The sequence below is a fragment of the uncultured Aggregatibacter sp. genome (assembly GCF_901873365.1).
Lineage (GTDB): Bacteria > Pseudomonadota > Gammaproteobacteria > Enterobacterales > Pasteurellaceae > Aggregatibacter.
Genome location: NZ_CABFLM010000093.1, coordinates 1 through 57,671 on the forward strand (window position 1 = coordinate 1; position 57,671 = coordinate 57,671).

Below are 57,671 nucleotides of genomic sequence, written 5' to 3' on the forward strand. Positions count from 1 at the left end.
TTGTTCTACAATCTCAATGGCTCGTTCTAGCATCGGCACCATTTCACCAAAAAAGACAATATAAGGGCGCATCGGATGTCCGTTTGGATCTTTATCGTCTAATTTCTGATCACCAAAACAATCCACGATATAACTTTCATCAAAGCTACTGCGCGCTTTATTTAATTCGCCATGCAAGTGCAACACATAGGTGCTACCGGCACGCTCATGTAAATCATCCACATTTTGGGTAATTATATGAACTTCATAAAACTCTTCCAATTCAACCAAAGCTAAGTGTGCGGCATTAGGCTCTGCAGATTGAGCATTACGACGTCGTTCATTATAAAACTCCAATACTTTTGCACGGTTTTTCTTTAAGGCTTCTGGCGTACACACTTCTTCTACTTTATGCCCAGCCCACAAACCATCTTCCGCTCTAAAAGTAGGAATTCCACTTTCAGCACTAATGCCTGCGCCAGTTAATACAACGCAAATTGGTTTATTTTTCGCTGTCATGCTTTTCCTCTCCTCTCACTTTCAAAATCTCATCAATCACTCTATCTCTTCCCATCATGCCAAAAATATTCCCTGCTTTATAAAGGGCTTGATAAGCATAGCTTTCAATATGTAAGAATGGCTTATCTGACAGATGTTGGAAATATTGTTTTAGCTGTTCTTTTGAACGTAAGAACACCTCATATTCAGCTTGAATATGGGCACACATTGCTTCAATGCACATTTTAAATTCGTTACTTTGATGAAGACTGATAATTAAATAGACGGCTTTATGGTCTGTTGTTACCTCATCCGCATAGACACAGGCTAAATTAAATACCTGCCATTTATAGCGATCCGCAAATCCACCTATGATTCGGCTTTGCTCCTCATTTTCAACTTGCACAAGTGCGGCTGATTTTTTTAAACAATCTTGCAAAATGTCACTTGGCGTAAAAGGCCCACAACCTAAGTAAGATAAGACACAATTCCAATTAGCAAATTGTTCTGTACCAAAATGAACATGCTCGCCTTGAAATTTGCCCGCACCATTTTTAGTGCGATCATCAATTAAATAATCGCCTTGGTTGAGGTTTTTATGGTGGGATAAAATTAATCGCTTATATAATGCGGAGCCTTTCTCTTCGCCAAAATAATGCTGAATCCATTTCACTTTATCACTCCAAGCAGATGGATTATGCCAAGGTGCGGTAGAAAGGACATACACATGGTATTTTTTCATCAATTTATGGACGGCAGAAATGGCGTTTGGCATAGGCTCCATTAAGCTAAAAATGCCCTCGACTTCATCATATCGACCTTCATATTCGTGCTTGGTTTTCTCATCTAATTTTGCAATACCAGATGGAAAATCCACCATCACATTGTCCATATCTATATACACAATTTGCTTCATCTTAATGTCCTCTCTGTTGATGGCTTCATCATAAAACACAAAGCGACAATGTGTGTCGTTAGGAAATGTCCTCGAGATATACACGCTCAATTTCTTGATAATTTTCGCCAAAATGCGCAATCCACCAATTCAACATTTCACTCTCAATGACCGTGGCGGAAATTTCATATTCACTGCCATAATCTTTCACCGTTTGATCAACTGATAACGGCGTTTCTGTCAAAAATCCACCAATCGCTTTATCCACTCTGAAAGTTAAGCGAATTTTTCTGCCATAACTAAAACCGAATTTTTGGCTTTCAACATAAGCTTTCAAATTAAAATCCGGGCGATCAAATTGCATGGTACTCACAGTAACCTCAAGCAAACGATGTAAAGCAAGATGCAAAATATCACCATGTTCATATTGCGCGACTAAATAACTACTCGGGCCTTGTTGCACCAAAGCAAGTGGCTTAACTTGTGCTTTGTGTTCTTTGCCGTGAATACTTCGATAATGCACCTGTAAAAATCGATTTTGATAAAGTGCGGTGCTAATTTGAGAAAAAATGTCGGGCTCAATTTTAGCCGGCAATAACGGTTGGCTGGTTGGCGCAATCGCCACTTTGTTTAGCCATTCGGAACCGGATTTTTTATTGGCATCATAGACCAAGTTATATTCGGCTTGCTTAAAAAAAGATTCCATAGAATTGAGGATATTCGCAGGCAAAATGCCTTTTAAATATTGCTTCGCTAACATTAATACCAAAGATTGTTGCTCGTTTAAAATTGGCAAATCGAGTCCTTTAGCATTTTCTTTCCAGCGATAACTGTAAGGCTTGCTGAGGGTATTACATTCAATATCAAACTGTTCAGACAGGCTTTTTAATTGACGTTGAATGCTACGGATATCGCGAGAAAATCCCATATCTTCCAGCTTCTGTTGGATTTCATACGAGCTGATGTAACTACGTTTTGGAATTAAACGTAAAATTTCTAATTGAAAGTGCGTTGTCTTGGATTCTTTTGCCATATTGTTTCTCAGCATTGTTATGTAAAAATCCCCAACATATTGTCAGGGATAAGAATTAAATTGCGTTATCCCAATACAACGATACGTTGCTCAGAACGGTTATTGTAGTGAGGGAGAAAACAACATTCGATGGCACAAAAACGAAAACGTTCGAAAAATGGATTGTTTTCCCACCGCACTTTTACATCACCACCACATCAAACTGCTCTTGGGTGTAAAACGGTTCGGTTTTTACTTGGATTTGTTTGCCAATAAAGACTTCCAACTCGGCTAACAAACCGTGGGATTCTTCGTTGATTAAATAGTCCGCAACCGCGTGGGAGGCATAAACCACAAATTGTTCGCTAGAAAATAAATGATGCACACGGATAATTTCGCGCATGATTTCATAGCACACGGTTTCCACAGTTTTTACCCGTCCGCGGCCTTGGCAGGTTGGGCATTCGCAACACAATACATGTTCCAAACTTTCCCGCGTACGTTTACGGGTCATTTCTACCAAACCTAATTGCGTGAAGCCATTCACATTTGTTTTCACCGGATCACGCGATAAGGCATCTTGCAAGGATTCCAACACGCGATTGCGATGTTCTTCACTTTGCATATCGATGAAATCAATGATAATCATGCCGCCGAGATTGCGCAGTTGAAGTTGTTGCGCGATGGTTTTGGTGGCTTCAATATTAGTGTTGAAAATGGTTTCTTCTAAATTACGATGCCCTACGAATGCACCGGTATTGATGTCGATCGTGGTCATGGCTTCTGTTTGCTCAATGATCAAATAGCCACCGGATTTGAGATTCACTCGTCTATCTAACGCGTGATGGATCCCCTTTTCCACACTGTAAACATCAAAGAGCGGTTGATTTCCCGTGTATAAAATCAGTTTGTCGGTGAGGTTGGGGATGAATTCTTCGGTGAATTGTTTCACGTCATTGAAACAAAGTCGGGAATCAATGTGAATGCGATCCAATTTGCCCCCGATAAAGTCGCGCAGAATGCGCTGTGTCAGCGCCAATTCGCCGTAAAGCATAGAACGAGTTGGGTATTTCGCACGGCGTTCTAGCACTTTTCGCCACAAGCGTTTTAAGAAATCGGCATCTTGTTGTAAATCCAGTTCAGTCGCCCCTTCGGCCGCAGTACGGATAATAAAACCGCCCAATTCATCACATAAAGGTAAGGTGAGTTCTTTCAAGCGATTACGCTCTTCCTCGCTTTCAATGCGTTGTGACACGCCCACATGGCTATTTTCCGGCATAAACACTAAGTAACGGGAAGGCAAGGTAATATCGGTAGTGAGTCGCGCGCCTTTCGTGCCAAGCGGATCTTTTACCACTTGCACCACAATGTCCTGCCCTTCATGTACCAGTTGGGAAATGTCTTTCACCACAAATTGCTTTTGTTCACTTTCTTCTACACATTCAGTGTGCGATACAATATCTGACGCGTGTAAGAAAGCGGCTTTTTCCAGCCCGATGTCCACAAATGCCGATTGCATTCCCGGTAATACACGGGTGACGCGGCCTTTATAAATATTTCCCACAATACCGCGTTTGCCTTGGCGTTCAATATGCACTTCTTTGAGCAAACCGGTTTCCACTAAGGCAATGCGCGTTTCGCTTGGTGTCACATTGACCAATAATTCAACAGAATCCATAAAATATCTTATCCAAAATGTTGTTGTTATTGATTTTGCCGATTAGTCTAACGAAAAGGAAAATAGAATAACAGGGGCAAATCAGGTAAAATGCCCCCCTTTTTTTGAATATAAGAACTATTTTTAGGATTGATAGGATGTTTGGTTTAGATCCGACAATTGTTACATTTACTATTTATATTTTCGGCATGATTGGCATTGGGGTTGCCGCCTATTATTACACCAAAGATTTATCCGATTACATTTTGGGTGGTCGTCGCTTAGGCAGTTTCGTCACGGCGATGTCTGCCGGTGCTTCGGATATGTCCGGTTGGTTGTTAATGGGGTTGCCGGGCGCCGTGTATTTATCCGGTTTGGTCGAGGGCTGGATTGCCATTGGTTTGACCTTGGGAGCCTATTTAAACTGGCTCTTCGTTGCCGGACGTTTACGGGTTTACACCGAATTCAATCAGAACGCATTAACCCTGCCTGAATATTTTCATCATCGCTTTGGCTCGCGTCACAATGCGTTAAAAATCGTTTCCGCCTCCATTATTTTGGTGTTCTTCACCATTTATTGCGCCTCGGGTGTGGTAGCCGGTGCGAAATTATTCCAAAATCTTTTTTCAATCGATTATTCCACCGCACTTTGGTACGGCGCGCTCGCCACCATCGCCTACACCTTTATTGGTGGCTTCCTTGCAGTGAGTTGGACGGACACCATTCAAGCTACGCTAATGATTTTCGCCTTATTGCTTACCCCTGTTTTTGTGGTGATTTCTATCGGCGGCATTGACGATTTACAAAGCGTCGTGCAACAAGCCGAAATGAGCGCACAAAAAGAATTTACCGACTTATTCCGTGGTACCACCATTATGGGTTTGTTAAGCCTTGCGGCGTGGGGCTTAGGTTATTTCGGGCAACCGCATATTCTCGCTCGCTTCATGGCGGCAGACTCTGTGCGCTCCCTCAATAAAGCCCGCAAAATCAGCATGACCTGGATGGTACTTTGCTTAGTGGGTGCCGTTGCCATCGGTTTCTTTGGTATGGCGTATTTCTATGCAAATGCAAACACCGCTTCCGCTGCCTTGGTAAACCATGAACCCGAGCAAGTTTTTATTGAGCTATCCCGACTATTATTTAATCCGTGGATTGCCGGTATTTTACTTTCTGCCATTCTTGCTGCGGTGATGAGTACCTTAAGTTGCCAGTTGTTAATTTCTTCCAGTGCGATCACGGAAGACTTTTACAAAGGCTTTATCCGCCCGAAAGCGTCTGAAAAAGAATTAGTTTGGTTAGGTCGCATCATGGTGTTGGTGATTGCCGCCGTTGCCATTTGGATCGCCCAAGATCAAAACAGTAAGGTGTTGAAACTTGTGGAATTTGCTTGGGCGGGCTTTGGCAGTGCCTTTGGTCCGGTAGTTTTACTTTCATTATTTTGGAAACGCATGACCTCTTCCGGTGCCATGACAGGCATGCTCACCGGTGCAATCACGGTATTTGCTTGGAAAGAATGTTTACCGCAAGAAAGCGAATGGGCGCAAGTGTATGAAATGATTCCCGGCTTTATGTTCGCCGCCATCGCCATTATTATTGTGTCACTACTGTCCGCAAAACCGGATGCCGCGATTACCGACACCTTTGAGAAAGCCCAAAAAGCGTATTATGATGCGCTGTAACCCTAATTCACCGAGATAACGATATGATCGATTTTCGTCCTTTTTATCAACAAATTGCCACGACCCATCTTTCCCCTTGGTTGGAAACCTTGCCATTACAAATGAAACAATGGCAACAGCAAACCCACGGGGAATATGCCAAATGGGCAAAAGTCGTGGAATTTCTACCGCACTTGCCGGCTTCCCGTATTGATCTAAAAAGTGCGGTCAAATCTGAGTGCGATTCTGCGCTTTCTGATGGCGAACGTCAGCGCATTATTCACCATTTAAAACAACTCATGCCATGGCGTAAGGGACCTTATCATTTGCTTGGCATTCATGTGGATTGCGAGTGGCGCTCCGATTTCAAATGGGATCGCGTGCTACCGCATTTAGCGCCGTTGCAAGATCGCACGATTTTAGATGTGGGTTGCGGCAGTGGGTATCATATGTGGCGCATGGTGGGCGAAGGCGCGAAAATGGTGGTGGGCATCGACCCGACGGAATTGTTCTTATGTCAATTTGAAGCGGTTCGCAAACTCTTAAATGACGATCGTCGCGCCAACTTGATTCCGCTCGGCATTGAGCAAATGCAACCCCTTGCGGCGTTTGATACGGTGTTTTCCATGGGCGTGTTATATCACCGCAAATCGCCGCTGGATCATCTTTCCCAACTGCGTGCGCAACTGGTTAATGGCGGCGAATTGGTGCTCGAAACCTTAGTGGTGGATGGCGATGAAAACACGGTGTTGGTGCCGATAGATCGTTACGCCAAAATGAAAAATGTATATTTTATTCCGTCCGTTGCCGCACTGATTCATTGGTTACAAAAAACCGGCTTTAAAAATGTGCGTTGCGTGGATGTTGCCGTCACCTCATTAGAGGAACAGCGCAAAACCGATTGGTTAGAAAATGAATCCTTAATTGATTTTCTCGATCCCAATGATCATAGCAAGACGATTGAAGGCTATCCTGCCCCAAAAAGAGCGGTCATTTTAGCCAACAAATAGTCATAAATCTCATTGAGATCAAAGGTTAAAAAGAGTAAAGTAAGCAACCGTTGATTTTTATAAACTAGCTTAAAAAGGCGGAAAATTATGGGTAAAAGTGTTGTTGTTCTCGGCGCGCAATGGGGCGATGAAGGAAAAGGAAAAATCGTTGATTTGCTCACCGACCGCGTCAAATATGTGGTTCGTTATCAGGGCGGTCATAATGCCGGTCACACCTTAATCATCAACGGTGAAAAAACCGTTTTACGTTTAATTCCATCAGGCATCCTACGCGATAACGTCACCTGTTTAATCGGTAATGGCGTTGTACTTTCCCCAGCTGCCCTCATGCAAGAAATGGGCGAATTAGAAAACCGTGGTGTGAACGTACGTGACCGTTTATTAATCTCCGAAGCCTGCCCATTAATTCTGCCTTACCACGTTGCCATGGACCACGCCCGTGAAGCGGCACTTGGCAAAAAAGCCATCGGTACTACCGGTCGTGGTATCGGTCCGGCTTATGAAGACAAAGTCGCTCGTCGCGGTTTGCGTGTAGGCGATTTATTTAATCGCGAAGCCTTCGCCGAAAAACTCAAAAATATTCTTAATTACTACAACTTCCAATTGGTGAACTACTACAAAGTTGAACCGGTTGATTATCAAAAAACTTTAGATGACGTGTTCGCTGTTGCCGATATTATCACCGGCATGGTTGCTGACATTACCTCTATCTTGGACACTGCCCGCAAAAATGGCGACAACATTTTATTCGAAGGCGCACAAGGCACCATGTTGGACATTGACCACGGTACCTATCCGTATGTGACCAGCTCCAACACCACTGCCGGTGGCGTTGCTACCGGTTCCGGTTTCGGCCCGCGCAATTTAGATTATGTGTTGGGTATCATCAAAGCCTATTGCACCCGCGTGGGTGGCGGCCCGTTCACCACGGAATTATTCGATGATGTCGGTGCAGAAATTGCACGCAAAGGGAACGAATTCGGTGCGGTCACCGGACGTCCACGTCGTTGTGGTTGGTTCGACGCGGTAGCCATTCGTCGCGCGATTCAATTGAACTCCATTTCTGGTTTCTGCATGACTAAATTAGACGTGTTAGACGGTTTCGATGAAGTGAAAATCTGCGTGGGCTACAAAATGCCAAACGGCGACATTGTAGAATACGCACCACTTGCGGCAAAAGACTGGGAAGGTGTTGAGCCGATTTATGAAACCATGCCAGGTTGGAAAGAAAATACCTTCGGTGTTACTGATGTGAATCAATTACCGCAAACCTGCCGTAATTACATCAAACGTATCGAAGAAGTCACTGGCGTACCGGTTTCTATTCTGTCCACCGGTCCGGATCGCGTACAAACCATGATTTTGCAAGATCCATTTGCTGCGTAAAAACACATAGAAAAATAACCGCACTTTTGAGCCATCAAAGTGCGGTTCTTTTTTGGAGAGTTTTTTATGAATGAACAGGAACAAAACATCATTGCCTACTTGCGTGAACACCCCGATTTTTTCACTACCCAGCCCGAATTGCTCGCCAAACTGTCTGTGGTTCATCCTCAAAAAGGCACGCTATCTTTAGTAGAAGCACAGCTAGAACAGCAACGCCAACAAATCAAAACCCTGACGGCATTCTTAGAAAAATTCCATCAACTCGCTTATCAAGAAGCGGATATTTTCTACGCGCTTATCCCCTTACAAAAGAAATTGTTTCAAGCGGAAAATTTCCAACACGGCGATGAAAAACTGAAACAATGGGCGCAGTCCTATGAGCTAGACGGCGCCAAAATACTGCTGTTTAGAGATGCGTGGCAAAAAAATGAATCTATTCCTGAACAATATTGGATTGACCGTAAGGCGTTTGAACTGATTCGTTTAGAACGTCTCGGCTTGCGCTAATTTTATTTAGGTGATCTAAGTAACAAAGAAAAACACCTGATGTTTCTGCCGGAAGAATTTCCTATCGGCTCCGTGGCAATTTGCTTGCTTGGCGCAAAAACAAGCCACAAACCCACCGCACTTTTATTATTCACCTCCCGAGATACCGCCCGCTTCCATAACGGGCAAGACACTACATTCTTAAAACACATCGTGGATATTGTGGAATTGCATTTAACCCGTTGGCTGTGAATCCATTTAGACGAGAAAGTGCGGTGCTTTTTGAGGGCATTTTTCGTTGCGAAAAAGAATCAGACCGCCTTTTCATCTTTCCCACTAGCACCAATAACAATCCGCACATAAAACGTGCGGTTTTTTGGCTCCCCTATAAGGGCCTATACTTCACAAGCCCTAAAGGAGATTGTGAAAACCGGTCACCGTGTTTATTTTCATATCACTATTTTAGTGAATGGTCGCGTGCAACTTGTTGCACGAAATCATGAATGCCCGAAAGCGTTAAATAACGTTCCGTGCGTAATTTGGTCGTGCATCAAGATGCACGCTACGCGTGAAATCGTGAATTACGCATCGAGGTTAATTATTCGTGCAACAAGTTGCACGCTACGCACAAAATCGTGAATTACGCATCGAGGTTAATATAATTATTCGTGCAACAAGTTGCACGCTACGAGGAAGGACTCCATACGCATAGCGTATGGCTTTTATAGCCAGACTTTGGCTGGCTATAATAAAAAACGTGACCGCCATCACATTTCAAAAAGATATTTCCCGCCGATAGATTGCTGTCTGTTTACATCATTCGCCCACCACCCTACAATAGCGCCGCCTTACTCACTTTTGAGTAAATCGTTTAAATATCAATCTGAACCTGTTGTGTTGTAACCGGTTTTTCATATAGGAACTCTCATATGTTATGGTTTTTCTTCTGTATTTTGATGCTGCTTTTAGGCTACTTTGTTTATGGCAAAATCATTGAAAAGATTTTTGTCATTAATCCTAAGCGCCAAACACCTGCCTACCAAGTCAATGACGGCGTGGACTATATGCCCATGTCTAAAACCAAAATTTGGTTAATTCAATTATTAAACATTGCCGGTACCGGTCCGATCTTCGGTCCGATTCTTGGTGCGTTATACGGACCTGTCGCGATGTTGTGGATCGTTATCGGATGTATTTTTGCCGGTGCCGTGCATGACTATTTCTGCGGTATGTTAAGTATTCGTCACGGTGGGGCAACCATGCCTTACTTGGCAGGGAAATTCTTAGGCCGTCCGGTAAAAGTTTTTATCAACGTTTTAGCGCTTGTTCTTCTTTTATTGGTTGGTGTGGTCTTCGTTGCCAGCCCGGCACAATTAATGGGTACGATCACCATGGACATCATGGGCGCATCTCAAGGCGCATTGCAATTAGGCGATGCCGAAGCCGTTCACAAAGCTGTTGAAGCCGGTGGTTTGACAGTTTGGGGAATGGATAAAGCCACCATCGTTGCTGTATGGACTGCCATTATCTTCGCTTACTACATTCTTGCTACCTTGTTACCTATTGACAAAATTATCGGTCGAATTTACCCACTCTTTGGTGCGTTATTGCTCTTCATGTCCGTGGGCATGGTGTACGGTTTAGTGTCTGCCCATTTCAGTGCAGTAGATCCTATCGAATTCTTCCGTACGATTGATGCAGATGGTCAAGGTTTAACCTTAGAGAAATTCACACAAAACTTCCAAGTGAAAGGTGATGTACCAATTTGGCCATTATTGTTCTTAACCATTTCTTGTGGTGCATTATCCGGTTTCCACGCAACACAAACCCCATTAATGGCACGTTGTGCTGAAAATGAAAAAGAAGGTCGTTTCATTTTCTATGGTGCGATGATTGCGGAAGGTATTATTGCATTAGTATGGTGTATGGTGGGTCTGGCATTCTATGAGAACCCGCAAGCGTTACAAGATGCGATCAGCGCAGGTTCACCATCTAAAGTAGTATATGACAGCTCATTACACTTCTTAGGTTTCGTTGGGGGTATCTTTGCAGTATTGGGTGTCGTTGTACTTCCAATTACATCTGGGGATACGGCATTCCGTGCAGCACGTTTACAATTAGCGGAAATTTTCAACATTGATCAACGTTCATTGACAAAACGTTTGTTCATTGCAGTGCCATTGTTCGTATTAGGTTACTTTGTTTCAACCATTGACTTCAGCGTGTTATGGCGTTACTTCACTTGGGCAAACCAAATGACGGCAATGGTAATGTTATGGACAGCGGCAGCTTATTTATACCGTTATCATAAATTCCACTGGGTGGCGTCTATCCCTGCATGGTTTATTACTACTGTCTGTGCAACCTATTTGTATTACAACAAAATCGGTTTCAGTTTAGACTATCAATTGTCCGTTTACCTCGGCTTTGCGACAACGATTGTTTGTGTCGTGTTGTTCTTCGCATTGGTTAAACGCTCCGGCGAAGCGGATCCGGAAGCCTTAGTTAATACATAGGCGAAATAAACAAGCGCTTCCGCCAAATCGTAACGAACAAGTTGCACACGATTCTGACGGAAGCCAAATAACCGATAAAAAAATAGCACCATTTTAGGTGCTATTTTTTATTTAACGAGGAGATTAACTCGATAAAAATAACGCTGCCGCACCACGTACGCCGCCGGAATCACCGTATTTGGCTTTTTTAATCACCGGTACTTTGGCGCTACGCATCAAATGCGGTGGTAACGCTTTTGGCAACGCTTCGTATAAATAATCGAAATTGGATAATCCCCCACCAAGCACGATAAGATGTGGATCGAAAGCCGTAATAATGTTGCCGATAGAAATCGCCGCAAGCTCAATAAAAATACCGACAAAATCCACCGCACTTTTATCACCGGCATAGAAACGTTGAATAATTTCTTTTGCCGCTAACGCTTCGCCTTTCAAATCACGGTATAGCATTTCAAAACCACGGCCGGATAAATAGGTATCCAAACAAGCTTTGTTGCCACAACCGCAATCATAAATCGGTGCCTTATCCCAACCGAGCAGTTTTAACGCGTGGTAGTTCAGTTGTAAATGCCCTAATTCGCCTGCCATACCGGTTTGACCTGAGTAAACTTTTCCGTTAATCACAAAACCGCCACCAAATCCGGTTCCCAAGATTAGGCCTAACACAGAAGGATACTGCGCATTTTCTGCATCCCATGCTTCCGATAAGGCAAAGCAGTTTGCATCATTTTCAGCCCGCACTTCACGCTCTAACAATGCGGATAAATCACGCAAAATCGGTTTATTGTCCGCCACGCGAATATTGGTAATTTCCGCAATACCGGTGGATTGATTGACAAACCCCGGAATGCCTAATCCCACAGACCCTTTGCAACCAAATTTTTCATCGGCTTTTTTTACTAAATGAACAATGGTATTTAACCAATCTTCATAACAGTTTTTCGGTGTTTCCACACGCTCGGAATATTGTTTTTCCAACTGAGAATTGAACACCGCCAATTCAATTTTGGTTCCGCCGATATCTAATCCGTACAGCATTTGATTCTCCTTTTAAAAATACCTAAAAAAACAACCGCACTTTTGGCTAAAAATTAGTGATCCACCGGCTTAAAATAATTTTTCTTAGCCAAAAATTGAAAAATCCCTAAATGAATGAGCCAAGCAATCATAATAGAAATCAACAAATCAATTGGGTAATGCATACCGAAACGTAAGCGGCTGATGAGCATAAAAATCGCCCAAAGGCTCATAAAACCGACCAATACTTTTGCACGGCGGCTTTTGTTACCGATTAATTGCATAAAGCCCACCGCCAACATGAGCCAGCTGGCAGCAAAAATAGTATGACCGGAAGGAAAAGAATACCCGACTTCTGCAGCATAATGCCCCTTGATCCATTCCGGCACATTACGTTGTGTTTGATAGAATTGGTCAACAATTTGCGCTCGTGCTTGACGATCTTGTGCATAAAACGCATCGGCACTGCTGCCGGTTTGTTCGGTGACATACGTCACGAAAGGACGCGGTTCGGAAAAGGCATTTTTTAAGCCGGATTTCACACCTTGGGTGATGACCATGGAAAAAGCCATAACAGCAACAGCTAAAATCCATTGTTTACGATTGGAAAATAATGGTAAAAATAGCAACGCAAAGACGCCGCAAGTAATGATGGCGTAAGGCACACTGCCGCTTTCCGTTAACCAATATAAAGGATGTTCGTAGCTCTCGAAGACGATATTGCCATTCCACTGCCAAGCGGACAGCCAGACAAAAAGAGGGACAAGGCAAAGCAATAATGTATATAATGACAATCTTTTTAACATATTTATAACCATAAGTGATAATCGGACTGCCATTTTATCATCAGAACTCACTAAAAGAAAAAGAATCAGGACAAAAGGACAAGTTATGGCAAAAATTGAACTGGTCGCCCAAGCCAATTTACCAACAGAATTCGGTTTATTTAAAATCGTGGGCTTTGAATTTCCGGACACTAAAAAAGAACACGTTGCTCTCGTTTTAGGCGATATTCGCAACAGTGATGAGCCTGTATTGGCACGCATTCATTCCGAATGTTTAACCGGCGATGCATTGCACAGTTTGAAATGCGATTGCGGTTTCCAACTGGCTGCCGCGTTGCGTCAAATTAATCAAGAAGGACGTGGTGTGTTAATTTATCACCGTGAAGAAGGCCGTGGCATTGGGCTAATTAACAAAATCCGCGCGTATTCCCTGCAAGATCAAGGCATGGACACCATTGAAGCCAATCTTGCTTTGGGGTTTGCCGCCGATGAACGAAATTTCAGCGTGTGTGCCGATATTTTTGATTTGCTTGGCGTAAAAAAAATTCGCTTGCTGACCAATAATCCGGAAAAAATCGACACCATGAAACAAGCCGGTATTAATGTCGTGGAACGCGTACCGTTAAATGTGGGAGAAAATCGCTACAACACCGCGTATCTCGACACCAAAGCTAAAAAAATGGGCCATTTTATTGTGCATAATGGTGAACAGCATTTAATGGAATGCCCGTATTGCCAAGAAGAAGTCCCGAAAAAATAAGCGAAAAAACAACCGCACTTCTCTGATAGATCAGATAGAAAATAGCTCGTTTCTCCCGAGCTATTTTTTTTGACACAAGGCAATGCACATTTATTTTATGTATTGATTAACTTGTTCTAAAAAATCCATGAAAAATCTTTGTATTCCCCGTCAAATTTCTGCTATTTTTAACCTCTTTTTACTACTCGGTATGTTTATTTAAGGAAAATTTATGCCATATTTGCTCAAATTAACCCAATTTGTGAGTAAAACCTTTGCACTTTGGGTACTACTCTTTGCGTTCCTCGCGTTTATTTCACCGGAAACCTTCCTCGAAATCCGCGGATATATCCCTTACTTACTGGGCATTGTCATGTTTGGTATGGGCATTACCCTCACCTTTAACGATTTCAGCGAAGTCGTTAAGCACCCGAAATCCGTTATTGTCGGTGTGGTTGGACAGTTTGTGATCATGCCAGCTATCGCGTTTGCATTAGCAAAAGTCTTTGCGCTCCCAACAGATTTAGCCATCGGTGTGATTCTGGTAGGCGCTTGCCCGGGCGGCACCTCCTCCAACGTGATGACCTATTTAGCGAAAGGCAACACTGCACTTTCCGTCGCTTGCACCACCATTTCCACCTTGCTGGCACCGTTATTAACGCCGGTCATTTTCTATGTATTAGCCAGCCAATGGATTGATATTGATGCCTCCGCTATGTTTGCCTCGGTATTAAAAATGGTGCTCTTCCCGATTTTCTTAGGTTTAGTGATTCGCGCCTTGTTAAAAAAACAAATGGCGCAAATCAGTCAAACCATGCCGTTGGTTTCGGTGATTGCCATTGTGTTAATCCTTGCCGCCGTCGTCGCCGGTAGCAAAGACAAAATCATTGATTCCGGTTTATTAATTTTCGGTGTTGTCGTCTTGCATAACTGCCTTGGCTATCTCGTTGGTTTTATCGCTGCCAAAGCCTTACGCCTCAATAATTACGACAGCAAAGCGATCGCCATTGAAGTGGGTATGCAAAACTCCGGTCTCGGCGCTGCCTTAGCCACCGCGCACTTTAATCCGATTGCCGCGGTGCCAAGTGCCGTTTTCAGTTTCTGGCACAATGTTTCCGGCCCGATTTTGGCCAACTATTTCTCCACCCTGAAAAATCAGCATGACGAAGATCCGTCATAATCCAAAGTCCAGCTAATATGACCGCACTTACCGCGCCAGCCTTTCGACAAAACCGGTAAGTGCGGTTAAAAATTCCGTTGTTTTTTGCTATAATCTTGCGCAATTTTGCTTTCAAGATTTGATGAATGACTATGACAACGAATTATTCCGCCAACGAAATCACCGTTTTAAAAGACCTTGAGCCGGTACAACTCCGCCCAGGTATGTACACCGACACCACCCGCCCAAATCACCTTGCACAAGAAGTTATCGACAACAGCGTGGACGAAGCCCTTGCCGGTTTTGCCACGAAAATTGAAGTGATTTTGCATAAAGATCAATCCATTGAAGTGACTGACAACGGGCGCGGTATGCCGGTAGATATTCACCCTGTGGAAAAAGTATCCGGCGTAGAAGTCATCATGAGCAAACTGCACGCCGGCGGTAAATTCTCCAATAAAAATTACACCTTCTCCGGTGGTTTGCACGGGGTGGGAATTTCTGTGGTGAACGCCTTATCCGAGCGAGTTGATGTCACCGTTAAACGGAATGGCGAAGTGTATAAAATCGCCTTTGAAAATGGTCAAAAAGTAGAAGACCTCACCGTTATCGGTACCTGCGGTCGCCGCACGACCGGCACCACCGTACATTTCAAGCCAAATCCGAAATATTTCGACAGCGAAAAATTCTCTGTCAGCCGTTTACGTCATTTACTCCGCGCCAAAGCGGTGTTGTGCTCAGGGCTAGAAATTAAATTTATCGATAAAGTGAATGACACCGAAGACACTTGGCTTTATCAAGACGGTTTGAACGACTATTTAATGGAAGCGGTAAACGGTTTAGTCACCTTGCCGGAACAACCGTTTATCGGTGAATTTAAAGGCGAAAAAGAAGCGGTATCTTGGGCGTTATTATGGTTACCGGAAGGTGGCGAACTCATTGGTGAAAGCTATGTAAACCTGATTCCGACAGCACTTGGCGGCACACACGTCAACGGTTTGCGTCAAGGGTTATTGGACGCGATGCGCGAGTTCTGCGAATTCCGCAATTTATTGCCGCGTGGCGTGAAACTCACCGCTGACGATTTATGGGATCGTTGTGCTTATGTACTTTCCCTTAAAATGCAAGATCCGCAATTCGCCGGACAAACCAAAGAACGCCTTTCCTCCCGTCAAAGTGCGGTGTTTATTGGCGGCGTTGTGAAAGATGCTTTCAGTTTGTGGCTCAATCAAAACGTTCAAACTGCCGAATTGTTGGCGGATATGGCAATCAGTTCAGCCCAACGCCGTTTGCGTGCAGCGAAAAAAGTGGTGCGTAAAAAACTGGTGAGCGGCCCTGCGCTACCGGGCAAACTCGCCGACTGCAGCTCACAAGATCTCAATTTAACCGAACTATTCCTCGTGGAAGGAGATTCTGCCGGCGGTTCTGCCAAGCAAGCACGGGAACGTGAATACCAAGCGATTTTGCCGTTGCGCGGTAAGATTCTGAACACTTGGGAAGTGTCACCGGAGCAAGTGTTAGCCTCACAAGAAGTGCATGATATTGCCGTGGCACTGGGCATTGACCCCGACAACGATGATTTATCCCAATTACGCTACGGTAAAGTTTGTATTCTCGCCGATGCGGATTCGGATGGTTTACACATTGCCACCCTACTTTGCGCCCTTTTCCTACGCCATTTCCCGAAACTGGTAGAACAAGGCCATGTGTATGTTGCGATGCCACCGCTCTATCGAATCGACTTAGGCAAAGAAGTCTTCTATGCCCTCGATGAAAGCGAAAAAGAGGCTATTTTGGATCGTCTCAAAGGGAAAAAAGGCAAGCCGAACGTCCAGCGTTTTAAAGGGCTGGGTGAAATGAACCCAATGCAATTACGCGAAACTACGATGGATCCGAACACCCGTCGTTTAGTGCAACTCACCTTTGAAGCACAAGGTGAAGAAAGCCAAGAAACGATCGAAACCATGGATATGCTACTGGCCAAAAAACGCGCTGAAGACCGTAAAAATTGGTTGCAAGCGAAAGGGGATCAAGTGGATTTATCCGTATAATTAGGAGCAAAATATGGATTCTATTATTTCTTATTTTTTAATTTGCTGGCAAAAAATATTTGATTATAAAGGAAGAGCTAGACGGTTAGAGCTGGGTTCATTTATTCTTCTAACTATCATTATGGCTGCCGGATTCCAAATTACTGAACAATTTATCAAAGAATATATATATTCTTATTCTGATTTATTGCATTTCGATATTTTTAATATAACGACTAAAGATAATTATGTAACTAAACAACATATTTTCACTTTACATACAACAAGTTGCGTTTATTTACTTATAAGTATCATCCCATTGCTATCAACCACCGCGAGAAGACTGCAAGATCTGAATAAATCTAAATACTGGATACTATATCTACTCTTTCCATTCTGGATGATTTTAATTACCTTTATTGGATTATTTATCGCACTAAAATTTGGCACAGATATTTTAAATATACCATGGCTAGAAAAATACTGGTTTTACATCATAGTACCTTTCTTACTTTATGAAATTTTATTAATCTTAAAACTATTATTTCAAGAAGGTAGATCTGAGGAAAACCAATATGGTCAATCTCCAAAATAATTAAAAACAACCAAAGAAAAGTAGGTTTCCCATCAGGCAAAAACCGATAGAAATTAATACAAAATTTAGTAAACAAGAAAATCAAATGACAACAGACTCCATCAACTACGAAGGCATCGAACAAATGCCACTACGCCACTTCACCGAAAGGGCGTACCTCAACTATTCCATGTACGTCATCATGGATCGCGCCTTGCCGTTTATCGGTGATGGTTTGAAGCCGGTACAGCGACGCATTATTTATGCCATGTCCGAACTAGGGCTGAATGCGGCGGCAAAATATAAAAAATCTGCCCGTACCGTAGGGGATGTGTTGGGTAAATTCCACCCGCACGGTGATAGCGCTTGCTATGAAGCCATGGTGTTGATGGCGCAGCCCTTCTCTTACCGTTACCCATTGGTTGACGGGCAAGGCAACTGGGGCGCGGTGGACGATCCGAAATCTTTCGCGGCGATGCGTTATACGGAATCCCGTTTATCTAAAATTTCAGAAGTTCTATTGGCGGAGCTCGGTCAAGGTACTGTGGATTATCAACCGAACTTTGACGGTACCTTAGAAGAACCGCAATATTTGCCGGCACGTTTGCCGCATATTTTACTCAACGGCACGACAGGAATCGCGGTGGGGATGGCAACAGATATTCCTCCGCATAACATTAATGAAATCGCCGACGCTGCAGTGATGTTGCTGGATAATCCAAAAACGACCTTGAATGATTTGTTGACCGTAGTGCAAGGCCCGGATTTCCCGACAGAGGCGGAAATCATTTCGCCGAAAGAAGAAATTCGCAAAATATATCAACAAGGTCGCGGGTCTATCAAAATGCGTGCCGCATGGAAAAAAGAAGACGGGGAAATCATTATCAGCGCCCTACCACACCAAGCCTCGCCATCCAAAGTGATTGCGCAAATTGCCGAGCAAATGACCACGAAAAAACTGCCGATGGTAGAAGATATTCGTGATGAAGCAGATCATGAAAATCCGGTGCGTATTGTGATCGTGCCACGTTCGAATCGCGTAGATACCGATGCTATGATGGCGCATTTATTTGCCACCACCGATTTGGAAAAAAGCTACCGTGTCAACATGAACATGATTGGCTTGGATTACAAACCGGCAGTGAAAAATTTGTTGGAAATCCTCACCGAATGGCTGACTTTCCGTCGCACCACCGTGACCCGACGCTTGCAATATCGCTTAGACAAAGTGCTTGCCCGCCTGCATATCTTGCAAGGTTTGATGATTGCCTTTTTGAATATTGATGACGTCATCGAAATCATCCGTCACGAAGATGACCCGAAAGCCGAATTAATGGCACGTTTCAACTTAAGCGATGCACAAGCGGAAGCCATTCTGAACTTGCGTTTGCGTCATTTGGCGAAACTGGAAGAACACCAGTTGCAAGCGGAACAAGCGGAGTTAGAAAAAGAGCGGTCATCTTTAGAAGAGATTTTAGGCTCCGAACGCCGTTTAAATACGCTGTTGAAAAAAGAAATTCAACAGGATGCCAAAACGTACACTAGCCCACGCCGTTCGCCGTTAGTTGAACGAGCGGAAGCCAAAGCCATTGCAGAAAATGAAATGCTGCCGACAGAACCGGTGACGGTGATTTTATCGGAAATGGGTTGGGTGCGTTGCGCGAAAGGGCATGACATTGATCCGCAAGGCTTAAGTTACAAAGCCGGTGACAAATATTTGGCGCATGCCTACGGTAAAAGTAATCAACCCGCAGTATTTATCGACAGCACGGGGCGCAGTTATGCACTGGATCCGCTAAGTCTGCCGTCCGCCCGTTCCCAAGGCGAGCCGCTCACCGGTAAACTTACCCTGCCGGCAGGCGCAACCGTTGATCAGCTGCTGATTGAAAATGAAGATCAGCTGTTGCTCATGGCATCCGACGCCGGCTATGGCTTTATTTGTAAATTCGCCGATTTAGTCGCCCGTAATAAAGCCGGTAAAGCGCTCATTTCCTTACCGGAAAATGCCAAAGTGTTACCACCGTTAACACTGAAAAATCCGACCGCACTTTTGGTGGCGCTTACCTCCGCCGGCAGAATGCTGATTTTCCCTGCACAAGATTTACCGGAACTCTCTAAAGGCAAAGGCAACAAAATCGTCACTATTCCATCCGCCAACGCCAAAGCACGTTCCGAATTACTGGTGCGGTTATTGTTGATTGAGGAAAATTCCAGCCTCGTCTTCCATTCCGGGAAACGTAAAGTGACCTTAAAACCGGAAGATTTACAGAAATTCCGCGCCGAACGGGGTCGCAAAGGGACGCAGTTACCGCGCGGCTTGCACAGCAATGTGGAAATTGAAGTGGTTACTCCAGAGGAATAACGCTAAATTCAGACTCAAAAGGACGCATGATTGGCGTCCTTTTTTATATGAAAAGTTCGGTGGGTTTTCCGGTTGCACAAAATCGTGAATGCATGAAAGGGTTAAATAATGCTCCGTGTGTGGTTTGGTCGTGCATCAAGATGCACGCTACATGAATTGTGCATCGAGGTTAATCATTCGTGCTGCAATCTCGCTAACCCCTGACTAATCAGCAAACATCCTTTCCAGCCCCAATAGATTCTATGTTGTTGAATGAGCCCGTTTTCGATTTCCATCAATTCTAGAATATCAATTTGCTCACCCTCATCCGTCTGCCTTGGATATTCCCAAACTAATAAACGCCCATTTGTGAGATAATCACCACGCCGAAACCATTTAACCAATTCGTTAGGACGACGCTTTGTTCCTTCCTGTAAAAAAAATTTAATGTCATCCTTGCCATTCAGTACGCCATTTGTCCTATCTAAGATAGCCGGAACCAAAGGACTTTCAAATACCGCATGATCCGCGTATAACGCAATTAACGCTTCAACATCCTGCGCTTTCGCATACTCATGCCATTTTTCGTATATGTATCGAATCTCATCCATTTATTGTATCCACTTAACCTTCTAATAACGCCAGACGCTCTTTTGCTTCTTCAGAAAAACGGCTTTTTTGTGCGATTAAATCTTTATAAATAGAAATCGCCATCGGTCGGTTACGTTTTGTGCCTTCGCCTCGTTCATACATTAACGCTAAACGGAAAATGGCTTCCTCATTGCCACGTTTCGCGCCTTTTTCTAACCAACGAAAAGCTTTGCTCAGGCTTTTAATCTTGTCCTCGTTGTAATACAACATGCCTAAAACCAACATGGCATGGGAATCATTGGCTGAGGCGGCTTTTTCCAATAAAGAGATGGCATGCGGAAGATTTTTTTTAATGCCATAACCGCCAGCATATAAAATCCCCAAATTTGTTAACGCCATGGCGCTACCTTTTTCGGCTGCTTCACTAAACCACCAATAGGCTTTACCGTAATCTTGTGCCACGCCATCACCACGGAAATAAAACCGCCCGAGATCAAGCTGCGCACGACGATCATCTTTCAGCGCCAAAATATGCATGGTATTAAATGCGGTACGTAAATCGCCGGCTTGTAAAAAGCGTTGCGCCAATTCCCTCAACTGGTCGTTCGTTAATTGATTACGTAACAGCTTATCCATCTCTTGGACGGTATTTCCAACGGAAATTGGAAGTCCAAGATTGGCTTGGGCGAAACCGCTCAATAACCCGAATACGAGGGCAATATATTTCAATTGTTTTTTCATCATCTGTCTATCTTTTCATCATCTCTCTATTTTTCACCCTTTATCTACAAAGTGGCATAAAGTAAATTGGCAAAAAACAATAGGGAAATCCCCATTTCGGTGAAACCCACTTGTTTGACCGACATTTTTTTCTGCGGCAACCAAATGGCACGAATGAATGGTGGCACAAACGCCAACGCCATGAGATATTGTTGGACAAAAACAAATCCGAGAATACAAAGGGCGTGAAAACCAATGGATAATTTTAAATACAACGGATTTTTACGCTCGCGCATAACGGATTTCACATATAAAGTGGTTCCAATAAAAAATAAGCTCGGATACAGCGCGACCAGCCAAATTTTGTCATCAAAAGTGCGGTCAGGAAAATAATAGGATCCCATGCCGGCAATGGCAAAAATCACAATACCCGCTAAATCATTTAAAAAAGCGCGCTCATCTTTTTGCTTAACGTAATAAATACTGACTAACACGAACGGCAACATGGCTGCCACAAATAACACCGTATGCCAGTTATAAATCAATACCGGAATAGCAAAAATGACACAGGCAAAGAAATAAATCCACGACCATTTGATATACAGTTCCAAATTTCTGCCTTTAAATAAATTCAGAAACGGATAAGTCATTAAATACAAGGAAAACCACGCCAACAAAAAGAAAATATGTTGCCAAATTGGATGACTGAGCAACATTCCGTATAAAAATGGCATAAGCGCCATCACAATGGCACCGTGTTGATTCGAAATTAATAGCTTCATAAATCAGATGAATTATTGAATGGAAGGTTCAAGAATTTTAGAGGTTTTTTGTGAGAATTGGTATAATCTCTGAGAATTATTTTTATTCAGAGGAAGATGACATGACACAAATTCAACGCATTGACACCAACGCTCGTCTTGCAGAAGCCGTAATTTATCAGGGTGTTGCTTATTTTGCAGGGCAAGTGCCGGAAACCAGCGTAGAACAGAATACCTACGAGCAAACGAAAGAAGTCTTGACGCTTATCGACAAGTTGCTGGAAAAAATACATTCCCATAAACGCCGTATTCTAAACGCACAAATTTTTTTGGCGAACATGCAGGACTATGCGTTAATGAATCAAGCTTGGGATGAATGGGTTGATGTGCAAAATCCCCCAGCGCGTGCTACCGTGGAAGCTAAACTTGCGGATCCTCGCTGGAAAGTAGAAATTGTGATCACGGCTGCGGTTTAATCTGCTAATTCCACCTCTAACAGCAACGGTGCATGATCAGAGCTTTCCGTGGGTTCTGTTGTGGCGTTCAACACATTTAGCCCACGCACAAAAACATGATCTAACGGATTACCTAAAAAACGTAATCGGTGATCTTGTTCAAAAGACACTTCCTCTAAACCAAATTCGTTAATCACTTTTCGGATGATTTGCGCGCGATAACCATTCCAAGAATTAAAATCACCGGATAACACAAGTGGGCCTTGATGTTGTGAAACTAACTGCATCAGTGTGCGAAGTTGTTCTTCATAAGTCGTGGGATTTATTTCAAAATTGATCAAATGCACGTTGACCAATAACAGCGCTTGCCCGTTGGACAGAGGCAAGCTCATCGCTGCGCCCACTTTGGGAATACGAATCCAAGGTTCGGATTTTGCGCCGGCACAGTAAAAGTGCGGTGCAAATTGAGAGAGAATTTCAACGCCTGATTGTTGTTGTAAATAAGCAAAGGCGCTAGCATAAAGTGCGGTAGGAAATCGCGATGAATATTGTGTTGCCAATTCTTGTGTGTTTAACACTTCCTGTAATAGCAACAGATCACGCCCCTGTGCCAAACGATTCAGTGCCTGTTGCCAACCGGCATCTTGTCCTTTATGCAAATTCCAAACCAACAAGCGAAATGTCTTTTGTGTGATTTCGCGTGGTGCCTGGTCTGCTTGATAACAAATTAACTCATCCTGTTTTTTTATCGGATGATAGGTGAGATTTGGCGTCGTGCTAAAGTGAATGTTGACGGGAGAGAAAATCGTTAAGCTATAAACAAGATAACCGGTAATCGCCGCTATAAGAAAAACGAGAAACGCGAGGAATTTAAAGGCATGTTTTCTAAACATCATTACACCGGACGAATACTTTTCACATCAACGCTACAATCAAATTCACGTTCTAATAATTGCAATTTTTGATCCTGCAATAAATCTTGCTTCGCCTGCTCCCGTAATTGAGCATAAATTTTACGGCGACAATCTGTCGGCGTGAGATAGTGCTCGTCATCATTGATTTCAACGGTCAATGCAATGGTTTTCCCTAACACATGTGAAACCGATTGCTGTAGCAATTTGCAATGTTTACCTTGATTCAAATGTGCATGGCTGGAACGTACGCCCAATTTAAACGCGTCTTCGCTTTCCGTCCAAATAAAGGTATTTAACGCAAATTCTTTGGTGAGATTTTCCACACCGCTTTGTTCAATTAACTGTGCCCAGCGATCTTGTTCTTCCGTTAAATGGACAATTTTTTGCTGTAATTCAGGGGTAATGTCTTGCAGAATGGCGGCCTTGATATCCGAAGGTTTCGGGCCCTGCTCAACCTGTGCTAGCTCCGGGTTGCTCCACTCCCAACGGTAATCTTCGCCTAGCCCATCTGAATCGTTTTCTTCGATCTCCGATTCATTCGGATTTTCTACCGCACTTTTAGCATCCAAGGTGTCAGAAGCCTGAGAAAGTGCGGTCAGTTTTTCAGAGGAATGTTGTGCTAGGCGTTCAGACTTTTTTTTTTCTTGAGAAGGGCTGGTCGGCATGGCATCCAGTTGGTCTAATCCGTTTAATGCGCCAAGTACAGGCGAACTCACCAAGGGTTCTGCCGATTGCGTGGATTGAGGTTGCGCGCTTTTTGCCACGGTTTCATTCGTAGTGGATTTTTTACGATCTTGATAATGGGCTTTTATCGCCTGAGAAACCACGGGCATTTCAATTGCCGCTGAAGCAGTTTGACCAGAAGATTTAACACGATTTTCCACCGCACTTGATGGATTTTTTGGTGAACTTTCTTGCGTACTACTTTCAAGGTTTAGTGGTTGACCAATAAATTTCGGATGAAACGCCAACACACGCAATAACACCATTTCTGCGCCCATGCGCGCCGTTGGTGCCAAACTTAATTCTTTCCGTCCGCTCACCACCACTTGATAGAAAAATTGCACGTCCTGTGGTGCGATATGTTTCGCTAAAAAGCCTATGTGATCCGCTTCTGTTAACGAGGATTGTGGTAATAATTGCTGCATTGCGATCTTGTGCAAATTTTCTGCAACTTCACGCAACAGCTCATCCCAATCACCTGCTTTATTCGCCACCTCATTCACAACTTGCATAAGCTTTTCGCCATTGCCTTGTTGCAAGGCATAAATCATCTCAATGGCTTGGGTTTCATCTAATAAACCAAGCATTTCATTGACAATATTGAGCGTGACATTGCCGTTACTCATTGCAATGGCTTGATCTGTCAAACTGAGGCTGTCGCGGATACTGCCTTGTGCCGCACTGGCGAGTTTATCTAATGCTAAAGACTCAAAGGGAATCTGTTCCTGATTTAGGATGTATCCCAAATGCTCCGCAATTTGGGATTGCTCTAAGGCTTTCAAATGGAACTGCATACAACGAGATAAAATCGTTACCGGCAGTTTATGAGGATCGGTGGTTGCCAACAGGAATTTTACATATTCCGGCGGCTCTTCCAAAGTTTTCAAGAGCGCATTGAAAGAATGGCGTGAAAGCATGTGCACTTCATCGATAAGATATACTTTATAACGCCCCAACACCGGCTTGTATTGCACGTTATCCAACAGCTCGCGTGTATCTTCCACTTTGGTGCGGGATGCCGCATCGATTTCAATTAAATCGATAAAATTGCCTTCTTCAATGGCTTTACAGTGTTCACATACACCACAAGGCTCGGCAGTCACACCGTTAACACAATTCAGCCCTTTGGCAAATAAACGGGCAATGGAGGTTTTTCCCACGCCACGCGTGCCGGAAAATAAATAAGCATGATGCAGGCGATTTTCACGCAAACCGTTAGCAAGTGCGGTCAAAATATGTTGCTGACCGACAACCTCGGCAAACGTTTTTGGTCGCCACTTTCTTGCTAATACTTGATAACTCATGCTTTATCCCTGCCCGTTTAGAAAATTAATGACCAGCAAAATTAACTAAAGTATAAGGTTCTACGCCTAAATCGCGTAAGCGTTGTTCGCCGCCGAGATCCGGTAAATTGATCACGAATGCCGCATACTTCACTTCGCCGCCCAAACGTTGTACTAATTTAACCGTGGCTTCAACGGTTCCGCCTGTTGCCAATAAGTCATCAATAATCAATACGTTATCACCTTTTTGAATGGAATCCACATGAATTTCCAAGGTGTCTTGTCCGTATTCCAATTCATAAGATTGCGCAATGGTTTCACGCGGCAATTTGCCCGGTTTGCGTACCAACACGAAAGGTACATTTAATGCCAATGCCACCGGTGCACCAAAAATAAAGCCACGGGATTCCGTCCCAATGACTTTATTAATGCCTTTATCTTTGCAATGTTGCACCATCAAATCGATCGCCGCACGAAACGCCGCCGGTTCTTCTACTAAGCTGGTAATATCACGAAAAATGATCCCCGGTTTCGGATGATCAGGAATGGATTTAATTGAGGAAGCAATGAGTGCAAGTTGTTTTTCCATTTTTTTACCTAAAAGTGCGGTTGTTTTTTCACACAAATTAAAATTATAAATCGGCGCGCATATTATCATAAATCGCAAGATTGCCGAACATTAATCATAAAGATCTTCGCCATTTTTTCGGGTGCGCAGAAGCTGCAAAATCCACACGTATTGTTCCGGTGTTTCGGTGACAAAACTTTCGATTTCTGCGTTCATGGCGCGAGCAGATTGCTGCGGATCATCACTAAGGTCCATTGCCGGATGAATTTCCATTTGGTATTTACCCAGCTGCGCGTTATAACGCGGAAACATCGGGATCACAACGGCTTTTGCCAACTTCGCCATTTTATTAATCCCCGGCAAGGTTGCTTTGTAGGTCGCAAAGAAATCCACATACACGCTTTGTTCTTCACCAAAATCTTCGTCCGGCAAATAATACCCCATTTGTCCTTGTCGAATGTGGCTCAAAAACGGTTTGATACCATTTTGGCGCGCATGCATTTTGCCACCAAAACGTTGGCGTGCCAGCGTCCAAAGCCAATCCACCAGCGGATTGCGATGCGGGTTATACATGGATGTCATCGGAATACCATGAGTGTGCAAAATAATGCCTGACGCATCAATTGCCCAACCGTGCGGCACCAGCAAAATCACATTTTTACCCTGCTCTTTTGCCTGTTTAATATGTTCAATGCCAATAAATTCACTGCGCTGTTGCAAATGTTTTTTCGAGCGAACCGCAATTTCGCCGATCCCTAACATCACTTGCGTCAATACAACAAACATGTCATCAATCACCTGTTCGCGGTGTTGTTCCGACCATTGCGGAAAACAATATTGCAAATTAATTTGCGCGCGTTTGCGTTGCTTTTTCGCTTTATGTCCAACCAACAAACCAATCTTAGCGGCAAATTTATCGCGCAAACGAAAAGGAATAAACGCCAGTAACAGCAAAACCAAAATACCGAGCCAAATGCCCCAGTATTTAGGCTTTAAATAGGACCACGAGAAATGCGGCTCATAGCCGACACGTGCCGTTAAACGAATATTTTGTTGAGAATCTGCCATAAAAAACGTTGCGGAAATTCACCGCACTTTATCCCGTTAGAAATTAAACCAGCCTTGATCAAAGGCCATTTTTATCGTCATGATAAAAGACATAACCACCACCATTGGGCGAATCAACGTTTTACCTTTTGTCATCACCATTTTAGCGCCTAAATTGGCGCCAATAAATTGTCCCGCCATCATGGCCAAACCGACCGTCCATAAAATTTGCCCCCCAATAAGGAAAAAAATTAATGAAGCTAAGTTAGAGGTAAAATTCATGACTTTGGCATGGGCGGTTGCCTTCGCTAAGTTAAAACCAAGTAATGTCACACATGCCAAGCTCATAATAGAACCGGTGCCCGGCCCGAAAAATCCGTCATAAAAACCCATCCATGTGCCGATACAAAAAGCGAAAATCGGATAAGACAGACGTTGTTTACGATCTTCATCGCCCAGTTTAGGCGTCACTAAAAAATAAACACCGATGGCTAAAATTAAAAATGGCAGAATTTTTTTAATGACGGAGGCATCAATCAGCTGAATTAAAATCGTTCCGGCGACAGAACCAAAGAAAATCATCAGCAAGATTAGCCAAACTTCCGAAAAATTGACCGCTCTTTTGCGCAAAAAATAAAGGCTCGCAGAAAAGGAACCACCACAGGCTTGTAGCTTGTTAGTCCCCAACGCGACCGCAGGCGGAATGCCTGTCATCAGCAACGCCGGAATCGTGATTAATCCGCCACCGCCGGCAATGGCGTCAATAAAACCGGCAACAAAAGCGACCACAAATAAAATGGCTAAAATATCAAGACCGAATTCCATCCCTTACTCCAACCATTCACTCCGATTTGGTGAGTTCAAGAGCTGTTGACACAAAAAAGGTTCCGGCGGTGTGACTTTGGGCTTACTTGGTGTTGCCCCGGGTTTTGCCGGTTCAAACCAAGAATAAAGTTCGCTATCGCAGCCATCTCCGGCTGGCACCGGAGCCTGATTTTCACAATGTTGTGCGCCTTGCGGGCAGGTGAGCCGCACATGAAAATGGGAGTCATGCCCAAACCACGGCCGGATTTTATGCAACCAAGCACGATCTGAACCTGCCGTTTCACAAAGTTTCAATTTAATCGCCGGATTAACAAAAATACGCGTTACTTTCGGATCTTCTGCGGCTAACTTAATCAGTTTTGCGTGATTGGCCGTCCAAACGCTCTCATCTACCCGTTGTGCTTTGCGGTTCACCACCAACAAACCTTTGCCGTCAGAATTCAACGCATCCGTGTCAGACATGCTGCCCATACGCAACCAAATGTCGGCATCTAACCCCATTTGATGACTGGCGTGTCCCGTCAAAAAACGTCCGCCCCCCGGCATGGCGATATCGCCCACCAGCATGGTCGGTAAGCCAGCCGCTTTGACGCGTTGCCCAAGACGTTGCAAATAACGAATCATGTCCGGATGGCCATAATAACGGTTCTTATTCATCCGAATGACTTGATACCCTTCACCTTTATACGGCAAGGGCTCCGCACCAATAATACAGCCGTTAGAATAGCTACCAATCGCCTCGGCTTTACCGTTTTCTGCCGGAATCGGACGTTTGATCTGTTGCCAGTCTTGTGGTGCTGCAAAAGTGGAGGTCGCAAAAAAAACGCTGCTAAAAATGACCGCACTCTTGATGAGTTGATGAAAAATCTTATTCACTATTTATTCCCCTGTTGCAAATTATCGACACTGCGCTTGAAATCGTAACAAATGATCTAACAACACAATCGCCATCATCGCTTCGGCAATCGGCACGGCGCGAATACCTACACAAGGGTCATGACGACCTTTGGTCACCACCTCTACGGGTTCGTTATTAAGATTGACGGAACGCCCCGGAAGGGTGATGCTGGAGGTGGGTTTTAACGCAATGGTCGCAATAATCGGTTGTCCTGAGCTAATACCGCCCAAAATGCCCCCCGCATGATTAGAAAGAAACCCCTCCGGCGTCATTTCGTCACGATGTTCACTACCACGTTGTTCTACGACGGCAAAACCATCGCCGATTTCTACGCCTTTTACCGCATTAATGCTCATGAGAGCATGGGCTAAATCTGCATCTAAACGGTCAAATACCGGTTCGCCTAAGCCTACCGGCACATTTTCAGCAACGACGGTTAATTTTGCGCCGATGGAATCGCCATGCTTTTTCAATTCACGAATTAATTCATCGAATTTTTCCACCGCACTTTTATCCGGACAGAAAAACGGATTGTCATACACTTCCGCCCAATCGATGTTTGCAAGGGATTGGGGCGAGATTTTTACCTTGCCGATTTGGCTTAAAAAGCCGCGAACTTCAATGCCGTATTGTTCACGTAAATATTTTTTTGCAATAGCACCTGCCGCCACACGCATAGCTGTTTCACGGGCAGAAGACCGGCCGCCACCGCGATAATCTCGAATACCGTATTTTTGCTGATAAGTGAAATCGGCATGGCCCGGGCGAAAACGATCTTTAATTTCGCTGTAATCTTGCGAACGTTGGTCGCCGTTTTTGATGATCATGCCAATGCTGGTACCGGTAGTTTTGCCCTCAAAGACGCCGGATAAAATTTGCACTTCATCGTCCTCACGACGTGGCGTGGTATAACGAGAGGTACCCGGTTTACGGCGATCTAAATCCGGCTGAATATCGGCCTCCGAGAGCGCCATATTCGGTGGCAAACCATCAACAATACAACCTAGTGCGATGCCATGAGATTCACCAAAGGTGGTGACGCGAAACAATTGCCCAATCGTATTTCCTGCCATAATCTTCTCTCTTCCATTCGATTTATGATTTCACTTCCACCAACGGCATAATCGCGCCGGTATCTTGATTTTTGATAAAGACATCAAGCTGATTGAAGGCGATCTCAATATTATGTTCCGCAAATAATTCGTTAATACGGCGGTTTAACGCATCAATGGTATTTGTACGCTCGGAGACTTGAGACACATAAACCCGCAATTCATGATCTAAGGTGCTGGCGCCAAAACTGATGAATAAAGCACTTGGTTCAGGTTCTTTCATTACATTAGCTTGCTCAGCCGCCGCTTGTAACAATAAGCGTTTAACCAAGTCTAAATCGGAACCATATGCCACCCCGACCGAAATCACTAAGCGGGTAATGGTATTGGATAACGCCCAGTTAGTGACTTGTCCGGTCACAAAAGATTTATTCGGCACAATCACTTCTTTGCGATCAGGATCGATAATCGTAATTGCACGAATACGAATTTTTGCGACCGTGCCGGTCACATCGTTAATGGTCACGGTATCACCGACTCGAATCGGACGTTCAAATAAGAGAATAATACCCGACACGAAGTTCGCAAAAATTTCCTGCATACCGAAACCGAGACCCACAGAAAGCGCGGCGAATAACCACTGCAATTTAGACCATGACATCCCTAAGGTGGCAAACGCCCATGCGCCTCCAATAGCCACTAAGAGATAGGTTAATAAGGTATTAATCGTATAAGGCGTGCCTTGCGACAACTTCACACGGGAGAAGATCAACACTTCTAAAATCCCCGGCAGGTTGCGCACCAAAATGTAAGTAATACCGATAATTACTAAAGCAACAATTAAGTTAAATAGCGAAATACTTTCGGTTACCACACCGGTTTCCGTTGTGGTCGTTTGTTGCCATAACGTAATATCGCGTAAGTAACTGGCTACAGTAACTAAATCCGACCACACATAATAGAAAATCGCAAACAATGCCGTCCAAATGAATAAATCGCCAAAACGTAACAACTGACTGCGCACTTGGTTGACCGCCATACCCTCTTCTTGTTCGCTCACCACCACGACATCCTCTGCAGAGGATCCATCATTGGCTTTCGTAGCTTTTTGCTGACGTTTTTCTTGCACGCGACGGTATGCTAAACGACGGGAGGAAACCGTAATCGCACGATATATCGTATGGCGCGCCAACGACCAAACCACCCAAGCGATGTAGGTGTTAATCATATGGTTAATCAAGTTAAGTGCGGTGTAGTAATAACCGAGCGCAACCAATACAATCAATCCGACCGGCACTAATTGCAATAAAATGCGGACAATTTTTAAAACCAGTTCATCTCGGTGATCACGATTTGTCTGGCCTAATGTTTTTGAGGCTCTACGAAAACGTGGAGCAATAATGGCGATACAAAAAATCAAGGCAACCATGGTATTCAATTCGCCAAGCACATCATTGGCTAAACCGCTATCCATGACATTACTGAAAACCGAGGTATTCAATAATAATACTACCGCGACAATGATTCGTTTCGTCACCGCTCTCAGTTTTTCCGCTTCATCCTGAGAAAAACCAAAATGACGAACGGAGATACCATTCGGTCGTAAAAGTGCAAGCACAAAGCTAAAGAACCACCAGTATGCCGCCATACTCAACGACCATTGCCAAAATTCCGCCGGATTTCGAACAAAGAAAAAGCCTAACAGTTGGCATACGGCTAAAAACCATAATGTGGATGGCAAAGCGATAATCGCTGTCAATAAAAGCGCCATTGGCGTATGCCACTGACTGTCGGAACGAAGTGTATTAATTTCACTGTTAATGGTGGCTAAACGTTGTTTAATCAGTGTTTTAAATCTGAAAATAATACCGCCAATCAGTACCAAAATTGCCACAAACATGAGCAAATAAGGCAAGTTATCAAAATTTTTCGGAAAACCTAATTTTTTACTAATTCCCTCAAATTGCTCACCAAGTGACATCGGTAACTGCTTAAACCACGCTAAATTGATCGGATTATTGCTTTTGACCCAAAAGCTTTGCTGATCCAACTTCGCCTGAATTTGATCGCTAAGCTGTGTAATTTGCTGTTGTGTCAATTCTAAAGAAATCGCCAAATTTAATTGGTTATTTAAAGATTTAATCACATCGGAGGCAATTTTACGGCGCTCCGTCAACAAATTAGTAAGCTGTGCTTTTTCTTCTGCCGTAAAGGTTTGATTCTGCTCGACTTGAACTTTCGCTAAATACGCTTCCAAATCATAAAGCTCATTGCGGCGTTGGGTCATGTCAAAAATTTGCACACGCAAATCCGCAATTTGTTTTGATAGACCTTGGATATTTAAGTTTGTCGGTAATTTTTGTTTTTGCTGTTGGATGATTCGTGATAACACCAAGGTGCCTTGCAACGCACTAATTTGTTCATCAATCGTACGCTGTGTTTGCGTTAAGCTGTCTAACACGCTACGCATACGCAATTCATCTTGCGTTAAGGTGTTGGTTTTTTCCGTTTGTTCCAATAAAAATTGGCTCAGTTGCGCATTACGCTCCAACTCTTTCTGAATATAATTATTTTTAACCGCACTTTGGCTTTGTTGCTGTACTTGATCAACTTGATTTTGTGTTTGTGCCAAATGCTGTTGATTAATCGCCTCTTGCATTGCGGAAATTTGTTGCTGTTGCACTTGCGCTCGGGCGTTTAATAAGTCATAACGGCTTTGGTATAACACCGTTAACTGATCGCTATTTTTCAGTAGAATTTGATTGTAATTATTTTTCAGCTCAATCAGTTGTAACTCTAACTGAGCCTGCTGTTTCAATGCTGCTGAAGTCGTACTATCGCCAAGCTTTTGATTAAGCTCTTGCGCACGCTTCAAATTGGCGGTTAATGTGGCTTGCGCCCGCTCAGATACGGAGCTTTGCCCCGCCAATTGACTATTCACTACCCCTAACGCTGATTGCGTTTCCTGTTGTTGTTCGGTTAATTTTTCAAGCTGAGCCTGTAGATCCGCTAAGCGACGAGATTGATAATCTGCCGCTTTTACCGTATCCAATTGCTTTTTCAGCGTTTGTAACTCAGCACTATTTTTTTGAATTTCAGCATCTGCGCCATTCAAGGTAGCTTGTAGCGCCTCATTGGTCTTTTGCTGCGCTTGAATTTGTTGCAAGAGATCCAAAGAGGTTTGAATATCTGTGACCAACGTTTGTTTTTCATCGCCATCCGGCATTTTTTGTGCCGTAGCAAGATCCGCCTTGAGGCTTTTTTCCGTTGGCAAAGACAGAGTATTTTGATCGGCAAAGGCGCTTTGTGAGACCGCCATATTTAAAAATAAGGCAGCACAAAGTGCGGTTAAAAACGCGTTTATTTTCATATTTATCCTAATTGTTTCGCTAGCCAGTCTGCTAACGTTTTCCGAGAAACTTTGATTGCGCCGTCGCTTAAATTTAACGGCAATTCATAATAGGCAACAGGTTGTTTAAAACGTTCCAATCGCCCTTGTAAAAATCCGTTCAGATTTTCCACCGCACTTTTTGTCGATTCTCGCCATTCTACAATGGCCACCGGTCGTTGACCAAACTCCGGATCGGTGACAGGCAACACAAAAACCTGTTTGACTAAATCAGACTGTAGAATCCACTTTTCAATTTCTTCCGGCTGAATGTTTTCCCCACCGGAAATAAACATATTATCAATTCGCCCTGAAATCACAAGTTCGCCGTCGTGCCACACACCTTTATCTTTGGTGGCAAACCAACCTTGTTCGTTAAGAAGAGAAACGATGCGGTCCTGTTGCCAATAACCTAGCGCCAAGCCTGCACCACGCAACCAAATTTCCTCATTGTGCAAACAGTATTCACGTCCAGCTAAGGGCTGTCCTACCCCGTTTTTTTCATCACTTTGTTTAGCAAACACCGTGGAGGCCATTTCTGTCATGCCATAACCGGAATAACTTTTCACACCAAGACGATGTAACGATTGTGTCAGTGCTAACGGAATATGTGCCCCGCCAAGCAATACGGCGCGTGTTTGTATTGCTGTTGGTTTTTCCTGCAAATACTGTAACCAGCGTTGCACTTGCGTTGGCACTAAGGAGACATGAGTCACCTGATTGACGGCCGCATAAAAATCCTCACCGGGTAACACCAAGGTTGCCCCAGTCGTCAACCAACGCCACACAATGCCTTGCCCGGAGACGTGATACAACGGCAATGAAAGCAACCATGAATCTGCCGCACCAAATTGCATTAAATCACATACGCCTTGTGCGTTTGCATAATGTGCTTGCGCATTATGCACAACGGCTTTGGGTAAGCCCGTGGAACCTGATGTGAGCGTCATGGTCGCCGGTTGCGTCAAATTAACGGGAAAATCGCCGAAAGCCTCGATTTTCTCTGCCTGCTTTATGGCATCCGAAAAAGTAAAAAAACACCTGAAAATCTCACCGCACTTTTGGGATTCTGCAACACATTCTTCGTGATCTGTGGTAAAGAAAAAATCCGCATTATAGGATTGGCAAAGCGCAATACGTTTTTCCAGTGGAAACATGGGGTTGAGCATTAAAACGCGGGCACCGATTTGAATCGCCGATAAATAAAATAACACCAGTTCTAGGCGATTTTTCCCACACAATGCGATGCCATTTTGTGGCTTCACACCAAGATGTTGTAAATATGTGGAGATTTGCTGTGTTTTTTCGAGGAGTTGCGGCCATGTAAAAGCGTCGCCTTGCAAAACTTGCAAGGCGATTCGCTTGGAAAATAAAGGAGATTGTGCAAATTGACGACCAAGTGCCATAAGCATTAATTTGCCGTAAAAAATGACCGCACTTGATCAATTAATTGTTCCGGCAAATGCATGGACTGCATCGCGCCTTCCAACATAAGCATTTTACGACCGCTGTTGGTATTTGTGATCACCCAATATGGCGTGTCAGGAATTTGTTTTGGTTTCGTGTGGTTCCCCGCCATCAGCAAGGTGCCTTCATCACGGGCAAAATAAACGCGCGTACGTCCTTGCAATGACTCGGTGGCGAGAGCAAACCCTTCCGGATTGGTGCGATATAAAATTGTCAGAATATTTAAGAAACGAATAACCGCTTTATTTTCTTGTTTAAATGCTTCTGAGTTGAGTAACGCTTCTAATTTCTCAATGGTTTTTTGCGTTACGGCATCAGGCTGCTTTTTCACAGCAGGCTTTATTGCATCGCTTGATTCCGGCGCTGCATTGACTTTTTTGGCGTCCTGTTTCGTGTTAGCGGAAGAAGAATGTTCAACTGACGAAGATAAACTCTCGGCAAAAGGAACATAGCTGTTTTTCGTGGAAAGATTGAGCAAACGACGTAAAATATCCGAAGCGCTTTCACCAATTGATTGCGTATTACCGGCAATGTATTGATAAAGCTCTTCATCCACTTCGATAATTTTCATTTTCTCTCTCCACTTGCTTGATCTCTTTAACCTTTTGACACATTATAACGAGCTGTAAGCAAATTCTCCAGCCCCAAATTTAACCGATGAAAAAATTACTCAACTTCCAATTTAATGAATTAAAACAAGCAATTAATAAACCTGTTTTGGTGTTCATTCACGGTTTATTCGGCGATATGAATAACTTGGGCGTCATCGCCCGCGCATTCAGTGATGATTATTCCATTCTACGGGTGGATTTACGTAATCACGGCTTGAGTTTTCATAGCGAAGACATGAATTATGATTTAATGGCAAAAGATGTAGCTGACGTGATTCATTCTTTGGGCATTCGTGAAGTGATTTTAATCGGGCACTCCATGGGGGGAAAAACCGCTATGGTTTGTGCGGCAAATTACCCTGAATTAGTAAAACGCTTAGTGGTGATTGATATTGCGCCTGTCGCGTATGGCGAACATGGGCACGATGATGTATTCAACGGTTTATTTGCTGTAAAAAATGCACAACCCCATACCCGTCAAGAGGCTAAGCCCATTTTAGCGCAATATATTCAGGATGAACGCGTACAACAGTTTATGTTGAAATCCTTTGATGCCTCAAGTGCCGATTATTTTCGCTTTAATTTGACCGCACTTAAACACAATTACCCTCACTTAATGGGCTGGGAATCACGCCACATCACACAACCTTGCTTGTTTATCAAAGGTGGCAATTCCTCCTACATTTTACCCGAATACACCGATCGGATTTTATCCCAATGCCCACACGCTGCCTCCTTTACCATTAACGGTAGCGGACATTGGGTTCATGCGGAAAAACCGCAATTTGTTATCCGTGCAATCACACATTTTTTAAATAGAATTGATAGCCACGGGGAATCTAAATAGAATTTCATTTGCTTGTTAATTATGATATAGTTTTCTCCCAAATTTGGTTGTGGCTTATCATTATCACTTCTGAAATAATTCTCTTTGGTTAGAATGGCAGAAGTCGACTTACAGGTCAGTGGTTAACAAAATGGCAAAACAAGATTCTGACTGTATTACTTTAGATTTATTTAACGAAATTCGTAGAGTTGGACGTCCGAAAACCAATCCACTGAGTCGGGAACAACAAATCCGTATTAATAAGCGCAATCAATTAAAACGTGATAAATCCTGTGGATTAAAGCGTGTCGAATTAAAATTGCATGCGGACTTGGTTCAACAATTAGAAGATTTAGCATCCCTACGAAATGTGAATCGTGCCGAGCTTATTGGCATAATTTTACAAGATTATTTTAACATTAATAAATAGGTAACAAGATGGCTGTTGTCGGCTTATTTTATGGTAGTGATACTGGCAATACAGAAAACATTGCCAAAATGATTCAAAAACAATTAGGCAGCGAATTAGTTGATATTCGCGATATTGCCAAAAGTAGCAAAGAAGATATCGAGGCTTACGATTTTCTCTTATTCGGTATTCCGACGTGGTACTACGGCGAAGCGCAATGTGACTGGGATGACTTTTTCCCAACATTAGAGCAAATTGATTTTACGGATAAACTTGTCGCCATCTTTGGCTGTGGCGATCAGGAAGATTATGCAGATTATTTCTGTGACGCCATGGGAACCGTGCGTAATATTATCGAGCCGCACGGTGCGATTATTGTCGGACATTGGCCGACAGAAGGTTACAACTTTGAATCTTCACAAGCATTAGTTGACGATGATACGTTTGTCGGATTATGCATTGATGAAGATCGTCAACCGGAATTAACGTCTGAACGTGTCAACAAATGGGTTAAACAAGTTTATGACGAAATGTGTTTGGCTGAGTTAGCTTAATAGCAAAAAAGGAGCTGTTATGTCTGAAGAAAACATCAAATTATTAAAAAAAGCAGGATTGAAAATTACGGAACCCCGTTTGACGATTCTTGCTTTAATGCAAAAACACAGTGAACAGCATTTTTCCGCAGAAGATGTTTACAAAATGCTATTGGAGAATGGTTCAGACATTGGTTTAGCAACGGTATATCGTGTTTTAAATCAATTCGATGAAGCCAAAATCTTAATTCGCCATAACTTTGAAGGAAATAAATCGGTTTTTGAGTTGGCGCCAACCCAACATCACGACCATATTATCTGCACCGATTGCGGTAAAGTATTTGAATTTAATGATGAATTAATTGAAAATCGCCAAAAAGAAATCAGTAAACAGCACGGCATTGAACTCTCCAGCCACAGTCTATATCTCTATGGCAAATGTAGTGACATTAATCAATGCCCAGAAAACAACAAAAAATAATGCCATAAAAAGAACCGAATGTACGATGCATTCGGTTCTTTTCATTTCAACACACTTTGATCTAAAGACTTATTTATCTTTTGGGAAAACCACCGTTAAAAACATTTTAAAATTCTCTAACGCAAATAACGCATGGGGAACATCTGCCGGCAACACAATACTTTCTCCGGCACTTACCTCATAATCGGTTTTATCAATCGTAATTCTTGTCTTTCCTTCAAGCATAGTGACCAATGCATCGCCACGAGATTTATGTGCACTAATCTCCTCACCTTTCGGCAAACAAAACATCGTCAACCCGACGGCAGGATTTTGTGAAAAGGTTTTGCTAATGACCTGACCGTCTTGATAAGTTAAAAGATCATTCAGTTTAAGAACAGTTGCTTTTTCAATATTCTTTAACATCCCTATACCTCCTTGACATGATTCAATAGAACCGCCTTGTTACGGCAAAATAATTATATTCCCATCACAAATGAAATTCATTATTATTTTGATAATTTAAACCTACCCTCTTTTTAACGCAAACGCATTAAACTTGCCCAGATATCGCATAAGTGCGGTCATTTTTTTAGTTGTCTGCATCTTTTTGTAATAACCAACAATTATGAATTTGCTTATTGCGTTCAAAATCCAACGGCAAGGTTTTGTGAGAAATTTCCACCGCACTTAAGCCTAATTCTTCCAACTTAGCAAAATCCATTTTGAAACCGCGTTTGTTGTTAGAGAACACAATGGTGCCATTCTGGCGCAGAATACGTTTTAAATTCGTCATTAACTTAATATGATCCCGTTGCACATCCCAATTGTCTTCCATCCGTTTTGAATTGGAGAATGTCGGCGGATCAACAAAAATCAAATCAAACTGACGGTCGCATTGCTCTAGCCATTGCAGGCAATCCGCTTGAATCAGTTTGTGTTGTTTACCTTCAATGTCGTTCAACAACAAATTCTGTTCCGCCCAGTTGAGATAGGTATTTGACATATCCACGGTCGTGGTCGATTTTGCCTTACCCAACGCTGCATGCACTGTTGCCGAACCGGTGTAAGCAAACAAATTGAGGAAATCTTTGCCTTGCGCCATTTCGCCCAACATTTTACGGGTCAGGCGGTGATCCAAAAACAAGCCGGTATCCAAATAATCCGTTAAATTCACCCACAACTTCGCGCCATATTCGTTCACATAAAAATACTCGCCTTTATTTGCCAATTTTTCATATTGATTGGTACCTTTTTGTTTTTGGCGCACTTTCAGAATCAACTTATTGGTTTCAATGCCGGTCACTTGCAAGGTGGCATTCACCGCATCCAACAACCGTTGGCGCGCTTTGTTTTCATCAATATTTTTCGGCGCAGCATATTCCTGCACCACAATGTGATCAGCATAACGATCCACCGCTAAATTGTATTCCGGCAAATCCGCATCATATAAGCGATAAGCGTCTAGTCCTTGCTGCTTCGCCCATTTTTCAATTTTCTTGATATTTTTTTGTAGGCGATTCGCAAAATCCACCGCCACTTCAGACGTTACCGAAGAAGTGTGGTCAAATTCTAGGGTGTTTTCTACCGCACTTTGCTCTGTGCGCTCGGCAATTTGATAATTTTTCTGGACACAATCCAACGGGCCATTCTTCGCTTTAAACTGACGATGAGAACGCAAACGCAAGCAATCCAATAGGCTTGGTTCACCACTGAAAATAGAGGCGTTCCAGCCGGCAAATTGTTGTTTTAAGCGTTGCCCAAACACAGAATACAAGGCAATCAGCGCCGGCGTTGTGCCTAAACGTTCGCCGTACGGTGGGTTACAAATCACCGTGCCCGCCACGTTCGGACTTGGATTTTTTATCGCCGCCACATCGCCCTGTTGCCATTGCATCAAATGCGCCACGCCGGCATTTTTGGCGTTTTGTTTGGCTTTTTGTAACACGCGATGATCCAAATCGAAGCCATAAAAGTGCGGTAGATTTTCACGTTGTTTTTCGGCTTCCGCCAAGGCTAAGGCCTCTTCCTTCACCTTTTCCCACGCTGCCTGATTATGCCCTTGCCAAAAATCAAAGCCCCAATGCAAACGATATAATTGCGGGGCAATTTGTGCTTCCATTTGTGCCGCTTCAATCAATAGCGTACCGGAGCCACACATCGGGTCCACCAACGGCGTGCCTTTTTGCCAACCGGAACGCAACACAATCGCGGCCGCCAAGGTTTCACGCAACGGCGCTTTGCCGGTGTCTTCACGATAACCGCGCATGTGCAACGCATCGCCGCTTAAATCAAGCGACAGCACCACGTCATCACGATTCAAATACGCATGAATACGAATATCCGGTTGTTCTTTATCCACGTTTGGACGGGCTAGACCATGGCGTTCAAAATAATCCACAATGCCGTCTTTCACACGCATCGCGCCAAATTGGGTATGGCGAATTTCTTGGTTCGTACCGTTAAAATCCACGAAAAAATGGACTTTTTCATCAAAATAATCCAACCAATTCACGCCCACCACAGCGGAATATAAGTCCAAATCGCTAAAGACTTTAGCTTGCACGATAGGCAATAAAATACGTGAACTCAAGCGGCTCCAAAGCAAAGTGCGATACAGGGTTTCGTCATCTGCCCAATAATGCACGCCGCCTTGCGCGACTTTGGCATCCTGTGCGCCTAACTCGGTCAATTCGGATTTCAAAAGCTCTTCAAACCCACGGGCAGTGGTGGCAAAAAGTTGTTTCATAAGATCTCAATGGTTGGAAAAAATTGGCGGGAATTATAGCAGTTTTAAGCGACTCAGTGCGTTGAAGTGCGGTGGATTTTACGGATATTTTAGATTCATCCGGTATTATGTAGCAGTTGCACAAAGATCTAAATGCAATCTTAACTGCAGTAAAATTTTCGATGCTCTTAACTCCAAAAACAGGGTTAAGAGCATTTCTTTTACCGTATTTTAGCCGATTCCCTCACTGATTACACAATATTTCCTTATTACAGGCGTAGCTAATCCGCTCAACCTTGTCAAAGGTAAGCAGATTTCCCTGTTCATTCTAATTAGTTTTGCAATTAAGAAAATTAGGCAGCCAGTAACTCTTGCTCGTACTTCATTCTTTCGTTGAGATTTTTGAAGTAGGACTGGGAAATTTCTTCGGAGCTAAATGCAGTCATACCGATAAGCTCTTGCGTGCGATGATTCCCTTGCCAGTAACCCACCCATTCCCTTAACGGTAATACCCATAAGCAACGTTTGAGAATATCACTAAATAGGTCGCCATTAGACTTTTGGCGGTTATCGGACATAAACGCTGCTTGATTAGCATAATGTAGGGCATATTTGTTATCGCATTTGTGGTGTACACCACGATGTAAATCACGGAATCTTGCGTTAAAAGATTCTGCAAGGTTATTGTTGATACCTTTAGCACTAAAGGCTTCTTGATGATTAACCGCCCATTTATTGTAGTGAAAATCTAATCCGTTATAAGCAGGATTTTCATCACACATAATATCACTACCTTGTTTCACGAATTGATGGTTTAAGGCAAGAACGGTGTTAGCACTTTCACTATAATCCATTGCAACAATGGTACGATTTGAACCCCATAATGTTTCATCATTGGAAGCATGTTGATTTAAGCTGATAATACAGCGTTTAGTCGGTCTAAATTTGGGAAATTTTGTCTTACTATCTCGTTGTTTACTTCGATTTTTGTGGTAGTTGGTTTTGCGTAAGGTAAAGTTTATCCATGCCCCATCTTCGTGAATTTCACCTTGCATTGGCGTTAAATCACGTGTTTTGAATAGGGCTTCACGCAGTTTATGGCAAAGTACAAAGGCGGTTTTATAGCTGATATTAAGATGACGGCTCATGGTGATTGCTGAAATACCTTTAACTTCATTCGCAAAGAGAAGAATAGCAGCCAAAATATCTACAAACGGCAATTTATGAAAAGCAAATGCCGTATTCGTCGTAATATAGAAGTAGCGTTGGCAATGTTTGCAACACCAACGTTTGCGAGATGTAAGAAAGTAAGCATTGTGGCGGATTCCACAATGCGGACAGCAAACATCACAAACATTATCAGGATTTCCCCAACGGTTTGCTTTTAAAAGTTTGAAGGCTTCATCTTCACTTAGGCGGAAGATATGTTTAAGAGATAATGTTTTGGATTTGCTTGAAAGTAAGTAATGAGCCATAAGTATTCCTTGTGTGTACAAGGTACTCAAAGCTAAACGCCAGACATAAAAAAACGCCCACCTGAATTTTCAGGTCGGCTCAAAGCGTTTTGCCCTGAATACCGTACTGCCACAAGAAATACGTGGACTTTAATAAATGAGTTGCAAACCGAAAATAGAGCCTTAATAAAAGGGTTCTACGCCTATATGGTTCGCTGTGCTTCTTTGAAAGAAACTAGGCTAAATATGAATAAATGGTTCATTGGCAAATTGTAGATGTTCATCAACGATGAACGGTATTTAATATAGATCTACGTTGTTTTTCTGTCAAATAAAAAAGCAACCCATTGCTGAGTTGCTTATGAACTGTGATTCTAAAAAATGGCTATATAACAAGTTAATCAACACTAACCTGATTACCATTAATGCTCACAATATAGTTATGTGTAATATAGTCTGCGCTACCTGATAATCTGTTACCAATAGAATTAGCCATAATTCTACACTTCTTCACACCGTTGTTATCAGATATTTCTTTAGATTCAAAAGAAGAAAATGCAATATAATTCTGCATTCTTGTTGTACCTTCAGCAATACTTCCTGCACCTTCCATTGCTCGACCAAACATATCCCAGAGTGGATTGGAGCGGTCTAACCCTTGCGTAGCGTGTCCTACAAAAAATTGAGCGAGTTTATTTGCTTGAACATTTTGAGCTCGGATTCCTTCGTTAATGAATCTGCGGACTGTTTCTTCAACAACATAATCATCGCACTCAATTTCCTTTTGAAAGGTAGGTACTAGTTGTAAAGGCGATATACTAGGCACTAAAACATCTATACTAAATGCAGTAGCAATCACTGGAAAAATATATTTTCCAAACTTAGAAAAAGCCATTTTATTCTCCTTGTTGTTTTTCAGGATTTTCAGACTCTTTTTTCTTTAAACTAGGTATTTTGCTAAATAACTCTTTAGGATATGTACATACTATTTTCAGGTATGTTTTTAGAAATTCGGCTGAATTAGCATCAAGATGAGATGTTCTACGATGTGCAATGTAGCAACCGACAATAAGGTAGAAGTAAATCAGTTCTTTCATAATGTTTCCTTATAACTAAAAATCAATATCAGGGAAAAATTTAAGGGAAAACCTTGTTGTATATGGTATAGTATGTATACAGTCTGATGTAGTAACTAACGGTGTATATCAACCACACTAGTTGTGGGTACACTCATCAATTAGTGGGTAAAGAATGAATATCAACGAGAAAATCCGAAGAATCCGTGAATCAAAAGAATGGTCGCAAGAACAGATGGCTGAAAAACTGAATATGTCATTGAATGGCTATGCCAAGATTGAGCGTGGTGAAACGAAGTTATACCTAGATAAGTTAGAGCAAATTGCTCAAATCTTAGATATTGATGTTGTTGAGTTGATCCAATCAGGTGAGAAAAATATCTGCTTTCAAATTGAATCGCCACTAGGTTCGGTCTATCAAGGTGGTGGGGAAACTCAAATGTTGATTGAGATTGAGCGGTTGAAGTTGGAGCTTTCTCACTCGAGAGAAAAGGAAGACTTGTTGAATAGGTTGCTTGAGCAGAAAGATAGTGAAATTAAGGCTCTTAAAAATTTATTAGAACATCTTAATTTAAAATAAAAGGCATAGTGAGTTTAAAGTAGTTGCTATACCTTACTTTCTGCTATAGACTCGCATCGTTTTAAGTATGAAAATTTCTCAAAAATTTCTTCCCTGAAAAATTAGTAATTACACTATGGCGTATCAGTGAAATTAAATCAAATATATTTGTTTTTATATCAATATATTCATCATAACTCCAACCATTTTTTCGTGAGCCATGAGCTATTGCATTACGAAACTCAAGAAGCTTATTAATAGCCTGAATGTGAGTATCTAATATATTATTATCAAAACCAATACGAAATAAAATTCTTAGCAGAACATCTTTTGTTAAATTGGATTCTGTGTCAACAATTTTAGATACATCGAGGTAAATAGGAGATGACATAATTTGATCTAAATTATCAAGAAATTCAATTCTCCTTCCCAATTCTACAAATCCTTTTGAATGTTCTTTTTTAAATATAGGATGGTTTTTGGGTATGCGCTGAGTATTCTTAAATTCTTCAAAAATTCTATTTAAGTTACTTGCAGTTAATTCCGTTATTACATCTTTACAATTTAAGCGTTGATTATTTATTTCTCTAACATAACATTCAAAAATAAATTTTACATGCCCTTCAAAAATTGAATAAAGAAGTAGAATCAAAGCCTTAGAGAAAAATTTTTGTTTATCCGAATTATCTCTAATATTAGCTAATTGGTTTTCAAAGAATCTAAGCTCTTCTTCCCTCCACATTTTATCCTCTTCTATTTGACTTAGAAGTGTATCTAAGGAATTAGTTGTCATTATTCTTGAATACCTCTTTAAGATTATTTTCAACAAAAGATATTCTTTCGTCTAAACGATTACGCGTATTTTTTCCTCCCCCAGTAGTCATATCTATAAAATTACAATTTTTCTTAATATTTTCCAAAGCTTCTTTCAAAGTATTTATGGAATCATCAGAACCTTCATCAATGTATTCTAATACAGGTAATATTCCTTGAGTAATAGCTTCAAAATGATAAATCCGAAAAGATTCAGATATTTTGCCGGAGATCGTTGTAGCTCCAAAGGATGATACTCCTAACGATTTATTCAATACTGAAAAAAGTTTTTTGAATATTCTTTCTTCATCATCATAATTAAAATGTTGATAATTTTCATGCTCTTGAGGCAAGGACACGCACTCCATATATTCATCAAGAAATGGTTCAATATCTTTCTTATATTTAGAACGATAATTTTTATAAGCAAAATATCTAAGTACTAACTCCTCTAAGTATGCACTTTTTAATTTTTCTTCTGTGGTTTTTACTGTACTAGTGAAATTATTATCTTTTGCAATGCATTTCAAAAAATCAGCAAACTTGTTATCTAATAACCGAATATTACAATTTCTAATTTCTTGCGACTCCAGCTTTTCTCCGCCAGTATTAAGGCGTTTAAACATATGATAGCGTAATACCTTATTACTTTCTTTACGAATTACTTGTACTCTAACAAAGCTTCTTTTTAAACGAATTTGAAATGCTGCTGGTAATTCTTCATAAGTTAAGCCATTAAGTGATGGCGCTATATCACATCCCGTTAGAACTAGTGGTAGATTATCTAGATTGTCTGCTTCAGAGTCATTGACCGTCTCTGTATCCTCATCATCTACACATATCTTTTTTAAAAATCCCCTAAAATTCAAGTAACTTGATATTCTTTGTAAACCATCAATAAGTTCATAATTACCATTTTCTATTTCTATTACAAAAATAGGAGGTATTGGCATCTCAAGTATTAGAGATTCAATGAACCTAGATTGTTTATCCTCAGACCATCGGAATAGCCTTTGAAATGAAGGGCTAATATTTAACTCACCATTTTGATACATATCAGCAATTTCATTAAAAGAAAGATCGAGTTGTCTTGTGTGAGTTTGAGTTACTTGTTTCTCTACATCTTCTATTATTTGACTTATATTATTCATATTACTTTCCTTCATAGTGAAAATTAATAAAGAACTCTCGGGTTTTTTGTTTTTTTACATATTTTGCGGATCTAGGGTTTATATTATCAAATGAATTACTTTTAAATGATACAATATCAGTCTTTTTAAAATTTAAACCAACCAACATTTCCTCAAAAAATAAAGGTAAATTATTATGAATATCCTTGTAAAAGGAATCCTGTACTACAAGACTAAAATTAGCCCCTACTTTACAGACTCGAGAGATCTCATAAAATGAATTATATATATCATCAAAATATTGCAACAAATTAGTATGGTAGTATCCCTTAGAAGCTATTGATGAATGCTCTTTTACTTGGTTCAAAAACCTATTACATTCCAATCCCCATTGTTGTTTAGAGTACACTCTTTGTTTTCTAATTGTTGTAGAACCTGTCATTGAATTTCTTAGATTTTTAAATAAACTATCATCAATACCTAATATAGATAGTTCGGGTCTCATTGCTACAGCATAGTCAATTCTCGTACAATACGGTGGAGAAGTTAATATATAATCTATAGAATTATCGGCTATAGGGAGATCACTTGAATTACTTGTGATAAATTTAGACAAATCACATTGTTTATTGAAATGTTCTATAGAATTTATAGTCACTAATTGCTCATCAAGTAACTTATCAAATAAATAAATAATAGTTGACTTATCTAAATTTATTTTATTATCATTACATTTAGCAACTTTAACCCATGTTGGGTTAGATGATGAGAAATTCTTTTTTATATATTGTTTAACAATCTTAAATAAAACAATATAAAAAAAACTTGCTAGGCTACTTAGACTATTTTCATCAACTAACAAATTATCCCTTTTTTTTGAACTAACTAATAGATTGTAGATGATCATCTCTAAAGATCTAATGATACCTACAGTATAAGAATTAAACCATAAATTAAGCCCATCATCATTTCTAAAGTGATTTCTAGAATATTTAAATTTTTTTATTATGTCTGCTTTAAGAGAAGTAATTGATGGTGATAATTCTCTAGAAATATTATTAGCTTTAGCTATGACTGTCATTACTGGATTTAAATCTATCCCAGTTGAAAAACAACCAAATTGCTTTGCTGTAATTGATGTCAATCCAGTACCTGACCATGGATCTAATACAGCAGAAGCATCATTCACATACTTAGATAATGTATTATAGACAAATTCGTAAGAATATCCTGCATAGTAAGGATATAAACTAGAATTATTTCTTCTGTTAAGTTTAGGGGTTATCAAATTCATGTTTATTAACGTTTTTCTGATAGAATTTTGAACGATATATCAAATGCGATTTGCATATCATTGGGCATTATTCGATAATAATTGATCAGAGCTTGCTCTTTCTCCGTTAGTTTTCCACTTGAATGAGTTCGAAACATATTCCCTTCACCACGCATCAACCAATTCAAATCAACATTCAACACATCACTGATCTTGATTAAAACTTCAGCACTCGGATCACGTTCATTAAGTAAATAGTTTTGAAGGGTACGGTAAGGCATATCAAGTAATTCAGCAAAGGCTTTAATACTCAAGCCTTTATACTCCATCACCTCTCTTAAACGGTTGCTTATACTCATTTTTGTATCTCATATTGACTTGTATGTAGTTTTTGAGTATGATTAAATCATCTTATATACCCACATTTTACATTTTTTTAGATTTATGGCACAGCATTTTTTGTTATCTAGCTCTGCAAGAAAATTAAGTCCGCTAAAGATAGCTCAACTATCTGATGCAGATGCATTTTCTTTACTGCATGAATTACGCTGGAGAAGCGAAAACGAACAAGTTTGCCCTAAATGCGGTGTACAACATGAAGCCTACTTTATCTCTACTCGTAAGCAATGGCGATGCAAGCATTGTAAACATACCTTTAGTATTACCTCAGGGACGATTTTTGCGAATCACAAGTTACCGATTCAAACTTATTTATTCGCTATCGCCTTATTTGTGAATGCGGTAAAGGGCATTTCCGCTTGTCAGCTCTCACGCGACTTGAACGTGCAATATAAGACGGCTTTTACGCTTGCTCACAAAATCCGTGAAAGTTTACAAATTCAGAAACAGTTATTTCCGCTTTCAGGTGAAATTCATATCGACGGCACTTATGTGCATTCCGCCCCGCGACCAAAGAATAAGAAATCGGAGCGCGTGGACAGACGGCTGAAAGAAAATACTAATCCGAATAAACGGTCAATTTTGGTGATGCGAAGCCGTTATACCGAAGAAGAAACCGCAGAAAACCCGTATTTAGTGGGCGCAAAGAAAACCTTAACCTTTCCGATTTTATCGGAAAATAGTCACGTCGTGAATAAATTGGCAACAAGCTATATTAAGGCTGGCAGTCGTATTCACGCAGACGAAAACTCAGCTTATGACGAATTGATGATTCACTACGATTTGCGTCGCGTAAACCATCAAAAAGAGTATCGCAGTGATGAAGGTATCACTAACAATCTTGCAGAAAGCTATTTCAGTCGCTTTAAGCGTATGATTATCGGTACGCACCATAAAATCAGCAATAAGTATCTTGATAACTACGCCAACGAATGTGCTTATCGAGAAGATAATCGCCGTGTGGATAATTTAAGCCTATTTAACAGCACACTCAGGCATTGTCTTGCTACCGACAATACAACAGACTGGCAAGGCTATTGGCAGGGTAATCATAGACAAGCAGAAAGGTTGATAATGTAATGGGAAATAAAATCTACTTTAGCCAAATTCAGGCTAAAATCGACCGCTTGCAGCGTGAACGAACACAAGTGCTAGAACACCTCGAATTAGTCGAAAGAAAAATCCAAAAGCTCAACGATGCCCTTGAAGTGATGGAAGATGAAGCCTTAACCGATGAATACGATACTGAGGTTTATTCATATCGAACCTACAAACATAGATTCCGAGGAAAATTAAGACCAATGGTCTTAGCGGTACTCAAAGCCCAACCCGACCATTATTTTACGGTCAATGAAATCACTGAGATTGTCTTAATAAAAGACAGACAAGACCCTATCGTTCGTCCAAAGCATACGGTTTCGGTACGTGGCGCGTTAAAACATTGGCTGACAAAAGGTGTCGTAGAACGACTAGAAAGAGGCGTGACTGATGTCAAATGGCGACTGAAACAAAAATAGCGGATAAATACCGCTATTTTCTATTCCAAAGGCTTTAATCGCCAAGATCTGAAGCAACGTTCAATAATTCCTCTTTTATGTAATTTCACCAGTATGCGGTTAACCGCGTTATAATGCTTATCACCGACATCAACAAATTGTGGCATTCCTCCCAATATTAAGACTTTTTCAGCAATCTCACTACAAAACATCCAATCGGGATTTTCACGCAAAACTTGGGCAACTAATCGCATCGTAATCAAGGGCTGCGGTTTTGGTTCTTTCGGCATATAAGGTTGAGCTAATGCGTTAATCTCTTGTGATAAACACTGCATTTGCACCGTCAGCTCATCTTGTTTTTCTTTTAGCTTTAATAGGCGTCCCACTAATTCGTGTTTCAGCAGCTTTTGTGCCATAATAAAAATCCCTATCGAGTTAAAGTTTCAATAGGGATTTTAAGGTTTTTAATCGGTTAAATCTTTGTGCAACTGCTACATAATACCGGATTCATCGCGAAAACTGACCGCACTTTTTTGCTGTTTTCTGTCTATTTTATAAAACCTACTAATTTGCTTTGTTATTATTTTTTGGTATTATCCTGTCCGTCGTAAATGACGATAAATGACTACCACTCTCTTTACTATATTGTAAATAAGGAACACTAATGAATAAATTCAATTTATTTATTCTCGCTGTTGTTACTGCATTAAGTTTATCCGCGTGCTCATCCAGCGGTAATGATTCAAATCATACGGATAACACCAACAACACCATCACTCAACCGGTAACTCCGAGCCAACCAAACAACCAAACAAATCAGCCGACAACACAAAGTCAACCAAGTAATCAAGTTACCCAACCAACAGCACCAAACCAGCCGAATAATCAGGTAACACAACCGACGACGCCAAATCAGCCTAATAATCAAGTGGCGCAACCAACTGAGCCAAACCAACCAAGTAATCAAATTAAACAACCGACAACACCGGCCCAACCATCAGATCCAAGCACACCGGTATCAATTGTGAGCATTCCAACCAGTGGAAAATATAATGGTGTCGCTTATGAATATAAAAGCGGTGATGTAAATGACAAAATTGTGAATCCAAAAGTGCATCGTTTAAGTTCAAATAATATTGATGTATTAAACGTTGACGGGAAACGAATTGATATTGCACCCGAAGGTGTGAATCCAGGATACACTTATTTGGATAAAGACGGAGAAACCCGTTTAAGTACCGGTGCCTTTGTTAATGGATTAATCTTCATGTCCAGCACAAGAAACGGCATCTATCAAAACCAAAAGGACGGCAAAACCTATGTTTATGTACAAGGTGAATTAACCCCGGTAAATGAAATTCCACGTACAGGTGAAGTACGTTATCTTGGATTAAGTAGCTACCATGTCAACAACGAAACCCTAAATGAGGGAGCTTCCGACGTCAACCCGCCAAGATGGGGAATTGTCGGTATTGATATGACCGCTAACTTTGATGAGAAAAAAGTTAATGGCCAATTACTGGCAACTGGTTATCCGGATAACGTTGTTTCTAAACTGGAAGGTAAAATCTCCGGCAACCAATTCAGCGGAACAAAAGACGGCACAACCATGCAAGGAGCCTTCTTTGGGAAGGACGCTAATGAAATGGGCGGCATTTATACTAACCAAGAAAAAGGCTTCAGCGGTGCATTTTCAGCCAAAGCTAACTGGTCAAAATAAATCTTTCTATATCACCACATACCCACGCTCAACCGTGGGTATTTTTATTATATTTATAAAATCCTTTTTATTTTTTCTGCAGATTTAAAGATTTGATTTCTTGATATAATATAAAGAGAAAATATAAACATAAAAATACAAAATGCAAAAATCTCTGGTTTTTGGACATCTGATAATCCACCAATATCGACTATAGGAATAATTAAGAAATAAAGTCCCGCAAGGAATACAGTTGTTGAATAAAATATATTGAAATACTTTTCAACGACATCAACTTTATTAATAACAACATTCAAATGACCATCAATAATACGTAAAACTTTTGCGCTTTTTTGAAATCAGATAAAGGAATATTTTTATCTTTAGAAACAAACAAAATACTTCTTCGAATACTCTTATCGACAGAAATGCCAGATGTCATCTCAAAGACTCTAGACTTTACTTCTTCTTGAACTAAGTCATCTAACTCAGAATCAGTAATCATGTCATTTAACTCTAACAATTCTTTAATTCTAGAATTTTTCTTAGATATTAAATAACGATGAACATACTCTATAGAATTAGATCCAAAAATCTTTAATAAAACTTAAACACATAACCAAATCAATAAAATATAAAAAAAGAAAAATCATTAACTTTCATTAATTCAATAAACATATTTTCCATACCATCTCCTTATAAAAAAATGAATCACCAATATTCTCACTAACAAACTGCCAAGTATTCCTCAAAAGAATATTCACATATCATATTAAATTAAACTAGGTTTTGCATACCTGTCAGAAAAAAGAGTGCTATTTTTTCTAAATGTTTTTTGTTTCGAGTTCCTGTAAATATGCTTTCAACCCGCGCTCTCTCAAGACACAACTCGGGCATTCGCCGCAGCCGCCTTCGACGCCGTTGTAGCAGGTGTGGGTGTGTCGGCGGATGTAATCAAAGGCGCCGAGTTAGGTATGGCGAATTTCTTGGTTCGTACCATTAAAATCCACGAAAAAATGGACTTTTTCATCAAAATAATCCAACCAATTCACCCCCACCACAGCGGAATATAAATCCAAATCGCTAAAGACTTTCGCTTGCACGATAGGCAATAAAATTCGTGAACTCAAACGGCTCCAAAGTAAAGTGCGATACAGGGTTTCGTCATCCGCCCAGTAATGCACGCCGCCTTGCGCGACTTTGGCATCCTGCGCACCTAACTCGGTCAATTCGTATTTCAAAAGCTCTTCAAACCCACGGGCTGTGGTGGCAAAAAGTTGTTTCATAAGGTCTCGATGATTGGAAAAAATTGGCGGGGATATAGCAGTTTTAAGCGACTCAGTGCGTTGAAGTGCGGTGGATTTTTTAAGAGATTTTGCATCGATGATAAAATCTCACCACACCTAGGCGGACACCATAAAGGCACGTTCACTGTATTTTATTCAATACCATTAGGCCAAAATGTACTCTAATTTAATCTTCGTTAAACTTTCCAGCAAATCCTCTGCCATCCTTTTATAACTGAGCGTCTGTGGTTTTTCTACCATCACCGCACGGGTAATGTTTTCTACGGCTTCTCCACTTAATATCAGATAATTCAATGCCACCTGCATTGCCGGCAAGCTTGGATTGAAGGCGGCATTTTCCGCATAACTGCCGTGATAAATATGCTGATTTCGGGTTTGAATGGCGATACCGTGGAAGGAATTGGAATATGGCGCATGTGCTTGGTTAGCCATCGCAAGGGCTTGTGAAATCACCGGGTCGTTGCTGTTTAAGGATAATTGATTGTCATGTTGATCCAGCAAATGTAGCTGAATGTTTAAGTTTTTTGGCCCGAATGCATCAGGTAAATATTGGTGCAACGGATTATTCTGGCTATGCGGTAAATGAATTTGTAATCTTTCTGCGCTATTTAACTCATTCATAAACTGGCGACAATGGCCACATGGCGTGTAGTTGACGCTAATATCGGTGATTTGTTTTTCTCCGCGCATCCAAGCATGACTAATCGCACTTTGTTCGGCATGGATGGTTTGTTGAATATCCGTTTGGCAAAATTCTTGATTCGCCCCAAAATAAAAATTGCCGCTCACTCCTGTGACGATCGCGCCAACATTAAAATGTGAGATAGGCGTGGTGGCATAACAAGCAGCAATGGGGAGCAGTTGAAGGGAGAGTTGTTGAGGAGTGATTTGATGTTTGTTGCACAAGTGCTGTACGACAAAGTGCGGTAGGAATCCCACAAATTTTTGCTCTTGTAAAATAAGCCAAATATCCTGAGCTAACAGCGCATTATCAATTTGAGACAACGCGTGGTGAATTTTGTCTGAAATTGGTGTTGTCATAATCCTCTCCTTTTTCGTTTTTGATTTCCTTATCTTAGCACCGGATAAAAAAAGTGCGGTTGAAAATTAATATAAATTTCGACCGCACTTTTGTGATGGCTATGAGAACAAATTATTTCGCTGCTTTTAGCTCTTGATAATATTGTTCGTAGTATTGAATCGCATCACCCACATCATCTTGCCAGTGGCTATTTTTTAATACTTCAGCCGTTGGATAGATTGACGGATCTTCAGTGATTTCTTTTGGTAACACTTTTTTCGCTTCAAGGTTAGCGGTTGGGTAGCCGATAGCTAAGGTTAATTTTTCTGCCGCTTTCGCACCTAACATATAGTTGATAAGTTTATGTGCGCCTTCCGGGTTTTTAGACGTTGATGTAATGGCAAGGTTATCCACCCAAAGGACCGGCCCTTCTTTTGGGAATACCATGTTTAGAGGCGCTTGTTCTTTTTTCGCGATGCGCACGGAACCATTCCATAATTGACCCACTTCTACTTCACCGGAAATAAAAGAGTTCGCCGGGTTATCAGAGTTGAAAGAAAGTACGTTTGGACGTAATTTCAACAATTCTTCGTAAGCCTGTTTGATAATTACCGGATCTTGCGTATTTGGATCTTGACCTAATTTTAACAACGCGATGTTGAATACTTCACGGGCATCATCTAATAATTGTACTTTATTGGCAAATTCCGGTTTCCATAAATCGCCCCAAGAGGTGAAATCGGTGCCTTTGTAGCTATTGGTGTTGAATGCAATACCCGGTGCACCTAATAATTGCGGAAGGGAATATTTATTGCCTTTGTCATAAGGTTTGTCGAGCCAATCAGGATCTAATTCTTTAATAACAGGTAATTGGCTGTGATCAAGTTCTTTTAGCATCCCTTCGCGTGCCATTTTAGACACGAAGTAGTTAGACGGTGCAATTACATCATAACCACCGGATGCGCCTTGCGTTTTTAATTTCGCATACATTGTCTCGTTTGATTCAAGACTTGACACAATCACTTTAATACCGGTTTCTTTGGTGAAATCATCTAAAAGACCATCCGGTATATATTCAGTCCATGTATAAAGATACACGGTATCATTTGCAGGCGCTTCAGCTTTAGGGGCTTCCGGCGCGGTTTGCGCTTGTTTGTTGTCTTTCTCGTTACAACCTGTCAGGGCAACAGCGATCATACTTGCGGTGAATAAACCGGCAAATTTTTTCATTTTTGTTTGTTCTCCGTAAAAGAGGTGAAAAAAAACCACCTGCATAAAATGCAGGTATAAAAAAACGCCTTGATTGTGCGTCAAGGCGTATTGTATGTGATATTAAATTATTTGTGAAACATTATTACGACTAGATGTCTTTGTGTTTTCTGCCGATAAATTGGCTAGCAACTACGAGTAATAATGAAAGCACGATCATGATGGTTGCAAGGGCGTTTACTTCCGGTGTCACCCCGGTTTTCACCAAGGAGAAAATACGCAACGGTAGGATTTCATAGCTTACACCGCTCACGAAAGAGGACACCACAACATCATCGAGTGAGATGGTAAAGCTTAACAACCAACCGGACACCACCGCTGGTAATGCAAGTGGCAGGATGATTTTGCGTAAAATCGTCACTTCACTGGCACCCAAATCTTTCGCAGCTTCTAACATTCTTGCATCGAAACCGTTTAAGCGGGAGAAAATAGTGACCGTGACATAAGGCAAACAGAAGGTCACGTGTGCCAACAATAAGGACCAGAAACCTAAAGAAATCCCTACAACCATAAACAACGCGAGTAAGGATACCGCCATCACGATATCCGGCGACATCATCACGATAAACAACATACCACTTACGGCTTGTTTGCCACGGAAACGATAACGATAAAGCGCAATCGCAGTTAAACCGCCTACAATGGTAGCGAGGGTTGCTGCAAAGAAAGCAATCGTTACAGAATGAATCGCTGCTTGAATTAAAGTATCATTGTTAAACAGCCGTTCATACCAGTTCCAGCTAAAGCCTTTCCAACTTAAGCCATAACGGTCTTCGTTGAAGGAGTTAGTCACCAAAATAATAATCGGGATATACAAATAAGCGTATACCACAAACATAAAGATATTACGTAGTAAACGGCTCATTATTCTAACTCCACTTTCTTATTCAATAGTTTATTGGCACGGTAGTACACAAAAATTAACAAGGCCATGAGAATCGTTAAGCCGATACTGATTGCCGAGCCGAATGGCCAGTTGCGGGAAATTAAGAATTCACTCTTAATCACGTTACCCACAAGTAAGACTTTCGCACCACCAAGTAAGTCCGCGACATAGAACATGCCCATTGCCGGTAACAATACCAACAGGCAACCTGCCACAATGCCCGGCATGGTGAGAGGTAAAATCACACGGAAGAAACGTTGAAACGCATTAGCGCCTAAGTCTTTTGCGGCTTCCAATAACCGTCCGTCTAATTTTTCAATCGCGGAGTACAGTGGCAAAATCATAAATGGCAGAAGCAAATAGACTAAACCGATGATCACCGCCACCTCTGTGTTTAGAATGCGAATCGGTTCACTCAAAATGCCCATGTCCATCAACAGGGTATTCAACACGCCTTTCACACCAAGGAACACTTTCATACCGTAAATACGAATCAGCGAGTTTGTCCAGAATGGCAATACCACAAGGAACAATAAGAGCGGTCGATATTTCGGATGAATTTTGCTGACCATAAAGGCGAATGGATAGCCGATCAGTAAGCAAATAATGGTGGCAATGCCCGACATATACAATGAATTCCACACCACCTGCGCATAAAGCGGATTAAACAGGTTGATGTAGTTATCCAAGTTAAATGGCAAGGCATAAAAGTTACTACCATCTCGGGTTAAGAAACTTACGACTAATACCAATAAGTTTGGAATTAGCACAAAGAAAATGAGCCAACCGAAGATAATCGCAACAGTAATTTTCTGAAATTTATTATTGATTATCTTCATCGTTGAGTACAACCTCCCAACCTTCGTGCCAAGTAATCCCTACACGTTGACCAATACTGTGATCCATATGAGGATCGTCTTCATTGAAAAACTCGCTCACTAACACGCGTTTGCCGTTGTGCTCGAATTCTACGGTAGATTCAAGAGTCATACCTTTGTAAGTGCGGTCGATAATGTGACCGATAATCGCGTTAGAATGTTCGTGTTCATCCAGCTCTTCAATCACAATATCTTCAGGACGAAGCAACACTTGAAGTTGTTGATCTTTTTCGACCGGAATATCCGTATAAATATCACAAATACGGCCTTCCACATTGGCAAGTACTACATCGTCTGATTTGCGTTCAATGACGGTTGCATCAAAAACATTAATTTCGCCGATGAAACGCGCCACAAACAAGTTTGCCGGATCTTCATAAATCTCACGCGGAGAGCCGTCTTGTGCAATTTTACCTTTACGCAATAAGACAATACGATCAGACATGGTGATCGCCTCTTCTTGGTCATGGGTCACGAAAATAAAGGTAATGCCTAATTGGCGTTGTAATTGCTTTAATTCATATTGCATTTGTTTGCGCAATTTATAATCCAGCGCAGACAGAGATTCATCAAGTAACAAGACTTTCGGTTTATTGACCACCGCGCGAGCAATTGCGATACGTTGTTGTTGTCCGCCGGAAAGTTGGGTAGGTTTACGTTCTGCCATCTCTTCCAACTGAACCATACGCAATGCCTCTAATACACGAGGTTTGATCTCGCTTTCCGGCACTTTTTGCATGCGCAAACCGAAAGCCACGTTTTCAAAAATCGTCATATGTGGAAATAAGGCATAACTTTGGAATACGGTGTTAATGTGGCGTTTTTCTGCCGGTACATTGGTAATGTCTTCACCGTCCAAAATAATGTTGCCGGAATCTAATTCTTCCAATCCTGCCAATAAACGTAACACAGTGGTTTTACCACAACCAGATGGACCAAGAATGGTGACAAATTCACCATTATTAATGATTAAATTAAAATCGTTAATAATGGTATTGGAACCGTAGGATTTTTTGATTGAACGAAGCTCAATAATTGGCTTGTTTTGAACCGAGTTTTCCACTAGCTTTGGTTTTCTCCCTAACGTACCGAAGTTTTTCGATAAAAATTAGAAACAAATACTTATCATAAAAGATAAGCGGCGATGATAAATATGAGCTGCTAATGATATAGTGATTAGCCCCCAATGAAAAGACATTAATCACAAATTTAACTGCCTCTTTTTACACAGACAAATTAACCGCTTTTACATTTAAACTTGCTAAGTAGCATACAAAAAAATGTTCAGGTTAAATCTCCGTCAATGCAAGGCGTAATAGACCCCATTAAGGGGCATGAATAATCACAAAAGAGGCGTCATCGCCCTTGGTAATCCAAAGCACATACGTCTTACCGGCATTTTCTTTCGGCAATTCAATGGTGGTTTCCCCTTTCTCATTAGTTGCTTGTGCCTCTATTTCTTCTGCCGTTGCCGTCACGAGACGAATGGTTGCGCCCTCAATCGGTTCGCCGGTGGCTAAGGATTTTACCTTAACGACATACTTACCACTATCCTCCATCTCCGTTGTCACGTCAAAATCGGTTAACACAAGCAAGCGATAGTCCGTCAATTTGTCTGTCACCTGATCGATGTCATTTTTGACCGCACTTTCCACTTCTGTTTTCTCTGCCAGTACAGGAACTTCAGCTTTTAACCAAAAAATGCCTTTCGGAGGTAGCCCTTTTTCAGCTAAATCCACGGAAAGAAAATCAAAGTAACGTGGATTTTCACCTTCGGTATGTAACGTCTCTGTTTTGAAAAGCGTTGCTTTTTCCGGCTTAAAGACAGCCAAATCTGATGGTTGAAGAGATGGCGCGCTCCAATTAATCATTGAAAGTACTTGTGTTTTCGATAATGGTGCAACATCTAATATTACACTTTGCGCATTACGTATTTTTAAATTAATTTTGCTATTCCAGTATTGCGGAAGAAGATCATCTTGACCGACAAACTCTACATGATGCGGATAATGAGGTAAGCACGCTAAACTGCCTAATGGATCTTTAAAATGATAGCCCCCTTTTGCGGTGAACTCATTATTCAAAATAAAATACACGCAACGTTCTTCCGGCACGCTCAGACGAAAAGCCGTTTTTGTCGTATAAGATTGCCCCTCACCAAGAAGCTCCGGCTTAATCACCTCGCCCTGTAACAGGGCAGATTCATTTAATTTTTCATAAGACCACGTTTCACCTTTCGGCAAAGCTGGCAGTAACACCGCAACCAAACTATCCGCAATATCCTCTTCATTCACTTCGTTGTTAAAATGCAGTGTTAGCACCTGATCAAGGACATCTTCCTCATCATTTACAAAAGAAAATGTGCTTTGTGTGTTTTTCAAACTAAATTCATTCGGAATGGCAATTAGGG

The 57,671-nt window shown here is 41.7% G+C and carries 55 protein-coding genes and 2 pseudogenes (1 of these 57 running past the window's edge); 19 read left to right on the forward strand and 38 right to left on the reverse strand.

Translation table 11 applies throughout. The features are described 5' to 3' along the window. The 4 genes from QZ106_RS08155 to rng form a co-directional block, all read right to left on the reverse strand. Positions 1–498 (reverse strand): Sir2 family NAD-dependent protein deacetylase (locus QZ106_RS08155; protein WP_295976320.1); only part of this gene is annotated, 498 nt, incomplete at its 3' end. Beyond that, complete coding sequence (locus QZ106_RS08160) at positions 482–1,393, reverse strand: hypothetical protein (RefSeq protein WP_295976323.1); 912 nt, start codon at positions 1,391–1,393, stop codon at positions 482–484. The genes QZ106_RS08155 and QZ106_RS08160, both read right to left, overlap by 17 nt. Positions 1,394–1,451: 58 nt before the next feature. Beyond that, positions 1,452–2,405, reverse strand: coding sequence for a WYL domain-containing protein (locus QZ106_RS08165; protein WP_295976325.1), 954 nt, complete (start codon positions 2,403–2,405; stop codon positions 1,452–1,454). Positions 2,406–2,586: 181 nt separating this feature from the next. Further along, complete coding sequence (rng, locus tag QZ106_RS08170) at positions 2,587–4,062, reverse strand: ribonuclease G (protein WP_295976327.1); 1,476 nt, start codon at positions 4,060–4,062, stop codon at positions 2,587–2,589. Between the two features lie 137 nt (positions 4,063–4,199). On the opposite strand from rng, the gene putP reads away from it, so the two are divergent. The 5 genes and pseudogenes from putP (at position 4,200) to QZ106_RS08195 (ending at position 11,097) form a co-directional block, all read left to right on the forward strand. Beyond that, positions 4,200–5,720 (forward strand): sodium/proline symporter PutP, encoded by a 1,521-nt coding sequence (putP, locus tag QZ106_RS08175; RefSeq protein WP_295976328.1) that lies wholly within the window; start codon positions 4,200–4,202, stop codon positions 5,718–5,720. Positions 5,721–5,743: 23 nt separating this feature from the next. Further along, entirely contained in the window at positions 5,744–6,709 is a 966-nt protein-coding gene (gene cmoB / locus QZ106_RS08180) for a tRNA 5-methoxyuridine(34)/uridine 5-oxyacetic acid(34) synthase CmoB (RefSeq protein WP_295976329.1), read from the forward strand. Positions 6,710–6,796: 87 nt separating this feature from the next. After that, the gene (purA, locus tag QZ106_RS08185) at positions 6,797–8,095 is read left to right on the forward strand and encodes an adenylosuccinate synthase (RefSeq protein ID WP_295976330.1); all 1,299 of its coding nucleotides are present in this window, start codon (positions 6,797–6,799) and stop codon (positions 8,093–8,095) included. A gap of 66 nt (positions 8,096–8,161) precedes the next feature. After that, a pseudogene (locus QZ106_RS08190) lies at positions 8,162–8,833 on the forward strand (DUF484 domain-containing protein). Between the two features lie 677 nt (positions 8,834–9,510). Further along, the gene (locus QZ106_RS08195; protein WP_295976333.1) at positions 9,511–11,097 is read left to right on the forward strand and encodes a carbon starvation protein A; all 1,587 of its coding nucleotides are present in this window, start codon (positions 9,511–9,513) and stop codon (positions 11,095–11,097) included. Positions 11,098–11,220: 123 nt separating this feature from the next. On the opposite strand, the gene nagK is transcribed toward QZ106_RS08195, so the two are convergent. Together nagK and QZ106_RS08205 are read right to left on the reverse strand one after the other, a co-directional pair. Continuing rightward, positions 11,221–12,135, reverse strand: a complete 915-nt coding sequence (gene nagK, locus QZ106_RS08200; protein WP_295976335.1) for an N-acetylglucosamine kinase — start codon at positions 12,133–12,135, stop codon at positions 11,221–11,223. A gap of 53 nt (positions 12,136–12,188) precedes the next feature. After that, the gene (locus tag QZ106_RS08205) at positions 12,189–12,932 is read right to left on the reverse strand and encodes a phosphatase PAP2 family protein (RefSeq protein ID WP_295976337.1); all 744 of its coding nucleotides are present in this window, start codon (positions 12,930–12,932) and stop codon (positions 12,189–12,191) included. A 73-nt stretch (positions 12,933–13,005) separates the two neighbouring features. On the opposite strand from QZ106_RS08205, the gene ribA reads away from it, so the two are divergent. The 5 genes from ribA to parC all read left to right on the forward strand — a co-directional run bounded on the left by ribA (position 13,006) and on the right by parC (position 19,763). After that, on the forward strand, positions 13,006–13,659 hold the full coding sequence (gene ribA / locus QZ106_RS08210) for a GTP cyclohydrolase II (RefSeq protein ID WP_295976339.1): 654 nt from the start codon (positions 13,006–13,008) through the stop codon (positions 13,657–13,659). 211 nt (positions 13,660–13,870) lie between these two features. Next, positions 13,871–14,818 carry a bile acid:sodium symporter family protein gene (locus QZ106_RS08215; protein WP_295976340.1) on the forward strand — a complete coding sequence of 316 codons (948 nt, stop codon included), beginning with the start codon at positions 13,871–13,873 and terminating at the stop codon, positions 14,816–14,818. Between the two features lie 131 nt (positions 14,819–14,949). Further along, the gene (parE, locus tag QZ106_RS08220) at positions 14,950–16,848 is read left to right on the forward strand and encodes a DNA topoisomerase IV subunit B (RefSeq protein ID WP_295976342.1); all 1,899 of its coding nucleotides are present in this window, start codon (positions 14,950–14,952) and stop codon (positions 16,846–16,848) included. Positions 16,849–16,861: 13 nt separating this feature from the next. Continuing rightward, the gene (locus tag QZ106_RS08225) at positions 16,862–17,422 is read left to right on the forward strand and encodes a DUF805 domain-containing protein (protein ID WP_295976343.1); all 561 of its coding nucleotides are present in this window, start codon (positions 16,862–16,864) and stop codon (positions 17,420–17,422) included. Positions 17,423–17,507: 85 nt separating this feature from the next. Further along, the gene (gene parC / locus QZ106_RS08230) at positions 17,508–19,763 is read left to right on the forward strand and encodes a DNA topoisomerase IV subunit A (RefSeq protein ID WP_295976345.1); all 2,256 of its coding nucleotides are present in this window, start codon (positions 17,508–17,510) and stop codon (positions 19,761–19,763) included. 173 nt (positions 19,764–19,936) lie between these two features. Here the strand turns inward: parC and QZ106_RS08235 are convergent, their stop codons facing one another. From QZ106_RS08235 to QZ106_RS08245, 3 genes are read right to left on the reverse strand one after another with little or no spacing between them, the layout of a single operon-like run. Then, positions 19,937–20,353, reverse strand: coding sequence for a nuclear transport factor 2 family protein (locus QZ106_RS08235; protein ID WP_295976346.1), 417 nt, complete (start codon positions 20,351–20,353; stop codon positions 19,937–19,939). Between the two features lie 13 nt (positions 20,354–20,366). Then, a complete protein-coding gene (locus QZ106_RS08240) occupies positions 20,367–21,077 on the reverse strand; it encodes a tetratricopeptide repeat protein (protein ID WP_209362793.1) in 711 nt (236 codons plus the stop codon). Positions 21,078–21,118: 41 nt separating this feature from the next. Beyond that, positions 21,119–21,835 carry a YwiC-like family protein gene (locus QZ106_RS08245; protein WP_295976348.1) on the reverse strand — a complete coding sequence of 239 codons (717 nt, stop codon included), beginning with the start codon at positions 21,833–21,835 and terminating at the stop codon, positions 21,119–21,121. A 101-nt stretch (positions 21,836–21,936) separates the two neighbouring features. On the opposite strand from QZ106_RS08245, the gene QZ106_RS08250 reads away from it, so the two are divergent. Next, positions 21,937–22,290, forward strand: coding sequence for a RidA family protein (locus tag QZ106_RS08250; protein WP_290521189.1), 354 nt, complete (start codon positions 21,937–21,939; stop codon positions 22,288–22,290). Here the strand turns inward: QZ106_RS08250 and QZ106_RS08255 are convergent. From QZ106_RS08255 to seqA, 10 genes are read right to left on the reverse strand one after another with little or no spacing between them, the layout of a single operon-like run. Beyond that, positions 22,287–23,165 (reverse strand): endonuclease/exonuclease/phosphatase family protein, encoded by an 879-nt coding sequence (locus tag QZ106_RS08255; protein ID WP_295976350.1) that lies wholly within the window; start codon positions 23,163–23,165, stop codon positions 22,287–22,289. The two genes, QZ106_RS08250 and QZ106_RS08255, sit on opposite strands and share 4 nt — an antisense overlap. After that, positions 23,165–25,210, reverse strand: a complete 2,046-nt coding sequence (gene dnaX / locus QZ106_RS08260; RefSeq protein ID WP_295976352.1) for a DNA polymerase III subunit gamma/tau — start codon at positions 25,208–25,210, stop codon at positions 23,165–23,167. The genes QZ106_RS08255 and dnaX overlap by 1 nt, the downstream gene beginning before the upstream one ends. A gap of 25 nt (positions 25,211–25,235) precedes the next feature. Then, positions 25,236–25,847 carry an adenine phosphoribosyltransferase gene (gene apt / locus QZ106_RS08265; protein ID WP_295976354.1) on the reverse strand — a complete coding sequence of 204 codons (612 nt, stop codon included), beginning with the start codon at positions 25,845–25,847 and terminating at the stop codon, positions 25,236–25,238. A gap of 21 nt (positions 25,848–25,868) precedes the next feature. Continuing rightward, positions 25,869–26,825, reverse strand: a complete 957-nt coding sequence (lpxM, locus tag QZ106_RS08270; protein ID WP_295976357.1) for a lauroyl-Kdo(2)-lipid IV(A) myristoyltransferase — start codon at positions 26,823–26,825, stop codon at positions 25,869–25,871. A gap of 36 nt (positions 26,826–26,861) precedes the next feature. After that, on the reverse strand, positions 26,862–27,629 hold the full coding sequence (locus QZ106_RS08275; RefSeq protein WP_111305587.1) for a TSUP family transporter: 768 nt from the start codon (positions 27,627–27,629) through the stop codon (positions 26,862–26,864). A 3-nt stretch (positions 27,630–27,632) separates the two neighbouring features. Beyond that, positions 27,633–28,505 carry a penicillin-insensitive murein endopeptidase gene (mepA, locus tag QZ106_RS08280; RefSeq protein ID WP_295976359.1) on the reverse strand — a complete coding sequence of 291 codons (873 nt, stop codon included), beginning with the start codon at positions 28,503–28,505 and terminating at the stop codon, positions 27,633–27,635. A 21-nt stretch (positions 28,506–28,526) separates the two neighbouring features. After that, complete coding sequence (gene aroC, locus QZ106_RS08285) at positions 28,527–29,600, reverse strand: chorismate synthase (RefSeq protein ID WP_295976361.1); 1,074 nt, start codon at positions 29,598–29,600, stop codon at positions 28,527–28,529. Between the two features lie 22 nt (positions 29,601–29,622). Then, positions 29,623–32,949, reverse strand: coding sequence for a mechanosensitive channel MscK (gene mscK, locus QZ106_RS08290; RefSeq protein ID WP_295976363.1), 3,327 nt, complete (start codon positions 32,947–32,949; stop codon positions 29,623–29,625). 2 nt (positions 32,950–32,951) lie between these two features. Beyond that, a complete protein-coding gene (gene menE, locus QZ106_RS08295) occupies positions 32,952–34,373 on the reverse strand; it encodes an o-succinylbenzoate--CoA ligase (RefSeq protein WP_295976446.1) in 1,422 nt (473 codons plus the stop codon). A gap of 5 nt (positions 34,374–34,378) precedes the next feature. After that, entirely contained in the window at positions 34,379–35,005 is a 627-nt protein-coding gene (gene seqA / locus QZ106_RS08300) for a replication initiation negative regulator SeqA (RefSeq protein WP_295976364.1), read from the reverse strand. 86 nt (positions 35,006–35,091) lie between these two features. Here seqA and QZ106_RS08305 point away from each other — a divergent pair, with 86 nt between their 5' ends. The 4 genes from QZ106_RS08305 (at position 35,092) to fur (ending at position 37,294) form a co-directional block, all read left to right on the forward strand. Beyond that, the gene (locus tag QZ106_RS08305; RefSeq protein ID WP_295976366.1) at positions 35,092–35,892 is read left to right on the forward strand and encodes an alpha/beta fold hydrolase; all 801 of its coding nucleotides are present in this window, start codon (positions 35,092–35,094) and stop codon (positions 35,890–35,892) included. Between the two features lie 130 nt (positions 35,893–36,022). Then, positions 36,023–36,301: a LexA regulated protein gene (gene ybfE / locus QZ106_RS08310; RefSeq protein WP_295976367.1), complete on the forward strand. Its 279-nt coding sequence runs from the start codon at positions 36,023–36,025 to the stop codon at positions 36,299–36,301. Positions 36,302–36,309: 8 nt separating this feature from the next. Beyond that, positions 36,310–36,834 carry a flavodoxin FldA gene (gene fldA / locus QZ106_RS08315; RefSeq protein WP_021617022.1) on the forward strand — a complete coding sequence of 175 codons (525 nt, stop codon included), beginning with the start codon at positions 36,310–36,312 and terminating at the stop codon, positions 36,832–36,834. Between the two features lie 19 nt (positions 36,835–36,853). Next, the gene (fur, locus tag QZ106_RS08320; protein ID WP_295976370.1) at positions 36,854–37,294 is read left to right on the forward strand and encodes a ferric iron uptake transcriptional regulator; all 441 of its coding nucleotides are present in this window, start codon (positions 36,854–36,856) and stop codon (positions 37,292–37,294) included. A gap of 69 nt (positions 37,295–37,363) precedes the next feature. Here fur and QZ106_RS08325 read toward each other — a convergent pair whose 3' ends face one another. The 5 genes from QZ106_RS08325 to QZ106_RS08345 form a co-directional block, all read right to left on the reverse strand. After that, complete coding sequence (locus QZ106_RS08325) at positions 37,364–37,699, reverse strand: cupin domain-containing protein (protein WP_295976372.1); 336 nt, start codon at positions 37,697–37,699, stop codon at positions 37,364–37,366. A 166-nt stretch (positions 37,700–37,865) separates the two neighbouring features. Next, positions 37,866–40,022 (reverse strand): bifunctional 23S rRNA (guanine(2069)-N(7))-methyltransferase RlmK/23S rRNA (guanine(2445)-N(2))-methyltransferase RlmL, encoded by a 2,157-nt coding sequence (rlmKL, locus tag QZ106_RS08330; protein ID WP_295976374.1) that lies wholly within the window; start codon positions 40,020–40,022, stop codon positions 37,866–37,868. 332 nt (positions 40,023–40,354) lie between these two features. Next, positions 40,355–41,476 carry an IS1595 family transposase gene (locus tag QZ106_RS08335; protein ID WP_295976376.1) on the reverse strand — a complete coding sequence of 374 codons (1,122 nt, stop codon included), beginning with the start codon at positions 41,474–41,476 and terminating at the stop codon, positions 40,355–40,357. 376 nt (positions 41,477–41,852) lie between these two features. Next, positions 41,853–42,350 carry a hypothetical protein gene (locus QZ106_RS08340; protein ID WP_295976378.1) on the reverse strand — a complete coding sequence of 166 codons (498 nt, stop codon included), beginning with the start codon at positions 42,348–42,350 and terminating at the stop codon, positions 41,853–41,855. 1 nt (position 42,351) lies between these two features. Continuing rightward, the gene (locus QZ106_RS08345) at positions 42,352–42,552 is read right to left on the reverse strand and encodes a hypothetical protein (protein WP_005822158.1); all 201 of its coding nucleotides are present in this window, start codon (positions 42,550–42,552) and stop codon (positions 42,352–42,354) included. Between the two features lie 154 nt (positions 42,553–42,706). Here QZ106_RS08345 and QZ106_RS08350 point away from each other — a divergent pair, with 154 nt between their 5' ends. Next, positions 42,707–43,111, forward strand: a complete 405-nt coding sequence (locus tag QZ106_RS08350) for a helix-turn-helix transcriptional regulator (protein ID WP_295976381.1) — start codon at positions 42,707–42,709, stop codon at positions 43,109–43,111. A 61-nt stretch (positions 43,112–43,172) separates the two neighbouring features. Here QZ106_RS08350 and QZ106_RS08355 read toward each other — a convergent pair whose 3' ends face one another. Genes QZ106_RS08355 through QZ106_RS08370 form a run of 4 tightly spaced genes read right to left on the reverse strand, consistent with a single transcriptional unit; the run spans position 43,173 to position 46,665 of the window. Continuing rightward, entirely contained in the window at positions 43,173–43,883 is a 711-nt protein-coding gene (locus tag QZ106_RS08355) for an MAE_28990/MAE_18760 family HEPN-like nuclease (RefSeq protein ID WP_295976382.1), read from the reverse strand. Then, entirely contained in the window at positions 43,873–45,054 is a 1,182-nt protein-coding gene (locus QZ106_RS08360; protein WP_295976384.1) for a DUF262 domain-containing protein, read from the reverse strand. Before QZ106_RS08360 ends, QZ106_RS08355 begins: the two co-directional genes overlap by 11 nt. A 1-nt stretch (position 45,055) precedes the next feature. Then, the gene (locus tag QZ106_RS08365) at positions 45,056–46,327 is read right to left on the reverse strand and encodes a hypothetical protein (protein ID WP_295976386.1); all 1,272 of its coding nucleotides are present in this window, start codon (positions 46,325–46,327) and stop codon (positions 45,056–45,058) included. A gap of 5 nt (positions 46,328–46,332) precedes the next feature. Beyond that, positions 46,333–46,665 carry a helix-turn-helix transcriptional regulator gene (locus tag QZ106_RS08370; protein WP_295976388.1) on the reverse strand — a complete coding sequence of 111 codons (333 nt, stop codon included), beginning with the start codon at positions 46,663–46,665 and terminating at the stop codon, positions 46,333–46,335. 85 nt (positions 46,666–46,750) lie between these two features. On the opposite strand from QZ106_RS08370, the gene QZ106_RS08375 reads away from it, so the two are divergent. Next, positions 46,751–47,785, forward strand: coding sequence for an IS1595 family transposase (locus QZ106_RS08375; protein WP_295976390.1), 1,035 nt, complete (start codon positions 46,751–46,753; stop codon positions 47,783–47,785). After that, a complete protein-coding gene (locus QZ106_RS08380; protein WP_048750170.1) occupies positions 47,785–48,222 on the forward strand; it encodes a hypothetical protein in 438 nt (145 codons plus the stop codon). The genes QZ106_RS08375 and QZ106_RS08380 overlap by 1 nt, the downstream gene beginning before the upstream one ends. Before the next feature lie 20 nt (positions 48,223–48,242). Here the strand turns inward: QZ106_RS08380 and QZ106_RS08385 are convergent, their stop codons facing one another. After that, the gene (locus tag QZ106_RS08385; RefSeq protein WP_295976393.1) at positions 48,243–48,617 is read right to left on the reverse strand and encodes a hypothetical protein; all 375 of its coding nucleotides are present in this window, start codon (positions 48,615–48,617) and stop codon (positions 48,243–48,245) included. Between the two features lie 248 nt (positions 48,618–48,865). Between QZ106_RS08385 and QZ106_RS08390 the strand changes: the two genes are divergently transcribed. Continuing rightward, positions 48,866–49,921 carry a transferrin-binding protein-like solute binding protein gene (locus tag QZ106_RS08390; RefSeq protein ID WP_295976395.1) on the forward strand — a complete coding sequence of 352 codons (1,056 nt, stop codon included), beginning with the start codon at positions 48,866–48,868 and terminating at the stop codon, positions 49,919–49,921. Between the two features lie 292 nt (positions 49,922–50,213). Here QZ106_RS08390 and QZ106_RS08395 read toward each other — a convergent pair whose 3' ends face one another. From QZ106_RS08395 to QZ106_RS08435, 9 genes and pseudogenes are all read right to left on the reverse strand, one after another. Then, positions 50,214–50,423 (reverse strand): hypothetical protein, encoded by a 210-nt coding sequence (locus QZ106_RS08395; protein ID WP_295976396.1) that lies wholly within the window; start codon positions 50,421–50,423, stop codon positions 50,214–50,216. Positions 50,424–50,724: 301 nt separating this feature from the next. After that, positions 50,725–50,850: a 7-cyano-7-deazaguanine synthase gene (locus tag QZ106_RS08400; RefSeq protein WP_295976447.1), complete on the reverse strand. Its 126-nt coding sequence runs from the start codon at positions 50,848–50,850 to the stop codon at positions 50,725–50,727. 21 nt (positions 50,851–50,871) lie between these two features. Then, positions 50,872–51,186, reverse strand: a pseudogene (locus QZ106_RS08405) (THUMP domain-containing protein); the annotation flags it as partial. A 165-nt stretch (positions 51,187–51,351) separates the two neighbouring features. Beyond that, positions 51,352–52,248 carry a cytidine deaminase gene (gene cdd, locus QZ106_RS08410; protein ID WP_295976398.1) on the reverse strand — a complete coding sequence of 299 codons (897 nt, stop codon included), beginning with the start codon at positions 52,246–52,248 and terminating at the stop codon, positions 51,352–51,354. Positions 52,249–52,360: 112 nt separating this feature from the next. Continuing rightward, positions 52,361–53,458, reverse strand: coding sequence for an extracellular solute-binding protein (locus QZ106_RS08415; RefSeq protein ID WP_295976400.1), 1,098 nt, complete (start codon positions 53,456–53,458; stop codon positions 52,361–52,363). A gap of 130 nt (positions 53,459–53,588) precedes the next feature. Continuing rightward, on the reverse strand, positions 53,589–54,362 hold the full coding sequence (gene potC / locus QZ106_RS08420) for a spermidine/putrescine ABC transporter permease PotC (protein ID WP_290521082.1): 774 nt from the start codon (positions 54,360–54,362) through the stop codon (positions 53,589–53,591). Beyond that, on the reverse strand, positions 54,362–55,222 hold the full coding sequence (gene potB, locus QZ106_RS08425; RefSeq protein ID WP_295976401.1) for a spermidine/putrescine ABC transporter permease PotB: 861 nt from the start codon (positions 55,220–55,222) through the stop codon (positions 54,362–54,364). Before potB ends, potC begins: the two co-directional genes overlap by 1 nt. Further along, the gene (gene potA, locus QZ106_RS08430) at positions 55,206–56,324 is read right to left on the reverse strand and encodes a spermidine/putrescine ABC transporter ATP-binding protein PotA (protein ID WP_295976403.1); all 1,119 of its coding nucleotides are present in this window, start codon (positions 56,322–56,324) and stop codon (positions 55,206–55,208) included. The genes potB and potA overlap by 17 nt, the downstream gene beginning before the upstream one ends. 262 nt (positions 56,325–56,586) lie before the next feature. After that, a protein-coding gene (locus tag QZ106_RS08435; protein WP_295976404.1) for a hypothetical protein crosses the window boundary here: on the reverse strand, positions 56,587–57,671 show its 3' portion. 760 nt of this gene lie beyond the right edge of the window; the window shows 1,085 of its 1,845 coding nt (coding positions 761–1,845); the start codon falls outside the window, past its right edge — the gene reads right to left on this strand; its stop codon occupies positions 56,587–56,589.

Excerpts from the sequence above, each read along its gene's own strand:
- QZ106_RS08335 (WP_295976376.1), bottom strand. The coding sequence starts at position 41,476 with ATGGCTCATTACTTACTTTCAAGCAAATCCAAAACATTATCTCTTAAA.
- cmoB (WP_295976329.1), top strand. The coding sequence starts at position 5,744 with ATGATCGATTTTCGTCCTTTTTATCAACAAATTGCCACGACCCATCTT.
- QZ106_RS08325 (WP_295976372.1), bottom strand. The coding sequence starts at position 37,699 with ATGTTAAAGAATATTGAAAAAGCAACTGTTCTTAAACTGAATGATCTT.
- QZ106_RS08275 (WP_111305587.1), bottom strand. The coding sequence starts at position 27,629 with ATGGAATTCGGTCTTGATATTTTAGCCATTTTATTTGTGGTCGCTTTT.
- ybfE (WP_295976367.1), top strand. The coding sequence starts at position 36,023 with ATGGCAAAACAAGATTCTGACTGTATTACTTTAGATTTATTTAACGAA.
- potB (WP_295976401.1), bottom strand. The coding sequence starts at position 55,222 with ATGAAGATAATCAATAATAAATTTCAGAAAATTACTGTTGCGATTATC.
- QZ106_RS08380 (WP_048750170.1), top strand. The coding sequence starts at position 47,785 with ATGGGAAATAAAATCTACTTTAGCCAAATTCAGGCTAAAATCGACCGC.
- lpxM (WP_295976357.1), bottom strand. The coding sequence starts at position 26,825 with ATGGCAGATTCTCAACAAAATATTCGTTTAACGGCACGTGTCGGCTAT.
- fldA (WP_021617022.1), top strand. The coding sequence starts at position 36,310 with ATGGCTGTTGTCGGCTTATTTTATGGTAGTGATACTGGCAATACAGAA.
- QZ106_RS08355 (WP_295976382.1), bottom strand. The coding sequence starts at position 43,883 with ATGACAACTAATTCCTTAGATACACTTCTAAGTCAAATAGAAGAGGAT.
- cdd (WP_295976398.1), bottom strand. The coding sequence starts at position 52,248 with ATGACAACACCAATTTCAGACAAAATTCACCACGCGTTGTCTCAAATT.
- dnaX (WP_295976352.1), bottom strand. The coding sequence starts at position 25,210 with ATGAGTTATCAAGTATTAGCAAGAAAGTGGCGACCAAAAACGTTTGCC.
- QZ106_RS08195 (WP_295976333.1), top strand. The coding sequence starts at position 9,511 with ATGTTATGGTTTTTCTTCTGTATTTTGATGCTGCTTTTAGGCTACTTT.
- fur (WP_295976370.1), top strand. The coding sequence starts at position 36,854 with ATGTCTGAAGAAAACATCAAATTATTAAAAAAAGCAGGATTGAAAATT.
- QZ106_RS08390 (WP_295976395.1), top strand. The coding sequence starts at position 48,866 with ATGAATAAATTCAATTTATTTATTCTCGCTGTTGTTACTGCATTAAGT.
- QZ106_RS08415 (WP_295976400.1), bottom strand. The coding sequence starts at position 53,458 with ATGAAAAAATTTGCCGGTTTATTCACCGCAAGTATGATCGCTGTTGCC.
- QZ106_RS08385 (WP_295976393.1), bottom strand. The coding sequence starts at position 48,617 with ATGGCACAAAAGCTGCTGAAACACGAATTAGTGGGACGCCTATTAAAG.
- QZ106_RS08245 (WP_295976348.1), bottom strand. The coding sequence starts at position 21,835 with ATGAAGCTATTAATTTCGAATCAACACGGTGCCATTGTGATGGCGCTT.
- ribA (WP_295976339.1), top strand. The coding sequence starts at position 13,006 with ATGGCAAAAATTGAACTGGTCGCCCAAGCCAATTTACCAACAGAATTC.
- QZ106_RS08375 (WP_295976390.1), top strand. The coding sequence starts at position 46,751 with ATGGCACAGCATTTTTTGTTATCTAGCTCTGCAAGAAAATTAAGTCCG.
- QZ106_RS08235 (WP_295976346.1), bottom strand. The coding sequence starts at position 20,353 with ATGGATGAGATTCGATACATATACGAAAAATGGCATGAGTATGCGAAA.
- QZ106_RS08205 (WP_295976337.1), bottom strand. The coding sequence starts at position 12,932 with ATGGTTATAAATATGTTAAAAAGATTGTCATTATATACATTATTGCTT.
- QZ106_RS08370 (WP_295976388.1), bottom strand. The coding sequence starts at position 46,665 with ATGAGTATAAGCAACCGTTTAAGAGAGGTGATGGAGTATAAAGGCTTG.
- potC (WP_290521082.1), bottom strand. The coding sequence starts at position 54,362 with ATGAGCCGTTTACTACGTAATATCTTTATGTTTGTGGTATACGCTTAT.
- QZ106_RS08250 (WP_290521189.1), top strand. The coding sequence starts at position 21,937 with ATGACACAAATTCAACGCATTGACACCAACGCTCGTCTTGCAGAAGCC.
- apt (WP_295976354.1), bottom strand. The coding sequence starts at position 25,847 with ATGATAATATGCGCGCCGATTTATAATTTTAATTTGTGTGAAAAAACA.
- parC (WP_295976345.1), top strand. The coding sequence starts at position 17,508 with ATGACAACAGACTCCATCAACTACGAAGGCATCGAACAAATGCCACTA.
- QZ106_RS08305 (WP_295976366.1), top strand. The coding sequence starts at position 35,092 with ATGAAAAAATTACTCAACTTCCAATTTAATGAATTAAAACAAGCAATT.
- QZ106_RS08215 (WP_295976340.1), top strand. The coding sequence starts at position 13,871 with ATGCCATATTTGCTCAAATTAACCCAATTTGTGAGTAAAACCTTTGCA.
- QZ106_RS08350 (WP_295976381.1), top strand. The coding sequence starts at position 42,707 with ATGAATATCAACGAGAAAATCCGAAGAATCCGTGAATCAAAAGAATGG.
- rng (WP_295976327.1), bottom strand. The coding sequence starts at position 4,062 with ATGGATTCTGTTGAATTATTGGTCAATGTGACACCAAGCGAAACGCGC.
- nagK (WP_295976335.1), bottom strand. The coding sequence starts at position 12,135 with ATGCTGTACGGATTAGATATCGGCGGAACCAAAATTGAATTGGCGGTG.
- QZ106_RS08225 (WP_295976343.1), top strand. The coding sequence starts at position 16,862 with ATGGATTCTATTATTTCTTATTTTTTAATTTGCTGGCAAAAAATATTT.
- aroC (WP_295976361.1), bottom strand. The coding sequence starts at position 29,600 with ATGGCAGGAAATACGATTGGGCAATTGTTTCGCGTCACCACCTTTGGT.
- rlmKL (WP_295976374.1), bottom strand. The coding sequence starts at position 40,022 with ATGAAACAACTTTTTGCCACCACTGCCCGTGGGTTTGAAGAGCTTTTG.
- QZ106_RS08160 (WP_295976323.1), bottom strand. The coding sequence starts at position 1,393 with ATGAAGCAAATTGTGTATATAGATATGGACAATGTGATGGTGGATTTT.
- QZ106_RS08360 (WP_295976384.1), bottom strand. The coding sequence starts at position 45,054 with ATGAATAATATAAGTCAAATAATAGAAGATGTAGAGAAACAAGTAACT.
- QZ106_RS08365 (WP_295976386.1), bottom strand. The coding sequence starts at position 46,327 with ATGAATTTGATAACCCCTAAACTTAACAGAAGAAATAATTCTAGTTTA.
- QZ106_RS08345 (WP_005822158.1), bottom strand. The coding sequence starts at position 42,552 with ATGAAAGAACTGATTTACTTCTACCTTATTGTCGGTTGCTACATTGCA.
- QZ106_RS08165 (WP_295976325.1), bottom strand. The coding sequence starts at position 2,405 with ATGGCAAAAGAATCCAAGACAACGCACTTTCAATTAGAAATTTTACGT.
- QZ106_RS08255 (WP_295976350.1), bottom strand. The coding sequence starts at position 23,165 with ATGATGTTTAGAAAACATGCCTTTAAATTCCTCGCGTTTCTCGTTTTT.
- purA (WP_295976330.1), top strand. The coding sequence starts at position 6,797 with ATGGGTAAAAGTGTTGTTGTTCTCGGCGCGCAATGGGGCGATGAAGGA.
- QZ106_RS08240 (WP_209362793.1), bottom strand. The coding sequence starts at position 21,077 with ATGATGAAAAAACAATTGAAATATATTGCCCTCGTATTCGGGTTATTG.
- seqA (WP_295976364.1), bottom strand. The coding sequence starts at position 35,005 with ATGAAAATTATCGAAGTGGATGAAGAGCTTTATCAATACATTGCCGGT.
- putP (WP_295976328.1), top strand. The coding sequence starts at position 4,200 with ATGTTTGGTTTAGATCCGACAATTGTTACATTTACTATTTATATTTTC.
- QZ106_RS08340 (WP_295976378.1), bottom strand. The coding sequence starts at position 42,350 with ATGGCTTTTTCTAAGTTTGGAAAATATATTTTTCCAGTGATTGCTACT.
- menE (WP_295976446.1), bottom strand. The coding sequence starts at position 34,373 with ATGGCACTTGGTCGTCAATTTGCACAATCTCCTTTATTTTCCAAGCGA.
- mscK (WP_295976363.1), bottom strand. The coding sequence starts at position 32,949 with ATGAAAATAAACGCGTTTTTAACCGCACTTTGTGCTGCCTTATTTTTA.
- parE (WP_295976342.1), top strand. The coding sequence starts at position 14,950 with ATGACAACGAATTATTCCGCCAACGAAATCACCGTTTTAAAAGACCTT.